Annotated in this window: 50 protein-coding genes and 2 pseudogenes; 24 read left to right on the top strand and 28 right to left on the bottom strand. The window is 74.4% G+C overall.

The genetic code is table 11. The annotated features are described in order from the left end of the window. Positions 1–219 precede the first annotated feature (219 nt). From ACIQUQ_RS15400 to ACIQUQ_RS15415, 4 genes are all read right to left on the bottom strand, one after another. Entirely contained in the window at positions 220–696 is a 477-nt protein-coding gene (locus ACIQUQ_RS15400) for an NUDIX hydrolase (RefSeq protein ID WP_403975685.1), read from the bottom strand. A gap of 194 nt (positions 697–890) precedes the next feature. Then, entirely contained in the window at positions 891–2,471 is a 1,581-nt protein-coding gene (lnt, locus tag ACIQUQ_RS15405; protein WP_403975687.1) for an apolipoprotein N-acyltransferase, read from the bottom strand. 74 nt (positions 2,472–2,545) lie between these two features. After that, positions 2,546–3,058 (bottom strand): hypothetical protein, encoded by a 513-nt coding sequence (locus ACIQUQ_RS15410; protein ID WP_403667140.1) that lies wholly within the window; start codon positions 3,056–3,058, stop codon positions 2,546–2,548. A 71-nt stretch (positions 3,059–3,129) separates the two neighbouring features. Further along, entirely contained in the window at positions 3,130–3,507 is a 378-nt protein-coding gene (locus ACIQUQ_RS15415) for a VOC family protein (RefSeq protein ID WP_403975690.1), read from the bottom strand. A 110-nt stretch (positions 3,508–3,617) separates the two neighbouring features. Between ACIQUQ_RS15415 and ACIQUQ_RS15420 the strand changes: the two are divergent. Further along, a pseudogene (locus ACIQUQ_RS15420) lies at positions 3,618–4,615 on the top strand (ADP-ribosylglycohydrolase family protein). Positions 4,616–5,176: 561 nt separating this feature from the next. On the opposite strand, the gene ACIQUQ_RS15425 reads toward ACIQUQ_RS15420, so the two are convergent. Further along, on the bottom strand, positions 5,177–5,968 hold the full coding sequence (locus tag ACIQUQ_RS15425) for a glutamate racemase (RefSeq protein WP_403975692.1): 792 nt from the start codon (positions 5,966–5,968) through the stop codon (positions 5,177–5,179). Positions 5,969–6,093: 125 nt separating this feature from the next. Here ACIQUQ_RS15425 and ACIQUQ_RS15430 point away from each other — a divergent pair, with 125 nt between their 5' ends. The 5 genes from ACIQUQ_RS15430 (at position 6,094) to ACIQUQ_RS15450 (ending at position 12,535) form a co-directional block, all read left to right on the top strand. Beyond that, positions 6,094–7,266: a glycosyltransferase gene (locus tag ACIQUQ_RS15430; protein ID WP_403975695.1), complete on the top strand. Its 1,173-nt coding sequence runs from the start codon at positions 6,094–6,096 to the stop codon at positions 7,264–7,266. Positions 7,267–7,586: 320 nt separating this feature from the next. Continuing rightward, positions 7,587–8,057 carry a DUF6643 family protein gene (locus tag ACIQUQ_RS15435; protein ID WP_399948304.1) on the top strand — a complete coding sequence of 157 codons (471 nt, stop codon included), beginning with the start codon at positions 7,587–7,589 and terminating at the stop codon, positions 8,055–8,057. 80 nt (positions 8,058–8,137) lie between these two features. After that, complete coding sequence (locus ACIQUQ_RS15440; protein WP_403975699.1) at positions 8,138–8,971, top strand: MOSC domain-containing protein; 834 nt, start codon at positions 8,138–8,140, stop codon at positions 8,969–8,971. Between the two features lie 307 nt (positions 8,972–9,278). After that, a complete protein-coding gene (locus ACIQUQ_RS15445) occupies positions 9,279–9,908 on the top strand; it encodes a hypothetical protein (RefSeq protein ID WP_403975702.1) in 630 nt (209 codons plus the stop codon). Between the two features lie 149 nt (positions 9,909–10,057). Then, positions 10,058–12,535: a right-handed parallel beta-helix repeat-containing protein gene (locus ACIQUQ_RS15450; protein ID WP_403975704.1), complete on the top strand. Its 2,478-nt coding sequence runs from the start codon at positions 10,058–10,060 to the stop codon at positions 12,533–12,535. On the opposite strand, the gene ACIQUQ_RS15455 is transcribed toward ACIQUQ_RS15450, so the two are convergent. Then, positions 12,495–15,077: a hypothetical protein gene (locus ACIQUQ_RS15455; protein ID WP_403975706.1), complete on the bottom strand. Its 2,583-nt coding sequence runs from the start codon at positions 15,075–15,077 to the stop codon at positions 12,495–12,497. The two genes, ACIQUQ_RS15450 and ACIQUQ_RS15455, sit on opposite strands and share 41 nt — an antisense overlap. A gap of 174 nt (positions 15,078–15,251) precedes the next feature. On the opposite strand from ACIQUQ_RS15455, the gene ACIQUQ_RS15460 reads away from it, so the two are divergent. Then, on the top strand, positions 15,252–15,734 hold the full coding sequence (locus ACIQUQ_RS15460; RefSeq protein WP_403975708.1) for an SRPBCC family protein: 483 nt from the start codon (positions 15,252–15,254) through the stop codon (positions 15,732–15,734). Between the two features lie 127 nt (positions 15,735–15,861). On the opposite strand, the gene ACIQUQ_RS15465 is transcribed toward ACIQUQ_RS15460, so the two are convergent. Further along, positions 15,862–16,554 carry a VOC family protein gene (locus ACIQUQ_RS15465; RefSeq protein WP_403975711.1) on the bottom strand — a complete coding sequence of 231 codons (693 nt, stop codon included), beginning with the start codon at positions 16,552–16,554 and terminating at the stop codon, positions 15,862–15,864. 357 nt (positions 16,555–16,911) lie between these two features. Here ACIQUQ_RS15465 and ACIQUQ_RS15470 point away from each other — a divergent pair, with 357 nt between their 5' ends. Continuing rightward, positions 16,912–20,175 carry an ATP-binding protein gene (locus ACIQUQ_RS15470; protein WP_403975713.1) on the top strand — a complete coding sequence of 1,088 codons (3,264 nt, stop codon included), beginning with the start codon at positions 16,912–16,914 and terminating at the stop codon, positions 20,173–20,175. 15 nt (positions 20,176–20,190) lie between these two features. Here the strand turns inward: ACIQUQ_RS15470 and ACIQUQ_RS15475 are convergent, their stop codons facing one another. Next, complete coding sequence (locus ACIQUQ_RS15475; protein ID WP_403975715.1) at positions 20,191–21,333, bottom strand: PLP-dependent cysteine synthase family protein; 1,143 nt, start codon at positions 21,331–21,333, stop codon at positions 20,191–20,193. 193 nt (positions 21,334–21,526) lie between these two features. Here ACIQUQ_RS15475 and ACIQUQ_RS15480 point away from each other — a divergent pair, with 193 nt between their 5' ends. Next, positions 21,527–21,811 (top strand): hypothetical protein, encoded by a 285-nt coding sequence (locus tag ACIQUQ_RS15480; RefSeq protein WP_403975717.1) that lies wholly within the window; start codon positions 21,527–21,529, stop codon positions 21,809–21,811. A gap of 217 nt (positions 21,812–22,028) precedes the next feature. After that, the gene (locus ACIQUQ_RS15485; RefSeq protein ID WP_403975719.1) at positions 22,029–22,580 is read left to right on the top strand and encodes an ATP-binding protein; all 552 of its coding nucleotides are present in this window, start codon (positions 22,029–22,031) and stop codon (positions 22,578–22,580) included. Positions 22,581–22,600: 20 nt separating this feature from the next. Here ACIQUQ_RS15485 and ACIQUQ_RS15490 read toward each other — a convergent pair whose 3' ends face one another. Further along, on the bottom strand, positions 22,601–23,845 hold the full coding sequence (locus tag ACIQUQ_RS15490; RefSeq protein WP_403975722.1) for an ROK family protein: 1,245 nt from the start codon (positions 23,843–23,845) through the stop codon (positions 22,601–22,603). 92 nt (positions 23,846–23,937) lie between these two features. Here ACIQUQ_RS15490 and ACIQUQ_RS15495 point away from each other — a divergent pair, with 92 nt between their 5' ends. From ACIQUQ_RS15495 to ACIQUQ_RS15505, 3 genes are read left to right on the top strand one after another with little or no spacing between them, the layout of a single operon-like run. Then, positions 23,938–24,603 (top strand): alpha-ketoglutarate-dependent dioxygenase AlkB family protein, encoded by a 666-nt coding sequence (locus ACIQUQ_RS15495; RefSeq protein WP_403975724.1) that lies wholly within the window; start codon positions 23,938–23,940, stop codon positions 24,601–24,603. A gap of 24 nt (positions 24,604–24,627) precedes the next feature. Continuing rightward, positions 24,628–25,365 carry a maleylpyruvate isomerase family mycothiol-dependent enzyme gene (locus ACIQUQ_RS15500; protein ID WP_403975726.1) on the top strand — a complete coding sequence of 246 codons (738 nt, stop codon included), beginning with the start codon at positions 24,628–24,630 and terminating at the stop codon, positions 25,363–25,365. Between the two features lie 24 nt (positions 25,366–25,389). Continuing rightward, positions 25,390–25,803, top strand: coding sequence for a DUF6332 family protein (locus ACIQUQ_RS15505; protein WP_403975729.1), 414 nt, complete (start codon positions 25,390–25,392; stop codon positions 25,801–25,803). Positions 25,804–26,005: 202 nt separating this feature from the next. Here ACIQUQ_RS15505 and ACIQUQ_RS15510 read toward each other — a convergent pair whose 3' ends face one another. Together ACIQUQ_RS15510 and ACIQUQ_RS15515 are read right to left on the bottom strand one after the other, a co-directional pair. Further along, positions 26,006–27,028, bottom strand: coding sequence for a beta-propeller fold lactonase family protein (locus ACIQUQ_RS15510; protein WP_403975731.1), 1,023 nt, complete (start codon positions 27,026–27,028; stop codon positions 26,006–26,008). 76 nt (positions 27,029–27,104) lie between these two features. After that, a complete protein-coding gene (locus tag ACIQUQ_RS15515) occupies positions 27,105–27,806 on the bottom strand; it encodes a TetR/AcrR family transcriptional regulator (protein ID WP_403975733.1) in 702 nt (233 codons plus the stop codon). A 165-nt stretch (positions 27,807–27,971) separates the two neighbouring features. On the opposite strand from ACIQUQ_RS15515, the gene ACIQUQ_RS15520 reads away from it, so the two are divergent. After that, a complete protein-coding gene (locus ACIQUQ_RS15520; protein WP_403975735.1) occupies positions 27,972–28,430 on the top strand; it encodes a nitroreductase family deazaflavin-dependent oxidoreductase in 459 nt (152 codons plus the stop codon). A 9-nt stretch (positions 28,431–28,439) separates the two neighbouring features. Here the strand turns inward: ACIQUQ_RS15520 and ACIQUQ_RS15525 are convergent, their stop codons facing one another. Further along, positions 28,440–29,696, bottom strand: a complete 1,257-nt coding sequence (locus ACIQUQ_RS15525) for a geranylgeranyl reductase family protein (protein WP_403976263.1) — start codon at positions 29,694–29,696, stop codon at positions 28,440–28,442. Between the two features lie 365 nt (positions 29,697–30,061). On the opposite strand from ACIQUQ_RS15525, the gene ACIQUQ_RS15530 reads away from it, so the two are divergent. Then, a complete protein-coding gene (locus ACIQUQ_RS15530; protein ID WP_403975738.1) occupies positions 30,062–31,426 on the top strand; it encodes a dipeptidase in 1,365 nt (454 codons plus the stop codon). A gap of 137 nt (positions 31,427–31,563) precedes the next feature. After that, the gene (locus ACIQUQ_RS15535; RefSeq protein ID WP_403975741.1) at positions 31,564–32,253 is read left to right on the top strand and encodes an MBL fold metallo-hydrolase; all 690 of its coding nucleotides are present in this window, start codon (positions 31,564–31,566) and stop codon (positions 32,251–32,253) included. Positions 32,254–32,380: 127 nt separating this feature from the next. On the opposite strand, the gene ACIQUQ_RS15540 is transcribed toward ACIQUQ_RS15535, so the two are convergent. Beyond that, on the bottom strand, positions 32,381–33,424 hold the full coding sequence (locus ACIQUQ_RS15540) for an NUDIX domain-containing protein (protein WP_403975744.1): 1,044 nt from the start codon (positions 33,422–33,424) through the stop codon (positions 32,381–32,383). 211 nt (positions 33,425–33,635) lie between these two features. On the opposite strand from ACIQUQ_RS15540, the gene ACIQUQ_RS15545 reads away from it, so the two are divergent. Both ACIQUQ_RS15545 and ACIQUQ_RS15550 read left to right on the top strand, forming a co-directional pair. Beyond that, positions 33,636–34,622, top strand: a complete 987-nt coding sequence (locus ACIQUQ_RS15545) for a LacI family DNA-binding transcriptional regulator (protein WP_403976266.1) — start codon at positions 33,636–33,638, stop codon at positions 34,620–34,622. 172 nt (positions 34,623–34,794) lie between these two features. Next, positions 34,795–35,988 carry an FAD-dependent monooxygenase gene (locus tag ACIQUQ_RS15550; RefSeq protein WP_403975746.1) on the top strand — a complete coding sequence of 398 codons (1,194 nt, stop codon included), beginning with the start codon at positions 34,795–34,797 and terminating at the stop codon, positions 35,986–35,988. Between the two features lie 100 nt (positions 35,989–36,088). On the opposite strand, the gene ACIQUQ_RS15555 is transcribed toward ACIQUQ_RS15550, so the two are convergent. The 6 genes from ACIQUQ_RS15555 to ACIQUQ_RS15580 form a co-directional block, all read right to left on the bottom strand. Beyond that, positions 36,089–37,378: a DUF6986 family protein gene (locus ACIQUQ_RS15555; protein ID WP_403975748.1), complete on the bottom strand. Its 1,290-nt coding sequence runs from the start codon at positions 37,376–37,378 to the stop codon at positions 36,089–36,091. Between the two features lie 233 nt (positions 37,379–37,611). Next, positions 37,612–38,574 carry an electron transfer flavoprotein subunit alpha/FixB family protein gene (locus ACIQUQ_RS15560; protein WP_403975751.1) on the bottom strand — a complete coding sequence of 321 codons (963 nt, stop codon included), beginning with the start codon at positions 38,572–38,574 and terminating at the stop codon, positions 37,612–37,614. A gap of 57 nt (positions 38,575–38,631) precedes the next feature. Beyond that, positions 38,632–39,420, bottom strand: a complete 789-nt coding sequence (locus ACIQUQ_RS15565; RefSeq protein ID WP_403975754.1) for an electron transfer flavoprotein subunit beta/FixA family protein — start codon at positions 39,418–39,420, stop codon at positions 38,632–38,634. A gap of 214 nt (positions 39,421–39,634) precedes the next feature. Then, positions 39,635–40,171 (bottom strand): flavin reductase family protein, encoded by a 537-nt coding sequence (locus ACIQUQ_RS15570; RefSeq protein WP_403975756.1) that lies wholly within the window; start codon positions 40,169–40,171, stop codon positions 39,635–39,637. A gap of 43 nt (positions 40,172–40,214) precedes the next feature. Next, the gene (locus ACIQUQ_RS15575; RefSeq protein ID WP_403976269.1) at positions 40,215–40,295 is read right to left on the bottom strand and encodes a putative leader peptide; all 81 of its coding nucleotides are present in this window, start codon (positions 40,293–40,295) and stop codon (positions 40,215–40,217) included. Between the two features lie 216 nt (positions 40,296–40,511). Then, entirely contained in the window at positions 40,512–40,844 is a 333-nt protein-coding gene (locus ACIQUQ_RS15580) for a thioredoxin family protein (RefSeq protein ID WP_403975759.1), read from the bottom strand. A 264-nt stretch (positions 40,845–41,108) separates the two neighbouring features. Here ACIQUQ_RS15580 and ACIQUQ_RS15585 point away from each other — a divergent pair, with 264 nt between their 5' ends. Beyond that, positions 41,109–41,831, top strand: a complete 723-nt coding sequence (locus ACIQUQ_RS15585; protein ID WP_399948255.1) for a lysophospholipid acyltransferase family protein — start codon at positions 41,109–41,111, stop codon at positions 41,829–41,831. 63 nt (positions 41,832–41,894) lie between these two features. On the opposite strand, the gene ACIQUQ_RS15590 is transcribed toward ACIQUQ_RS15585, so the two are convergent. Next, positions 41,895–42,434, bottom strand: a complete 540-nt coding sequence (locus ACIQUQ_RS15590) for a CGNR zinc finger domain-containing protein (RefSeq protein WP_403975761.1) — start codon at positions 42,432–42,434, stop codon at positions 41,895–41,897. A gap of 83 nt (positions 42,435–42,517) precedes the next feature. On the opposite strand from ACIQUQ_RS15590, the gene ACIQUQ_RS15595 reads away from it, so the two are divergent. Continuing rightward, on the top strand, positions 42,518–43,807 hold the full coding sequence (locus ACIQUQ_RS15595) for an MFS transporter (RefSeq protein ID WP_403975763.1): 1,290 nt from the start codon (positions 42,518–42,520) through the stop codon (positions 43,805–43,807). 15 nt (positions 43,808–43,822) lie between these two features. Here the strand turns inward: ACIQUQ_RS15595 and ACIQUQ_RS15600 are convergent, their stop codons facing one another. After that, positions 43,823–44,464: a GAP family protein gene (locus tag ACIQUQ_RS15600; protein ID WP_403975765.1), complete on the bottom strand. Its 642-nt coding sequence runs from the start codon at positions 44,462–44,464 to the stop codon at positions 43,823–43,825. Positions 44,465–44,736: 272 nt separating this feature from the next. On the opposite strand from ACIQUQ_RS15600, the gene ACIQUQ_RS15605 reads away from it, so the two are divergent. Together ACIQUQ_RS15605 and ACIQUQ_RS15610 are read left to right on the top strand one after the other, a co-directional pair. After that, positions 44,737–45,369, top strand: a complete 633-nt coding sequence (locus tag ACIQUQ_RS15605; protein WP_403975768.1) for a GNAT family N-acetyltransferase — start codon at positions 44,737–44,739, stop codon at positions 45,367–45,369. A gap of 98 nt (positions 45,370–45,467) precedes the next feature. Then, positions 45,468–46,319, top strand: coding sequence for an MBL fold metallo-hydrolase (locus ACIQUQ_RS15610; protein ID WP_403975770.1), 852 nt, complete (start codon positions 45,468–45,470; stop codon positions 46,317–46,319). A 16-nt stretch (positions 46,320–46,335) separates the two neighbouring features. On the opposite strand, the pseudogene ACIQUQ_RS15615 reads toward ACIQUQ_RS15610, so the two are convergent. The 6 genes and pseudogenes from ACIQUQ_RS15615 to ACIQUQ_RS15640 all read right to left on the bottom strand — a co-directional run. Next, positions 46,336–46,932, bottom strand: a pseudogene (locus tag ACIQUQ_RS15615) (transglutaminase family protein); the annotation flags it as partial. 90 nt (positions 46,933–47,022) lie between these two features. Continuing rightward, positions 47,023–48,084, bottom strand: a complete 1,062-nt coding sequence (locus ACIQUQ_RS15620) for a threonine aldolase family protein (protein WP_403976272.1) — start codon at positions 48,082–48,084, stop codon at positions 47,023–47,025. Beyond that, the gene (locus ACIQUQ_RS15625) at positions 48,081–48,839 is read right to left on the bottom strand and encodes an SDR family NAD(P)-dependent oxidoreductase (RefSeq protein WP_403975772.1); all 759 of its coding nucleotides are present in this window, start codon (positions 48,837–48,839) and stop codon (positions 48,081–48,083) included. Before ACIQUQ_RS15625 ends, ACIQUQ_RS15620 begins: the two co-directional genes overlap by 4 nt. 23 nt (positions 48,840–48,862) lie before the next feature. Then, positions 48,863–50,260 carry a DUF6421 family protein gene (locus ACIQUQ_RS15630; RefSeq protein WP_403975775.1) on the bottom strand — a complete coding sequence of 466 codons (1,398 nt, stop codon included), beginning with the start codon at positions 50,258–50,260 and terminating at the stop codon, positions 48,863–48,865. An 81-nt stretch (positions 50,261–50,341) separates the two neighbouring features. Next, positions 50,342–51,508, bottom strand: a complete 1,167-nt coding sequence (locus tag ACIQUQ_RS15635) for an alpha/beta hydrolase (RefSeq protein ID WP_403975777.1) — start codon at positions 51,506–51,508, stop codon at positions 50,342–50,344. Between the two features lie 28 nt (positions 51,509–51,536). Then, positions 51,537–52,658 carry an LLM class flavin-dependent oxidoreductase gene (locus ACIQUQ_RS15640; RefSeq protein WP_403975779.1) on the bottom strand — a complete coding sequence of 374 codons (1,122 nt, stop codon included), beginning with the start codon at positions 52,656–52,658 and terminating at the stop codon, positions 51,537–51,539. 67 nt (positions 52,659–52,725) lie between these two features. Here ACIQUQ_RS15640 and ACIQUQ_RS15645 point away from each other — a divergent pair, with 67 nt between their 5' ends. After that, a complete protein-coding gene (locus ACIQUQ_RS15645; RefSeq protein ID WP_403975781.1) occupies positions 52,726–53,364 on the top strand; it encodes a PadR family transcriptional regulator in 639 nt (212 codons plus the stop codon). Between the two features lie 183 nt (positions 53,365–53,547). Beyond that, the gene (locus tag ACIQUQ_RS15650; protein ID WP_403975783.1) at positions 53,548–54,231 is read left to right on the top strand and encodes a glycerophosphodiester phosphodiesterase; all 684 of its coding nucleotides are present in this window, start codon (positions 53,548–53,550) and stop codon (positions 54,229–54,231) included. Between the two features lie 63 nt (positions 54,232–54,294). Here the strand turns inward: ACIQUQ_RS15650 and ACIQUQ_RS15655 are convergent, their stop codons facing one another. Beyond that, positions 54,295–54,843, bottom strand: a complete 549-nt coding sequence (locus ACIQUQ_RS15655) for a GNAT family N-acetyltransferase (protein ID WP_403975785.1) — start codon at positions 54,841–54,843, stop codon at positions 54,295–54,297. Positions 54,844–55,131 lie beyond the last annotated feature (288 nt).

Below are 55,131 nucleotides of genomic sequence, written 5' to 3' on the forward strand. Positions count from 1 at the left end.
GCGAAGCCCCAAAGCCCCAGGGGTGGGCCTGCCGCAGGGCCTGCAGGCCACGACGCGTCAAGCACCGAGGGGACCCACACACCACACGACCCACCCCCGAAGCGGGCCTCGGCGACCAGCAGCACCCCGAAGCTCCGAACGCCGGGAAAGCCGGAAGCCCCCGCCACCCCGCAACCCCCGCAACCCCGCAACCCCGCAGCCCCGCAGCCCCCGCAACCCTCACATCCCGGCGGGCTCGAACCAGGTCGGCTCGTCCTTGACCGCGCGGTGGATGCGGTCCAGCGCGAACTGCTCCAGCGGCGGCAGCCCGTCGACCTCGAACCAGCCCACCTCCAGCGACTCGTCGTCGTTGACCCGTGCCTCGCCGCCGACCGCGCGGCAGCGGAAGGTGATGTCCATGTACTGGCACTCGTCGCCGTTGGCGTACGTCACCGGCTGCAGCCCCTGGACGAGCACCACGCGCTCGGCGACGCAGCGTACGGCCGTCTCCTCGTACACCTCGCGCACCGCGGTCTCGGCGGGCTGCTCGCCCGGCTCCGCGATGCCGCCGATCACCGACCATCCCCCGGTGTCCGCGCGGCGCCCGAGCAGCACGCGGCCCGCGTCGTCGAAGACGACCGCCGTGACGCCCGGCAGGAACAGCAGCTGGTGGCCCGCGGAGGCCCGGATCCGGCGGATGAACTCAGGGATGCTCATCCCCCGACCCTAACGGGGCCCGCGGCCGGTCAGGCGGTACGGCACTCACCAGGCGGCGGGCCCCCGGTCCGGTACACCGTCGGTCCGGTAAGCCTCCGACCCGGTAAGCCCCGGTCCGGTAAGCCCCCGACCCGGCAAGCCCCCAACCCGGTAAACCCCCGGTCCGGCAAGCCCCCAACCCGGTAAGCCCCCGCTCAGACGGTACGCCGCCGGCGCGCCCGTACCGCGAGGGTGAGCGCGCCGCCCAGGCCGCCGGCCGCCAAGGCGAGCAGCGCGTACTCCGGCCAGGCGCCGAGCCGGGTGGCCGGCGTCTGCGTGGAGCGCAGCGGCACCTCCGCGACGAGCGCGGCCGGCGTGAACATCCGGGTCCGCTCGGCCACCGTGCCGTCCGGGCGGATCACGGCGCTGACCCCGCTCGTGACGGGCACCAGCACGGACCGGCCGTGCTCCACCGCGCGCACGCGGGACATGGCCAGCTGCTGGTAGGTCATCTCGGTGCGGCCGAAGGTCGCGTTGTTGCTGGGCACCGAGATCAGCTGGGCGCCGGCCCGCACGGTGTCGCGGACCGCGTCGTCGAAGGCGGCCTCGTAGCAGGTCACCAGGCCCACCCGGGAGCCCGACATGGTGAACACGCCGGGCACCTTGCCGGGGCCGAAGTCGCGGCGCACCCGGTCCACGTCGGAGCTGAAGATGCGGGCGACGCCGCGCATCGGGATGTACTCGCCGAACGGCTGGATGTGCCGCTTGTCGTACGTGGCCGTTGGGCCGTGCACCGGGTCCCAGAGGATCTGGGTGTTGCGCAGCGGGCCGGTGGCCGGGGCCAGCACCGAGCCGATGGAGACGGGCACGCCGACGGCCTTCACCGCGTCGTCGATGACGGCGTAGGCATCGGCCTCGGCGTAGGGGTCGAGGTCGGAGGAGTTCTCCGGCCAGAGCACGAAGTCGGGGCGCGGCTCCCGGCCCGCCTTGACGTCCTCGGCGAGCTGCACGGTGCGGCGGGCGTGGTTGTCGAGCACGGCCCGGCGCTGGGAGTTGAAGTCCAGGCCGGCGCGGGGCACGTTGCCCTGGATGACGGCGGCGGTGGCCGTGCCGTCCTCGGGGGCGTCGTCGACGAGCGGGCGGGCGGCCAGGGCGCCGGTCACCGGGAGCAGCACGGTGAGGGCCGCGACCAGCGGCCTGCGCCGGCCGTCGCGCAGCTGGCGCAGGACGGCGTACAGCCCGAATCCGCACAGGGCGACGGCGAAGCCGAGCAGCGGGGTGCCGCCGACGGCGGCCAGCGGGAGGAAGATGCCGTCCGCCTGGCCGAAGGCGATCTTGCCCCAGGGGAAGCCTCCGAAGGGCGCCCTGGCGCGTACGGCTTCGGCCGCGACCCACACCGCGGCGGCCCAGACGGGCCAGAGCGGGAGGCGGGTGACGACGGCGATGCCGAGGCAGCCGAGGGCCAGGATCAGGGCCTCCGCCAGGGCCAGGGCCAGCCACGGGACCGGGCCGACCTCCTCGCCGGTCCACACCAGCAGCGGCAGCATGAAGCCGAGCCCGGCGGCCAGGCCCAGGCCGAAGCCGGCCCGGGGGCGGCGCCGGTACAGGCAGTGGCCGAGGAGGGCGAAGGCGGGCAGCGCCAGCCACCAGAGGGGCCGGGGCGGGAAGCTCAGGTAGAGCAGCGCTCCGGACGCGGCGGCCAGCCCCGTGTCGATCAGCCAGGCGCCGCGGCGGCGGGCGCCGGAGGGCGCGGCGGGGGCCGGCGCGGTGTCGGTGGTGCGGATGGCGCTGCTCATTGCCGGAGTGTACGACGCCTGCCTGAGGGAGGGGGCCGGGCCCCCGGCGCGGGCGGAGGCGACGCGTCCGCGGGTCAGCCGGGGGTGTGGAGGCGGGAGCGGATGATCCGTACCGCCGTTTCCGCGTCGTCCACGGTGACGGTGAAGAGCCGGCCGTCGCCCAGTCTCAGGACGACGCCCTCACCGCGGCGGACCACGACGGCGGTGCCCTTCTCGGGGCGCCAGCGGTAGCCCCAGCCGCCCCACTGGCGCGGGGTGACGCGGGGCGCGAACTCCGCGGACGTGATCTCGGCGAGGCGGATGCGGCGGCGCGGTACGCCGATGTGGCCGCAGCGCACCTCCAGGCCCTCGTCGTCGACGGTGACGGCGACGTGGACGAAGGCCAGGGTGCCGCCGAGGATGAGCAGTCCGGCGGCCACACAGCCGACGACGGACATCACGAGCGGGGCGAGGCCGCTGGTCCAGGCCGATTCGACGGCAAGCTCGATGCCGAGGGCCAGGAAGGCGGCCCCGGCGGCGGCGAGCAGCCACTGCACGCGGTTGGTCGCGCGGCCGGTCCACAGCGGTCCGGTGGGGTGGTCCCTCATGGTGGCAGCGTACTCACGTTCCGCACACCCGGCAGTGGCCGCGCGGCCGTCCGTGGCCCCGCCCCGGCCGCTCAGCCCGCCGGCGTGCGGGGCGTGGTCTGCTGTACGGCCCAGCGGTTGCCGTCGGGGTCGGCGAAGTAGACGAAGGAGCCCCAGGGCTGGTCGTCGATCGGGGTGACGTCGATGCCGCGGGCGGTGAGGTCGGCGTGTGCGGCCTCGATGTCCGCGACGACCACCTGCATGTTGTCGAGCGAGCCGGGGGCCATCCCCGTCAGCCCCTTGCCGACCGCGATGGAACACGCCGACCCGGGCGGGGTGAGCTGCACGAAGCGGACGTCGTCGCTCACGGTGTGGTCGTGGTCGGTCCGGAACCCGACCTGTTCGTAGAAGGCCTTGGCCCGGTCCACATCGCTGACGGGCACGGCCACGAGCTCCAGCTTGATGTCCATGGGGGCCATCATGCGCCGTCCGCCCCCACTCGGCCCCCCGTACCCCGATTCCGGCCACCGCCGGAGGTACGGTGCGACGGACCCCGCACGGGGTCGGGGGGAGGAACACGATGACGGTGCCGGAATGGTCGGACCGGGCCGCGGGAGCGGTACTGGGCTCAGCGGTGGGCGACGCACTGGGCGCACCCTTCGAGTTCGGGCCGCCGGGAGTGCTGGCGGCGGGCGCGGCCGAGATGGCCGCGGGCGGCGGCTGGGACCCCGGCGAGGCGACGGACGACACGCAGATGGCCGTACTGGTCGGCGAATCGCTGCTGGAGCGGGGCGGGCTCGACCTGCCCGACGTCTTCGCCCGGTTCCAGCGCTGGGCGGCCGGCGAGCCCAAGGACATCGGCCTCCAGACGGAGGACGTACTGACGAACGGCGCGCCCTGGGACCTGGCCGCGGCCCTGCACTTCCAGGTGAACCTGCGCGCGGCGGGCAACGGCTCGCTGATGCGCGCCGCGACCCCGGCCGTGTACTTCGCCGCGGTCGGCCGCGAGGCCACGATGGACGCGGGCCGGCGGATCGCGGCCCTCACGCACGGGGACCGGGCCGCCTGGGAAGGCACGGCGGTCCTGCACGAGTTGGTGCGGCTCGCGCTCGGAGAGCGGACCCGCTGGCCGCCCTGCCGGAGGTGCTGGCCCTCGTACACCCGGCCCACCGTGAGCGGTACGCCGTGGTGCTGGCCCCGGACTGGCACCCGGAGCGGGCCACGGAGTTCAACGGGGCGGTCTGGCCGTGCCTGGGTTCGGCGGTGTGGGCGCTGCGGACCACCGGGGACTTCGCCCAGGCCGTCCGCGCGGCGGTGGACGTGGGCGGGGACACGGACACGGTCGCCGCGGTCACCGGGACGCTGGCCGGAGCGGTGTACGGCCTCGGGGCCGTGCCGGAGGAATGGAGCCGGGCCCTGCACGTCCCGCTGCCCGGCTGGCCGGGGCGGGTGCTGCGGGCTGCGGATGTGGTGGGGCTCGGGCGGCGGCTGGCCGAGGTGGGGGTGGGCGGGGGCCCGAGTGCGGGCCTGAGGGTGGGTCCAGGTGCGGGTTCGGGTGCGGGTCCGGGGGTGGATTAGCCGCAGCAACTGTGGGCCCGTGGACATGTCTTCTGGATTGCGCCTCCCGGTATGCCCACTGCTTTAACCGGAACGGCGTCTACAGGCCTTCATGCGCCTGCCCGCATTCCGCCTCGTAGCCGGCCCAGGCGGTCAGAGAAGCGTGGCTGAGCTGGCTGGTGGGCTGATGGAGGCTCCCGTGCACCGGAGACCGCGTCACGGTTTCGCGTGGGCGCACCTTCTGTGGCTGGTGTTCACGACTACCGGTTTTCGATGGTTGCTGCCGTCTCGGACCTCAGCCACAGAAGGTGCGCCCCACTCATAGCCGCGCGCGGTATCCGGCGCACGGGAGCCTCCATCAGCCACCCACGAACAGCAACCACGCTTCTCTGAACGCATGAGCCGGCTACAGAGGGATGGTGCCGGGAGGCGCATGAAGGCCTGTAGGCGCACTGCCGGGCAGGCTTGGCTCGCTTCGGGGAGGCGCACCCCAGAAGACATGTCCACGGGCCCACCGTTGACCACGGCCCCTGGCCGCCAGGCCAGGAACGGCCCGCACCCATCCGCCAGCCGCAAAAACGCTCAGGCCGTACGGGCCGGCTGAGGTGTCAGGAAGCGGCCTTCCGTGTACGTGAGGGCCTCCGACGGGAGGGCCGACGGGCGTGAGCTGAGCAGGACCGTCAGGCTGCCGGTCGCCGGCGCCTCCGGGTCGGCCTCGATGCCGAGGCGGCGCAGGGCCTGGGTGGCCACCGCGTCGGCGGAGCCGTGGAAGGTGAGCGGCGCGCCGCCGGTGCGGAGGCGGAGGGCGTCCCGTACGGCGTCCTCGACCAGCTCGTAGTGCGTGCAGCCGAGGACCACGTCCGTGACGTCGTCCGGGGTCAGCGCTGCCGCCGCGGCCACGGTGCGGGCGATGGCCTCCTCGTCGGCCCACTGGACCGCGTCGGCCAGGCCCGGGCAGGGCACCTCGGTCACGTCGACGCCCTCGGCGAAGTCGCGGATCAGGGCGCGCTGGTAGGGGCTGCCGGTGGTGGCGGGGGTGGCCCAGATGGCGACCTTGCCACCGCGGGCGGCGGCCGGCTTGATCGCCGGTACGGTGCCGATGACCGGGATGCCGGGCTCCAGCGCCGCGCGGAGGGCCGGCAGCGCGTGGACCGTGGCCGTGTTGCAGCCCACGATCAGCGCCTCCGGCGCGTGGGCGGCGGCGGCCCGGGCCACCTGGAGGGCGCGCTCCGTGAGGTCCTCGGGGGTGCGCGGCCCCCAGGGCATGCCGTCCGGGTCGGACGAGAGGACCAGATCCGCGTCGGGCCGCAGCCGGCGTACGGCGGCGGCGGCCGGCAGCAGGCCGATTCCGGAGTCCATGAGCGCGATCTTCACCCGGTCACTTTAATCGACGGCCTCCTCCGGCCCGTGCCGACGGCCCGGTCCCGCCGGGGAGGCGGCAGCCGCGGGACGGCCTGTCCTGCCGTGCGGCCGGGGCGCGGTGCGGCAGACTGCGGCGGATGAGCGTCCTCACCGTGACCGCGCTGCTCTCACTGGCCGCCTGGGTGTGGCTGCTGCTGTGCCAGGGGATGTTCTGGCGCACGGACGTCCGGCTGCCGCCGCGCCGCGATCCCGCGCGCTGGCCCTCCGTCGCGGTGGTCGTGCCGGCCCGCGACGAGGCCGCCGTACTGCCCGACAGCCTGCCGTCGCTCCTCTCCCAGTGCTATCCGGGCGAGGCCGAGGTGGTGCTGGTGGACGACGGGAGCACGGACGGTACGGGGTCCCTCGCCCGGCAGCTCGCGGAGCGCGTCCCCGGGCTGCCGCTGACCGTGACCTCTCCCGGCGAGCCCGAGCCGGGCTGGACCGGCAAGCTGTGGGCCCTGCGCCACGGCATCGCGCTGGCCGGGAGCCGTCCGGCGGGTGCGCCCGAGTACCTGCTGCTCACCGATGCCGACATCGCGCACGAACCGGACAGTCTGCGCGAGCTGGTGGCCGCCGCCGTCTCCGCGGACCTCGACCTGGTCTCCCAGATGGCCCGGCTCCGCGTGGCCACCGCCTGGGAGCGCCTGGTCGTGCCGGCGTTCGTCTACTTCTTCGCCCAGCTCTACCCGTTCCGCCGGATCAACCGCCCGGGCGCCCGGACCGCGGCGGCCGCCGGCGGCTGTGTGCTGCTGCGGACGGAGGCGGCCGTGCGCGCCGGGGTGCCGGACTCGATCCGGCAGGCCGTCATCGACGACGTGTCCCTCGCCCGCGCGGTGAAGCGCGGCGGCGGCCGGATCTGGCTGGGCCTCGCGGAGCGGGTGGACAGCGTGCGCCCGTACCCGGCCCTCGGCGACCTGTGGAAGATGGTCTCGCGCAGCGCGTACGCGCAGCTGCGCCACAGCCCGCTGCTGCTGGCCGGTACGGTCGCCGGCCTCGCGGTGGTCTACCTGGTGCCGCCCGTCGCGCTGGCCGCCGGGCTGCTCGCCGGGGACGCCACGGCCGCGTACGCCGGCGGGCTGGCCTGGCTGCTGATGGCCGGCACCTATCTGCCGATGCTCCGCTACTACCGCCGGTCCGCCGCGCTCGCCCCGCTGCTGCCCTTCACGGCCCTGCTGTACCTGGGGATGACGGTCGACTCGGCGGTGCAGCACTACCGGGGGCGGGGCGCCGCGTGGAAGGGCCGCACCTACCCCCGGCCGAGCGACGCCTGACCCGGCCGGCGGGCGGACCGGCGCCCGCCGAGGAGCCTCGCGCCCCCTCGCCCGCCCCTGCGCGATGACGGGTCGGTGAAGAACCGGTGACGCGTGGCCTGGCCACGGACATCACCGACGGCGACCCCGATTTGACAATCTGTCAAAATCATGTCCCGAACGGGGGGTACGAGATCGGACAGAAGGGTCCTCAGGTGACGAATCGAGCACGCGTGCAGGGCGTGAACGGTGTGGTGGTTACCTGCGGATATGCAGGTCAGAGCGGTGTTCCCGGCGTCAGCCTATGGACCGGGTGAACCAGTGGGCTTAACTTATGTCCCATGACCTCCCCCCGCGCCTCTTACGGCGGCGGTTACTACTCCGCGCCGTCCTTCCCGGACACCCCCATCTACGACTCCCTGGTCGCAGAGCGGGGCACTCCCCAGATCGCTCCGATCCGGGTCCCCGCCGCCTACGACCAGCCGAGCAGCAGCAGTTACCTGCCCGCGCTGCCCTCGGCCCTGCCGGCGCTCCCGGCCGCCCCGTCCCACCAGGGCACCGGCGGGTACGGCTACCCCTACCAGCAGCAGGCCCCGCAGCCGGTGCCGCTCCAGCACGCCCCGGCCCCCTACATCCCGCAGCAGGCGCCGGCCCCGCGCGCCTACGCCCCGCAGCAGCCGCCCCGCCCGGTGGCCACCACGGGGTACGAGGCGATGCGCCCGGCGGCGCCCCGCCCGATGCAGGCCCCGGTGCCCGCGCAGGGTGCGTACGAGGACCCGTACGGGCGCCCGTACCAGTCGCGCGGCTACTAGACCGTCCCGCGCGGAACGACGGTCAACGGTCATACGCAGGGTGCATCCTGCCGGGCACGACCACCTGGCAGGATGCACCCATGCCCAACGATTCGGTCATGAAGGTCCAGGCGCTGCACGTCCATCCCGTCAAATCGGTTGCGGGGACTGCCCCCGACGAGGTGGCCGTGGAGCCCTGGGGCCTGTCCGGGGACCGACGGTGGGCCCTGATCGACGATGACGACAAGGTCATCACCCAACGCGAGCAGCCGCGGCTGGCGTTGGCGCACGCGACGCCGCTGGGGGGCGGCGGATTCAGCGTGTCGGCACCCGGCCGCGTGACGCTCGCGGTCGAGGTGCCGGAAGCGGACGGCCTGACGCCCTTCACGCTCTTCGGCAAGAAGGTCGAGGGCGTGCTCGGCCCCGCCGCGGCCCACGCGTGGTTCAGCGACTACCTCGGCACGCCCGCCCGGCTGGTGCACCTCGACGAGCCGTCCCACCGGCGGCCGGTGGACCCCGAGTTCGCCCTGCCCGGGGAGACGGTCAGCCTCGCCGACGGCTACCCGCTGCTGATCGCGACCCTCGCCTCCCTGGAAGCGCTGAACGCGCTGATAGCCGCGGGCGACCGGCCCGAGGAGGGCCCGCTGCCGATGGACCGCTTCCGCCCCAACGTGGTGGTCTCCGGTGCCGAGCCCTGGGCCGAGGACGCCTGGGGCCGCCTCACGATCGGCGACGTCGAGTTCCGGGTGGCCAGGAACTGCGGACGGTGCGTGGTCACCACCACCGACCAGCGGACGGCCGAGCGCGGCAAGGAGCCGCTGCGCACCCTGGCCCGGCACCGCCGCGACGGCAAGCGGCTGATCTTCGGCCAGCTGCTGGTCCCGGTCACGCTGGGCACGCTCCGCGTGGGCGACGAGGTACGGGTGACGGGCTAGCGGCCCCCGGGCCCCACACGCCCCGCCTGCCGCCTGCCGCCTGCCGCCTGCCGCCTGCCGCCTGCCGCCTGCCGCCTGCCGCCCAGCCTCGCCGCCCGCAGGTCCCCCGAACCGCCCTCTGGCCCGCGCCACCCACGGGCCCGCGCCACCCCCCGTCCCACTCTTCCGGGTTTCCGGCGGCCCGGGCGGGAACCCCGTGGCTCGCGGGGACGTTGGGACCCGTGACGTGCGGCCCGCCCGCCCCGGATGCGCGAGTGCCCGGGGTGGGGGAGGCTGGGACGACGGAGGGCGAAGGGGGTGCTGGACCGTGCGGACCGCAATGGGCGTCTGGCGCTGGCGGCACAATCCGCTGCGCAGGACGACCGACCTGATCGAGGCCTGGGTCGCGCTCGCCGCCCTCGCCTGCTTCTTCCTTCTCGTGCCCGCCGTGGGCACCCTCGCCGGCACCCGCGTGGACGACGTGCTCCAGCAGGCCGTCCGCAGTCAGCACGCGGAACGCACGCTGATCAACGCGGTGGTGACCGCCGGCAGCTCCGCCGCGGGGGCCGCCGCCTCCGGCCGCGCGGCGGACTCCGCCGACCCGGGCGCCCGGCGCCACGCCCCCGCCGACCCGCACGTGGTCGCCTCCTGGACCGCCCCCGACGGCAGCCACCACACCGGCACGGTCGCGACCGGCACGAACGTACCCGGACCCGGCCAGGCGGTCCCCGTGTGGACCGACGACCGGGGCCGGCTCGTCGGCCGCCCGCTCGACACCACGACCGCCGCGACCCACTCCGCGCTGGCCGGCCTCGCGGCGGCGGCGACGGCGGCCGCGCTGGTGGCCACCGTACGGCGGCTGATCGTACGCAGGCTCACGCACCGACGGTACGCGCGCCTGGACCGTGCGTGGGCCGCCGCCGGACCCGACTGGGGCCGGACGGACGCGGGCGGCTGACCTGTCAACTCCCCGGCCCCGCGCGCGCTACCGTGGACCGGCCGGCGTGTTCGCGCGGGTGAGCGGGGCGCGGGTGAACACCGCGGCGGTCCCGCAGCCCGGAACGCGCACGGCATCGAACGACAAACAGGTGGGGGCACAGCATCGCCATGGCACAGGGCACGGTCCAGGTCACGCACGGCGGTACCTCTCGGTGGCGGCGCCGCACCGGTGAGTACCCGACTCTGGCCGCGGCCCTCGACGCCGCGGGCGACGGCGACGTCCTGACCGTCGCACCCGGCACGTACCGCGAGAACCTGGTGCTGCGCCACGCCGTCACGCTGCGCGGGCCCGAGGGGGCGGTCGGCTCGGTGCGGATCGCGCCCGTGGACGGGGTCGCGCTCACGATCCGGGCCTCCGCGGTCGTCCAGGACCTGCGCCTTGAGGGCCAGGACGCGGCCGCGCCCGCCCTGCTGGTCGAGGACGGCGCGCCGGAGCTGACGGACCTGCGGGTGACCACCAGGTCGGCGGCCGGCATCGAGGTGCGGGGCGGCGCCCGCCCGGTGGCCCGTCGCTGCACCGTCGACAATCCGGCCGGGGTGGGGATCGCCGTACTCGACGGCGGGGGCGGGGTGTTCGAGGACTGCGAGGTGGTCTCCGCCGGCCAGGCCGGGGTCTCGGTACGCGGCGGCCACCCGCGCCTGGAGCGCGTCCGGGTGCACCACGCCGCCGGCGCGGGCCTGAGCGTGACCGGCGAGGGCTCGGCGCTGGAGGCGCTGGGCTGCGAGGTGTACGAGATCAAGGGCACCGGTGTGCAGGTCGCCGCCCGCGCGACGGCCCGGCTCACCGACTGCTCGGTCCACCGGACCACCGGGGACGGGGTCACCCTGGACACGGACGCGGTGCTGGCGCTGGCCGGGTGCGACATCCACGACGTGCCCGAGAACGCCGTGGACCTGCGCTCGCGCTCGGTCCTCACCCTCAGCCGCACGACCGTGCGCCGCTTCGGCCGCAACGGCCTGTCGGTGTGGGACCCGGGCACGCGGGCCGACGCCGAGCAGTGCGAGATCCACGACAGCACGGGCGACTACCCCGCGGTGTGGATCAGCGACGGCGCCACCGCCTCGCTCACCTCGTGCCGGGTGCACGACGTGCCGGACGCCGTGTTCGTCCTGGACCGGGGCTCGCGCGCGGACGTGGTGGACAGCGACCTGTGGCAGGTGCGCAACACCGCGGTCTCGGTCAGCGACGGCGCCACCGCACAGCTCGACGACTGCCGGATCCGGGAGGCCACCACCGGCGCCTGGTTCCGCGACCACGGCAGCGGCGGCACCCTCGCCGGCTGCACCGTCGACACGGTCCAGACCGGCGTCATCGTCACCAAGGGCGCCGACCCGGCCGTCGAGCGGTGCACCGTCACCTCCCCCGCCGAGGCCGGCTTCTACGTGTCCGCCGGGGGCCGGGGCACCTTCCACGCCTGCAAGGTCACGGACAGCGGCGGCTTCGGCTTCCACGTGCTCGACGGCTGCCGCACCCTGCTGACCCGGTGCCGTACGGAGCGCTGCGGACGCGGCGGCTACGAGTTCGCCGAGGAGGGGCCCCGGGCAGAGGAGTGCACCAGCGACGAGAGCGGGCTGCGGACGGGCGGCGCGGCCGGAGTGGCCGGGGTCGCCGGTCCGGCCGGGGTGACGGGGGTGGTCGGTGCGGTCGGACCGGCCGGGACGGAGCGCACCCCGGCGCCGGGCGGAGCCGTGCGGGCGCCGGCCGCGCGGGCCTTCGTACCGGAGGCCGTGGCCGTCGTACCCGCACCGCGGGACGAGCCCGCCGGGGCCGCGGGCCGCGGCTCCGGCGAGGTGCTGGGCGCGCTGGACGCCCTGGTGGGGCTGGACAGCGTCAAGAAGGAGGTGCGGGCCCTCACCGACATGATCGAGGTGGGCCGGCGCCGGCAGCAGGCCGGGCTGAAGGCCGCCTCGGTCCGCCGCCACCTCGTCTTCACCGGCTCCCCGGGCACGGGCAAGACCACCGTGGCCCGTCTGTACGGGGAGATCCTGGCCTCGCTCGGGGTGCTGGAGCGCGGCCACCTGGTGGAGGTGTCCCGGGTGGACCTGGTCGGCGAGCACATCGGCTCGACGGCCATCCGCACCCAGGAGGCCTTCGACCGGGCGCGGGGCGGGGTGCTCTTCATCGACGAGGCGTACGCGCTGGCGCCGGAGGACTCCGGGCGGGACTTCGGCCGCGAGGCCATCGACACGCTGGTGAAGCTGATGGAGGACCACCGCGACGAGGTGGTGGTGATCGTCGCCGGGTACACGGCCGAGATGGAGCGGTTCCTGACGGTCAACCCCGGTGTGGCGTCGCGTTTCTCGCGGACCATCACCTTCGGGGACTACGAGCCGGCGGAGCTGCTGCGGATCGTGGAGCAGCAGGCCGACGAGCACGAGTACCGGCTCGGCGGGGGCACGCCGGAGGCGCTGCTCGGCTACTTCACCCGGCTGCCCAAGGGACCGGCCTTCGGCAACGGCCGCACCGCCCGGCAGACCTTCGAGGCGATGGTGGAGCGGCACGCGGGGCGGGTGGCGCAGCTGGCCGAGCCGAGCACCGACGAACTCACCCTGCTCTTCCCGGAGGACCTGCCGGGGGCTCCGTGACGGGGTTCGCCGCGGCCGGGCCGTGCGTGGCCGGGCCCGGCGTGGCCGGACCGTGCAAGGCCGGGCCGTGCAAGGCCGGGGGCTCCCTGCCCGGGTTCTGAGCGAGCGGTTCCCTGGCCGCGGGCAGGGTTCCGGGCGCGGTGGTGGACACGGTGACGACCAAGGCGGCCGGCCCGCCCACGGCCACGGTGGCGGTGCCGTCGGCCGGCGCGGGCGGGACCGGGCCGATCCGGGTGAGCAGCGCGTCGCGTTCGGCGGCGAAGGCGGGGTCGGCCTGGTAGTCGGAGTGGCCCAGGAGCGGTGCGGGGAGCGGGTGTTCCGGCGTACGCCCGTACGCCAGCGGGTCCTTGAGCGGCCCCCGGTCCACGCCCTCCGGCCCCGAGCCGTCGTGCCGGACCGGCCCGCCGATGGGGTCGGTGGCCCGCCACAGGTTGCGCCAGCGGCCGGTCGCGCCGTGCAGGTCGGTGAGGGGACCGGGGCCGAAGTGGGCGGGGAACCAGCGCCCGTACAGCCTGCGCAGCGGTGACCCGTACGTGAGGAGGGCGACCCGGTCGCGCACCGCGGGCGGGAGCTGCCAGACGGCGGCGGCCGCGAGGACGCTGCCCTGCGAGTGCCCGGAGACGACCAGGCGGCCCCCGGCCTGCCGGGTGCGGTCGGTCCACGCGGTCATCCGCCAGACCAGGTCGGGGACGGCGCGCTCGGCGTAGCAGGGCGGGGCGAAGGGGTGCGCGGCGCGCGGCCAGAACGTCCCGACGTCCCACAGGATGCCGATGGTGCGGCGGGCGGAGGCGTCGCGGTACGCGCGGCGGCCCCAGGTGACGAAGAGCAGGAAGCCGAAGCCGATCAGCCAGGAGCCGAGTGCCTGCGCCCCCTCGACGGCGGCCGCGAGCGGCGGGTACGCGCCCTTGGCGGCCTCCCCCGGCACGGCGCGGCTGAGCCAGGCCCCGGCGAGGGCGGCGGCGCCCAGCACGAGGGTGACGCCGGAGACGGCGGCGATGAACCAGGGCGTCGTGTCGGTGAGGGAGGCGGCGGCGCGGGCTCCGGCGATGGCCCTGCTGCGGGCGGTGTCGGGGCGCTCGCCGGGGTATTCGGCGGCGACGGTGGCGGCCAGCCTGCGGCGCAGGAGCGCGCCGCGGGCGCCGAACCAGCCGGCGAGGAGGAGCAGGACGAGGAGGAGCGGCGGCAGCACCGCGGCCTGCCAGGAGAGCAGGACGGGCGGTCCGGCGAGCGGGGTGCCGGGTGCGCCCGGGGTGGCGCCGCCGTCGAGCCAGTCGGCGACGCGCTGGGCGACGCCGCCGGACATCACGCCGCCGAGCGCGCAGGCGAGCATCGCCACGGCGGGTCCGCCTTGGCCCCGCAGGGCGGACCCGGGGACGGGGTGGCGGCGGTGCAGCCGGTGGGCGACGCAGGCGAGGGCGAGCACGAGCAGCCCCTGCGCGAGCATCAGCAGGCCGAAGGTGAGGTCGCCGGGCAGCCGGCCGTGCGACCGCCAGCCGGGCCGGGACCAGGCCGCGTAGCCGAGGCCCAGGACCAGCAGGGCGAGTGCGCAGCCGGGCAGCAGGGAGATCACGGCCCGGTCGAGGCGCTCGTCGGCGTGGCCCTCGGCTCGGCCCCTGCGGCAGACCACTCCGACCACGACCAGGGCGCCGAGCGCGATCAACGCCTCCAGGACGGTGCCGGCCACGGCGGGCGGCAGGTCCCCGCGGGCGCGGTCGTGGCGGGCGGCGGCGCCGGTGACGGCCGCGGCGACGGTGAGGAGGCCGGCGGCGGTGTGCGCGGCGCGCAGCCGGGCGACGAGCCGGCGGCCGAACCAGAAGCCGGGGCGGCCGAGTGCGGGACCGTCGGCCGTGACCGGGGCGTTCCTTCCGGTGGACGGCTCGTGGCCGGACCCCCGGCCGGGCTGCCGGCCGGGCTCGTGGTCCGGCGGGCGCTGGGACTCGTACGCGCTCCAGGTCCGGTTGGACAGGTACCAGAGCAGGCCGGTCAGGGCGGCGGGCACGAGGGCGCCGAGGGCCACCCGGCGGCCGGGCTGGGACCACCAGCCGTGCCGTTCGGGAGCGAGGGGGCCGAGCCAGGAGCGTTCCGACGCGCAGGCGGCGGTGCCGGCGCACTGCCAGGCGAGCAGGTCGAGGGCCACTTCGCAGGCGGCCGCGACGAGCAGCACGGTGAGGGTGAGGGCGACCAGGCGGACCAGGACGCCGTACGTCCGGACCGCGCGGCCGCCGCCGGGCGCCCCGGGGCGGGCCCAGTGGGCCAGGTTGACCACCATGAACGGCACGAGGAGCAGCCAGAGGGCGCGGGCGCCGTTGCCGGAGGTGAGGCGGGACCAGACGTACGCCTCGGTCACCGGGCGGCCGGCGTGCCGCTCGGGGTGGTCCTCGGCGTCGGCGTCCTCGGTACGGCGGAACACGGCGGCGGTGGCGTCGCCGGTGACCCGTACCGTGCGCGGGTCGGCGAGCAGCCCTTCGGGGTCGGCGCCGCCGACGCCGTGGACGAGGAGTTCGAGTGAGGGGCCGACGGGGTGGGCGGGTTCCTGGGGCACGGCGGCGCCTCCTGTTCCGGCGCGTTCCGGGGCGTTCCGGGGGCGGTCCCGGGGTGGGGGACCAGGATCCCGGTCCGGTCCGGTGATGCCCGGTTCAGGGGGCGCGCAGACATCTGACGCTCCGACAGCTAGGGTGCGGGCGAACCGTTTCTCTATCCCGGGGGTGTAGGACTCATGGCACGCCGACTGCGGCCCGTCGGGGTCGACTTCATCGAGACAGCGCCGGTGCGGCTGGTCTTCTCCGCCGGTACGGCCGCACCGCCCGAGGCGGTGTACCGCGCACTGGCCGAGGACGTGACGGGCTGGCCCCGCTGGTTCCGGGCGGTGACGCTGGCCCGGCCGACGCACGGCGGCGCGGGCCGGGAGGTCCGTCTGATGGGCGGCGTCCGCTTCCAGGAGACGATCATGGCCGCCGACCCCGAACTCCGGTACGCCTACCGGGTGGACGAGACGAACGTCCCCGGTGTGCACGCGCTGCTGGAGGAATGGCGGCTGGCTCCGGAGGGCGCGGGCACCCGGGTCCGGTGGACCTTCGCCGCGGCCGGCCCGTCCCCGTTCCGCCTCGCCCTCACCGCCGCCCGGCCGGGCCTCGGCCGCAGCTTCCGCGACGCCGTCCGCACCCTTGACCGCCACCTCACGACGACCCCGACGCCGTAACCGCCCCCGCTCCGGGCCGCCTGCCCTCGCCCCCGGCCCGGCCGCGGCGCCGCCGAAGACCGGCCCGGACGCGCCCCGGCCGGCGCGGTGCCGGGGCACGGTTCAGGGGCGGCGTCCGGAGCGCACCTCAGCCGTCCCGGCCCTGCCACGTGGTCACGCAGGCCTCGTTCCCCTCCGCGTCGGCGAGCACCCAGAACGCGGGGGCACGGGCCGCGGACACCAGTCGGCCCCCTGCCGCCAGCCCGGCCTCGATCCGCAGGGGGGCCTCGTCATGCGGTACGCAGACGTCGAAGTGGATGCGGTTGCGCTGTGGACGCGCCCGGTCCATCTGCTGGAACCAGACCGCCGGGCCCTGCCCGACGGGGTCGACGAGCGGGTCCTCCGGTCCCTCGGCGCCCGCCTCGTCGGCGTAACCCAGCACCGCCTTCCAGAACGGCCGGATCCCGGCGATGTCGAGCGCGTCGATCGCGATCTCCAGGAGTTGGACGGACCGCGGAGCCCCCGTTCCCGTCTCGGGCTCCGTCACCAGCCCACCCTCGTTGACGGCGGCGGTGATCCGGCGCGCGAGTTCGACGTCCCGGGTGGTGACCGCCGCACGGTCGGACGACTGCAGCGTCAGCACCACCCGAGCGGGGCGGGCATCGACCCGGAGGTGCCGGTCGGCGTCGCCGCCGCACACCGCGACGGCCTGCGCCGCCACGCCGACGGCCCGGGCCAGCGAGCCGACCGGGACCGACGTCCGCAAGGCACCCAACAGGAAACGCCAGCCCTGGTCGTGCACCGCCTCGGATGCTTCCCGTCGGCTCAGTACCTGCTCCATTCCTGCATCCTCGCAGCCCACCGGGGGTCCCGTCCTGCGAACATCCGGAACGCCCCCGGGCGTGGGGCCGGGCGGCGCGCGGACGACCGCGAGCGGGCCCGGCCCCTCCCCCGTCGTGCGGCAACTCGGCTCATATGCCTGCGCGTCGGGCCTCGGCTGCCGCAGGATGTCCGGTGTCAGGTGCGAGGGGGGCCGTACGCGGTCCCGGGGGCGTGGGGGCGTGTTGGTGGGACAGCTCGCAACGATGACCCGTGGCGGAACGGGAGCCGTGGGCCGGCCGGGCCGGGGCAGCGCGGCGGACCGGTGTCCGGGCGGGGGTTCCCCCGTCCGGTGCGGCGGGAAGTGCGTCTGAGCGGCGTGGCCGCCCGTCGCGAGGGCTTCATCGTCAAGGTGCGCCACGGCGCCACCGGCGCCGCCGTCGGCGTCGGCTTCGTCGTGGGCGAGAAGCACATCGTCACCTGCGCCCACGTCGTCAACGTGGCGCTGGACCGTGCCGGGGCGCACCCGGCCCGTCCCGCCGAAGAGGCCCGGGTGCAGGTCGAGTTCGTACTGCTCGGCGACGCCGAGGGCGCGCCGCTGCGCAACTGCCGGATCGCCGCCTGGGACCCGCCGCCCGGCGAGCACGGGCCCGGCCGCGACGTGGCCGGGCTGGTGCTGGTCGGCGGGGACACGCTGCCCGTCGGCGCGGGCCCGGCCCGGCTGGTCGACGCCCGCGGCGGCCTGGACGGCGCGCCGGTCGCCGTCTTCGGCTACCCCGGCAACCCGCCCCGCACGGTCAACGGCGCGTGGAGCCGGCACGTGCTCCGCGGTGCCGTCGGCGGGGGCCTCGTACAGCTCGACACCTCCGGCGAGTCGGCGCTGCGCGCCCAGCCCGGCTACAGCGGCTCCCCCGCGATCACCGCGGACCGGTGGGGCGACGCGGTCATCGGGATGCTGGCCGTCGCCGGCCGCGGCGGCGAGTTCGAGGACGCGTACGCCGTGCCGGTGTCCGAGGTCGCCGCGGTCTGGCCCGAGGTGCTGGAACGCAGCGTGCTGCCGCCCTGCCCGTACCGCGGGCTCCAGGCCTTCACCGCGGCCGACGCCCGCGACGGGGTGTTCGTCGGCCGCGAGCGGGAGGTCGAGCGGCTGCGCGAGATGGTCAAGAGCCAGCCGTTCATCCTGGTCACCGGCCCTTCCGGGGTCGGCAAGTCATCGCTGGTCGCGGCCGGCCTACAGCCCGCCCTGGCCGCCGACGGCTGGACCGTGGCGGCCTTCCGGCCGGGCCCGGCGCCGTACGAGGCCGTCGCCCGCGCCCTCCTCGAACTCGAGGACCCCGGCGGCGACCACTCGCTGGAGCGGCTCGACCGCCGCACCCGCACCCTCAAGGAAGAGGGCTTCTGGCCGGTCGCCACCCGCATCGCCGTGCTGACGGGCCGTCGGCTGGCCCTGATCGGCGACCAGTTCGAGGAGGTGCTCAGCGGCAGCGGACCCGAGCGCCGCGCCGCCTTCCTGGAACGCATGCTCCCCCACCCGGAAGCGCTGGAGGACTCCCCCGTACGGCTGGTGTGCACCCTGCGCGCCGACTTCCTGCCCGACCTGCTGGAGCTGCCCGCCGTGGGACCTCGCCTCCAGGACCGGCAGCTGAACGTCTCGCCGCTCGACGGCAGCGCACTCACCCGGGTCGTCGTGGAACCGGCCGAGCTGGCGGGCGTCACCTACAGCCCCGGCGTCGCCGAGGCCATCGCGGCCGAGGCCACCAAGTCCCCGGGCAGCCTGCCGCTGCTGGAGTTCGCGCTGACCGAGCTGTGGCCGATGCAGCAGGACCGGCGGATCACCTTCGACGGCTACCACGCCCTCGGCGGTGTCTCCGGCGCCCTCAACCGGCATGCGGAGAAGGCCTTCCGGTTCCTCGCCGGACGCGTCGAGGAGGCCCGGATCCGCCGGGTGCTGCTCGCGATGGTCCGGGCCCGCGGCGGGGCCAGCAGCGCGGTGCGGGTGACGGCCCTGCGTGAACAGCTCGACCGCGACTGGCACATCGCCCAGCTGCTCGCCGAGCCCGACCGCCGGCTCGTGGTCCTCGGCACCACCGGCCCCGACACCGCCGAGATCGCCCACGAGGCCCTGATCCGCGAGTGGGGCAGGCTGGCCGAATGGGTCGACGAGGACGCCGACTTCCAGCAGTGGCTCGCCGTGATGGAGGAGCGCGCCGCCGACGGCGACCTGCTCTCCGCCACCCGCGTCCAGGAGGCCATGCGCTGGCTGGGCGAGCGGGGACCGGACGTCCCGGCCGCCGTGACCGAGTTCGTCGACCGCAGCGCCACCGCCATCCTCATGCAGCAGCGCACCGAGGTCGAGCTGACCAAGTCCCAGGAGATGACCGAGCAGTTGCGGGAGCGGTCCGCGATGCTGGAGGAGCACCTGGAGCTGCTGGCCGTCTCGATCCGCGACAAGAGCGAGTTCCTGACCACGATGTCGCACGAGTTGCGCAGCCCCCTGTCGTCCCTCCTCATGTACGCGCGGCTGTTGGAGGACAACCCGGAGGAGACCCTCACCGACCGCCAGGTCGGCTACGCGCGCGAGATCCACACCGCCGGCACCGGGCTGCTGAACCTGCTCAACGACATCCTCGACTTCTCCCACGCCGAAACCGGCCAGCTGGAGATCGTCCCCGGTCCGGTGCCGCTGGTCCAGGTCGCCGACCACCTCGAAGCGCTCTACCTGCCGGCCGCCCGGGCCGCCGGGCTGGAGTTCGCCGTCCGGATCGCCCCCGGCCTGCCGGACACCCTGCGGGCCGACGAGCGGCGGCTGCTGCAGATCCTGCGCAGCCTGCTGACCAACGCCATACGGTTCACGGAGCAGGGATCGGTGCGGCTGGACGTGACGGCGGCCGGGACCGGGGTGCCGCGTCCGGTGCGGGAGCGGCTGCTGGAGGAGGGCTGGGACGGGCGCGCGGAGCTGATCGCCTTCACGGTCACCGACACCGGGGTGGGCATCCCGGACGGCCGGCTCCAGCTGGTGTTCGAGGCCTTCCAGCACGGGTCGCCCGGCCCGGCCCACGCGCCGTCCGGTTCCGGGCTCGGGCTGACGGTCAGCCGGGAGATCGCCCGGCTGATGGGCGGCGAGATCCACGCGGCCAGCGAGAAGGGCCGGGGCTCGGTGTTCACCCTCTACCTGCCGCTGGTCGCGGGCGGGCCGGTGGCCGTGCCGGGGGCCGAGACCCGTACCGGCGGGCCGGCGCATTCCGCGGGGGCCGACCGGCCGGCCAGGGAGACGGTGCTGTTCATCAGCCCCGGGATCAGCCTGGGGGTCAGGCTGATCCAAGCCCTCACGCCGCTCGGCCTGGGCATCCTGTGGGCGGTCCACGAGGCGGAGGCACTCGAGACCCTCGGCCGGCCCGAGGACATCGCGCTGGTGGTGTGGGTTCCCTCCGACGAGGACCCCGAGGACTGGTCCGGGGTCGCGGCCGTCCGCTCGGCCCGGTCCGCCCCGCCGCCGGTACTGGTGATCACCCCGCGGCCCGGCACCCGCGGCCGGCGGCTGGCCCTGGAGGCCGGTGCCGCCGCGTACCTGTCACACCCCTGCGAACCGGACGTCCTGCTCCCCGAGGTGCGCCGCCTCCTGGGGCGGCCGGAGCCGGCCTGAGGGGTGGGCCGCCCCTCAGGCGGTCGGTTCGCGCCAGACGCCCGTCGTCAGCAGCGTGTCGATGGTCTTCGCGTACGGCGCGAGGTCCAGGCCCTGACCGGCCACCCAGGCGTCCGAGTAGTACTTGTCCAGATAGCGGTCGCCCGGGTCGCACAGCAGCGTCACCACGCTGCCCCGGCGCCCCTCCGCCACCATCTCCGAGACGATCCGCAGCGCGCTCCACAGGCCGGTGCCCGTGGAGCCGCCGGCCTTGCGGCCGATGGCCTGCTCCAGGGCGCGGCAGGCGGCCACGCTCGCGGCGTCCGGCACCTTCATCATCCGGTCGATCGCGCCCGGCACGAAGCTCGGCTCCATGCGCGGCCGGCCGATGCCCTCGATCCGGGAGCCGCAGTCGCTGTGCGCGAGGGGGTCGTTGCTGGTCCAGCCGTCGAAGAAACAGGAGTTCTCCGGGTCCGGCACGCAGATGCGGGTGTCGTACTGCATGTAGTGCACGTACCGGGCGATGGTCGCCGAGGTGCCGCCGGTGCCCGCGGTCGCGACGATCCAGGCCGGCTCCGGGAAGCGCTCCAGGCGGAGTTGCTGGAACATCGACTCGGCGATGTTGTTGTTGCCGCGCCAGTCGGTGGCCCGCTCGGCGTACGTGAACTGGTCCATGTAGTGGCCGCCGGTCTCCGCGGCCAGCGAGGCGGACTCGTCGTACATCTTCATCGGGTCGTCGACGAAGTGGCACCGGCCGCCGTGGAACTCGATCAGCCGGCACTTCTCCGGGCTGGTCGTGCGGGGCATCACCGCGATGAACGGCACCCCGATCAGCTTGGCGAAGTACGCCTCGGAGACGGCGGTCGAGCCGCTGGAGGCCTCGATGACCGGACGGCCCGGCCGGATCCAGCCGTTGCACAGGGCGTACAGGAAGAGGGATCGGGCCAGCCGGTGCTTGAGCGAGCCGGTCGGGTGGGTCGACTCGTCCTTCAGGTACAGGTCGATCCCCCACTCCTCGGGCAGCGGGAAGCGCAGCAGGTGGGTGTCGGCGGAGCGGTTCGCGTCGGCCTGGACCTTGCGGACGGCCTCCTTCAGCCACGCCCGGTAGTCGGCGTCGCTCCGGTCCACGTCCACGGTCGCGAGCGGGGTGCTGACCCCGGACTGTCCGGTCGTACTCATGTGCCCTGCTCCTCCGTTTGTTCGGTCCCCCTGCTTCGCAATGTACCTCTCCCACCTGCGCAAACGCTTACTTTGGGGATCCATCGGGATCGCTTTGAGTACGGCCGGACGGGCTTCGGAAGAGGACTGCCCGCCCCCTGGTGCCGGAGCCCGGACGGGGGCAGACTGCCTGTGTCGAAGGGGGAGACCGACCATGGGAGAACCCGAGTTCACCGCGACCGGCGTGCGGATCGAGCGGTGGCCGCGCGCCCTGACGCGGGCCGGCAAGGTGCTCATCCGCGACGGCAGGCTGCACCTGCTGACCAGCCGGGACCGCGAGATCGACAGCGCGCCGCTCGGCGCCGTGAGCGCCGCGCGCTCGTGGCTGCCGGGGCGGGGCGACGCGGTGGCGCGCGTCAACGGCAGGCGGTACCGGCTGCGGATGCCCGCGGGCCGGTTCGTCGAGGCCGTGCGCCGGGCCAGGGCCACCCGCGGCTGACCGTACCGCCGGTGGGCCGGCGTCGCACCGCGGCCGCCGCGAGTTGCGGGGACGGCGGGGGTGGGTGACGCTGGACGGGTGTCACTCAGGGTGCACTCTCGGTGACAACGCGGTACGGGCGTACTGCCCGCGCCGCGCGCCGGACCCACTGGGCCGTCAGCACGTGCTGGATCGCATCGCCGTCTTCTTCCGGACCTCATTTCGGGGAGTCGCAGCCGTGATCAGTCATCGAAGCAGGCACTGCACGGTGGAGCTACAGGCTCTGCCGGCACGCATCGGCCAGGTGCGCAGAATCGTTTCTGCGCAACTGCGCTACTGGCAGCTGGACCCGTTGATAGACCGTGCCGCGCTCGGCGTCACGGAACTGCTGAGCAACGTCCACCGGCACGCCGAGCCGGACAAGACGTGCACCGTCGAGATCGAGCTCCGCTTCGAGCGGCTGACCGTCTCCGTGCACGACGGCGACCCCCGCCTCCCGGTGGTGCGCGCCGCCGACCCGCTGGAGACCTGCGGACGCGGGCTGGCGCTGGTGGAGGCGGTCAGCGAGAGCTGGGGCGCCCGGCCGCTGGACGAGGCGGCCGACGGCCGCTCCGGCAAGGTGGTCTGGTTCATCCTCCCCGCCGCCGAGCAGGCCCCCGTACCGCTGCGGCCGGTCCGCATCCTGCGCCCGGTGCCCCTGGGCGTCCCGCTGGTGGTGGACCCGCCGGTGCGGACCACCGCGCCCGCGGCGCTGCCGGTGCCGGCCGAGCCGGTGACCGTGGGCGGGTAGGGGACGCCGGGGGCGTTCGTCTAGACGGGCGCGCCCAGGGTGCCCAGCGGGTCGTCGAGGACCGGCTGCCAGGCCAGTTCGGCGGCGCCGACCAGGCTGTTGTGGTCCAGGGTGCACGGCAGGATCGGCACGCCGCCGCTGCGGCCCCACAGGCTGCGGTCGGCGACCACCGCGCGCAGCCGTTCCGGGTCCGCGTTCAGCAGCTCCCGGTGCAGTCCGCCCAGGATGATGCGGTCCGGGTTGAGGATGTTGACCAGCCCGGCGAGGCCCAGGCCCAGGCGGTCGATCAGCTCTTCGGTGGCGTTCCGCACGGCCGGGTCGGCGTACTCGTCCCGGAGCAGCTCCCTGGCCTGCTGGAGCAGCGAGACCTCCGGGCCGGGGGTCCGGCCGGCCGCCGTGAGGAAGGCCAGCGGATCGGCCTCCACGTCCAGGCAGCCGCGCCCTCCGCAGTGGCAGGCCCGGCCCTCGGGGTTCACGGTCAGGTGGCCGACCTCCAGCGCCAGGCCGGAACTGCCCGAGTGCAGGCGGCCGTCGAGGACCAGGGCACCGCCGACGCCGCGGTGTCCGGTGGCCACGCACAGCAGGTGCTGGGCGCTGCGCCCGGCGCCGTGCCGGTGCTCGGCGAGGGCGGCGAGGTTGACGTCGTTGCCGGTGAGGACCGGGCCCTCGATGCCGGCGGCCCGGACGCACCGGGTGAAGATCTCCCGCACCGGGGCGCCGGCCTGCCAGGCCAGGTGCAGCGGGTTGAGGGCCGTGCCTTCGGGCTCGGCGACGGCGGAGGGTACGGCCAGGCCCGCGCCGACGCAGCGGCGGCCGCTCTTGGCCAGCAGCGCGGCGCCCGCGTCCACGACCGCGCCCAGCACCTGGGCCGGGTCCTCGGAGACCGTGATGCAGCCGGGCGCGGTGTCGACGATGCGGCCGCCGAGCCCGACCAGGGCGGCGCGGAAGCCGTCGGGGTGGACCTGGGCGGCGAGGGCCACGGGGCCGTGCTCGTCCACGGACAGCCGGTGCGAGGGGCGGCCCTGGGAGCCGCCGGCGACGCCGGGCCGGGAGTCGACGCGGATCAGGCCGAGGGCCTCCAGCTCGGCGGCGACGGCGCCCGCGGTGGCCCGGGTGACCCCCAGCTCCGCGGTGAGCACGGCCCGCGTGGGGGCGCGCCCGGTGTGGACGAGCTCCAGGGCGGGCCCCAGGGCGCCGCGTCCCCTCTCCAGCTTGGTACGCGTGGACACGTCTCCCGCTCGCCGCCCGTCCGCTTCGCCGTTCATGACGCCGATCCTCGCATGATCCACGGACCGGGTCCGCACCCGCTCCCGTCGCCGGCGGCCCGTACTACCGTCGTGGGTGGAGGTGTGGCTGGATGTCGGCGCTGTTTCCCCGGCCGCGGCTGACGCTCGCCCCGGGCGCGGTCCACGTGCCGGGCTGGCTGGACGAGGAGCGGCAGCGGGAGCTGGTCGCCGCGTGCCGGGAGTGGGCCCGCGGCCCGGTCCCGATGCGGCACACCCGGCTGCCCGGGGGCGGGGTCATGTCGGTCCGTACGGTCTGCGTGGGCTGGCACTGGCTCCCGTACCGCTACTCCCGCACGGCGGACGACGTGAACGGCGCGCGGGTGGCCGCCTTCCCCGGCTGGCTGGCGGAGCTGGGGCGCGAGGCGCTGCGGGACGCGTACGAGGACCCGGCGGCCGGGGACGGCTACGACCCGGACACGGCGCTGGTGAACTTCTACGACGGGACCGCCCGGATGGGCATGCACCAGGACAAGGACGAGCGGTCCTCGGCGCCGGTGGTCTCGCTGAGCGTGGGCGACACGTGCGTGTTCCGGTTCGGCAGTCCGGAGGGGCGCGGACGCCCGTACACGGACGTCGAGCTGGCCTCGGGCGACCTGTTCGTCTTCGGCGGGCCCTCGCGCTTCGCGTACCACGGGGTGGTGCGGGTGCTGCCGGGCACGGGCGACCCGGCGGTGACCGGGATGGCCGGCGGGCGGCTCAACGTGACGCTGCGCACGACCGGGCTGGCGCCCGGCTGACGCGGGGATGGCAGACTCGGCCGCATGGAGATCGCTGAGCACATCAAGCACCTTGAACGGGACGGGCGTTCGATGGCCGACGCCGCCGAGCGGGCCGGCACCGGCGCCCCCGTCCCCACCTGCCCGGAGTGGCGGGTCGCCGACCTGCTGCGGCACACGGGGGCCGTGCACCGGTGGGCGGCGCGGATCGTGTCCGAGCCGGTGCGGCAGCCGCTGCGGACGGAGGAGGCCCCGGAGCTGTCGGGCGCGGAGCTGATCGCGTGGTTCCGCGAGGGTCACGCACGGCTGGTGGACGTCCTGTCCGCGGCCCCCGCGGACCTGGAGTGCTGGGCCTTCCTGGAGGGCGACGCGCCGCTGGCGTTCTGGGCTCGGCGGCAGGCGCACGAGACCGCGATCCACCGCATGGACGCGGAGTCGGCGCTGGGCGAGGCGCTCTCGCCGGCCGGGGCCGCGCTGGCCGAGGACGGGGTGGACGAGCTGCTGACGCGCTTCCACGTACGGCCGTGGTCGCGCGTGCGGACGGAGGGGGCGCCCCGGGTGCTGCGGGTCCGGGCCACGGACACCGGCGCGGTGTGGACGGCCACGGTGTCGGCCGGCCCGCTGGCGGTCACGCGTACGGACGAGGGCCCGGCGGACTGCGAACTCGCCGCGCCCGCCGAGTGGTTGTACCCGGCCCTGTGGAACCGGCTGCCGCTGGAGGAGGCCGTGGTGACCGGCGACGCGTCGCTGGCGCGCCTGTGGGTGGAGACGGCCGTCATCTGACGGCCGGCTGCGACACTGGACCGCATGGAGCATCAGGGAGCGGCGGGGCCGGGACCGGAGGGGGTTCCCGGACGCGGGCCGAGAGGGACCCCGGGGCGGCGGCCGGGCCGGGGGCCGGACCGGTGCACGGCGGGCGGTGCGGCAACGGGGCCGGGGCAGGGGCAGGGGCGGCGGCGGACGCAGGCGGACCGGGACGCGATCACGGTCGAGATCGGCTACGCCCTCTTCAGCGGTGTCTTCGCCGCCGCGCTGGTCTTCGGCGCGGTGGCGGGCCCCGCCCTCTTCTTCACCCTGCCGCCATGGGCGGAACACGCCCTCCCGCGCGCGGGCGGAGTCCTGGCCACGACCGTCGCCGTCCTGCGGATCACGCACGTCCTGTGGCGGTTCGGGCGGCGCGGGACGGAGGCGGCCTCGGACGGCGCTGCGGCGGACGGCTGACATCCGGCGGCCGGCAGCTGGCGGGCGGGAGCCGGCAGCCGGGTGTGAGTGACGCGCATCGCCCCTCGGTGCGCTCGGGACGACGGGCCGTGCGGGCGGCCCGCCCGATGGCTCCCCGCCCAGGGTTACGACGTCTCGCGGGCGGTCCCCACCGGACTCGCCGCTCCGGCGGGCCGGGAGGGGCACCTTCGGTGGCCGACGATCACGCCGGGCGTCCCGGGGCGTGCGCCTGCGCCGCCGCTGCCACGCCGGTCGGCCCGTCGCCCACGGTCACCGTGTCCGTGACGGCGGCCGTCGCGGTGTCGATGACCGACAGCGTGTCCGCGTTGAAGTTGCTGACGTGGACCAGGTGGCCGCCAGGACCGACGGCGAGGCCGTTGGGGCCGTCTCCGACGGCGACGGTGTCCGTCACCGCACGGGTGCGGGCGCTGATCACGGAAACCGTGTCGGACCCGATGTTGGCGACGTACACCTGGCGGCCGTCCGGTCGCACTCCGATTCCCGCCGGCTGGTTGCCGACCGGGATGCGGTCCGATTCCGTGCCGTGGTGCAGGTCGACCACCGACACGTCGTCCGAGTTCAGGTTGGAGACGTACAGGCGACGGCCGTCGGGGGCGAGCACCAGGGCGGTCGGTCCGCTGCCGACGGGGATGCTGCCGGTGACCGCTGCGGTGGCGGTCCGGACCACCGAGACGGTGCCGGAGGCCGCGTTGGCCACGTACAAGGTGCAGCCGTCGGGTGTCACGGCCACGCCCAGCGGGGCGTCCCCCACCTCGATGGTGTCCGTCACGGCGCGGGTGCGGGTGCTGATCACGGACACGTCGTCCGACGCCACGTTGGCGACGTAGACCCTCCGGTTGTCGGGCGAAACCGTCACCCTGCTCGGTTCGTCCCCGACGGGGATGGTGGCGATGACCGTCCTGGTGCGGGTGTCGATCACCGAGACGGTGTCCGCCGCGGAGTTGGTGACGTAGAGGCGGGTGCCGTCCGGGCTGACGGCCGCGCTGTCCGGTCCGTCGCCGACGGGAACGCTGTCCACGACCGTGCCGGTGCCGGGGTCGACGACCGACACCGTGTCCGAGTTGAGGTCGGCGACGTACACGAGGCCCTCGGACCGCGGGGACGGCCCGGCGGACGCACCTGCCAGGTCTCCCGGCCCCATCAGCGCCACCGTCACACAGAGCACCACGGCCGTCCGCCGCCCCACGCACTGATTCCTCGTCATGGAGCCACGCTAGGGCTTCTGAACGGAATGCCACGTGAGGCTCACGCCCCCGTGCACCCGGTCGTACCCCCGACCGTCAGGCGCCCGGTGCGGGGAGCAGGCCCACCGAGTCCGCCAGGCGGCGGACCGCGTGGGCGAAGAAGGCGTCCCGGTCCTCCACCACGCGGTTGAACTGGCCGAAGAGTTCGAAGGAGACCAGGCCCACGAGCTGGGCCCAGGCCGCCACCAGCGCGGCGACGACCTCCGGGGGCAGGCCCTCGGCGAAGTCGGCGGTCATCCGGTCGGCCTCGTGGCGCAGGGGCGCGGGCAGCGGGGGCAGGGCCAGGCCCCGGGTGGCGTGGGCGTCCCTCAGGATGCCGATCATCGCGTTGCCCACGCGGGAGGCGGGGGCGACGGTGTCCTGGGGCGCCTCGTAGCCGGGTACGGGCGAGCCGTAGATCAGGGCGTACTCGTGCGGGTGCGCCAGCGCCCAGTCGCGCACCGCGGCGCAGACCCGGGTCCAGCGCTCCACCGGGTCCGCCCCGGCCGAGCCGGCGGCCGCGGCCTCGGCGGCGGCGCCCACGGCGTCGTACGCGTCGACGATCAGTGCCGTGAGCAGGTCGTCGCGGCTGGGGAAGTACCGGTACAGGGCCGACGAGACCATGCCCAGTTCGCGGGCGACGGCGCGCAGGGAGAGTTTCGCGGCGCCTTCGGCCGCGAGCTGTCTGCGCGCCTCGTCCTTGATGGCGGCGGTGAGTTCGATGCGGGCCCGTTCCCTGACCCCTCGCGCTGTGCTCATACGGCCAGTCTGCCATGGGCGAGAGCGGTGCTCAACGACACGTGCGGCGTTCACCGATCAGACCGCCGCTCACTTTTGAGAGCAGTGCTCTTGCAATGGCGCATGAGGGCGTGCACACTGATCTCAAGCGAGAGCACCGCTCTCCAAATGGCCAGGGAGGCCCCGATGAGCGCTCAGCCGAAGCCGTACTACGTTCCCGCCCAGGGTATGGAGGCCCGGCTCAACCGCCTGATCGGCAGGCTCGCCCGGCTCGGCCTCAGCCTGGCCGGCACCGCCGAGCTCAGCGTCCGCGGCCGGGTCTCGGGCAAGCCCCAGCGCATCCCCGTGAACCCCCACACCCACGACGGCGTCAAGTACCTCGTCTCCGCCCGCGGCCACTCGCAGTGGGTGCGCAACATGCGGGCCGCGGGCGGCGGCGAACTGCGGGTCGGCCGCAGGGTCCGCCCCTTCACGGCCGTCGAGGTCCCGCCGGCCGAGCGCCCCGAGGTGCTCCGCAGCTACCTCAAGCGCTGGGGCTGGGAGGTCGACCGGTTCTTCCAGGGGGTGACCGCCGGATCCACCGACGAGGAGCTCCTCGCGGCCGCCGGCGACCACCCCGTCTTCCGCATCACGGTGTCGGACTGACCGCCGGTCCTACTCCTCCCGCTGCCCCTGCTTCTCCCGCTGCTCCTGCTGCTCCTGCTGCCGGCGGTCCAGCGCGTGCAGCGCCCTCCGCGCCAGCGGGTACGTACGGACCATCTCGCCCAGCGACGTCGAGCCGCGGGTGATCCGCGCGAACGCCCGCCACGCGGGCCGGAAGCCGGTGATGGCCGCGTGCAGCAGCCCCGGCCGCGACTCGAAGACGGCCAGCATCCGCCGCCCCACCGCCATCTCGACGCCGAGCCCGGCCTTGACGGCGAAGGCGTAGTTGAGCGCCTGGCGGCGGGCGTCCACGGCGTCCTGCGACTCCGCGATCCGTACCGCCCACTCCCCCGCCAGCCGGCCCGAGCGCAGCGCGAAGGAGATGCCCTCGCGCGTCCAGGGCTCCAGCAGGCCCGCCGCGTCACCGGCCACCAGCACCCGCCCGCGCGAGAGCGGGGAGTCGTCCGCACGGCACCGCGTCAGGTGCCCGGACGAGATCTCGGGCTCGAAGCCCGCGAGCCCCAGCCGGGCGACGAAGTCCTCCAGGTACTGCTTGGTGGCGGCACCGTCGCCCCGCGCGGAGATCACGCCGACCGTGAGGGTGTCGCCCTTGGGGAAGACCCAGCCGTAACTGCCGGGCAGCGGACCCCAGTCGATCAGCACCCGGCCCTTCCAGTCCTCCGCCACCGTCGGCGGCACCGGGATCTCCGCCTCCAGACCCAGGTCCACCTGCACGGTCTTGACGCCCACGTGGGCGCCGATCCGGCTGGCGCTGCCGTCCGCGCCGACCACCGACCGGGCCAGCACGATCTCGCCGTCGGCGAGGTGCACGGCGACGGTGCGGCGGTCCGGTACGTCGGGACCGTGCTGCTCGACCCGGGCCACCGCGCACCCGGTGCGCACCTGGGCGCCGGCCTTCTCGGCGGCGGCCACCAGGCCGGCGTCGAACTCGGGCCTGTTCACCAGTCCGAAGAGCATGTGCCGGGAGCGGCGGGTACGGGTGAGCTTCCCGTTCAGCGAGAAGGTCACCGCGTTGATGCGGTCCTTGAACGGCAGGACGAAGCCGGGCGGCAGCGCGTCGCGCGACGGCCCGATGATGCCTCCGCCGCAGGTCTTGTAGCGCGGCAGCTCCGCCTTCTCCAGCAGGAGAACGCGCCGTCCCGCCACCGCCGCGGCGTGCGCGGCCGAGGCGCCTGCCGGGCCGGCCCCGACGACCACCACGTCCCAGACCTCGCGGACCGTCTCCGGCGCACCCGCGTCCGGGGTGATCTCCTCGGCCGGGCCCGCGTCCCCGGCGCCCGCCTTGGCCGCGTCCGCGGACGCATCCCCGTACGCGTCCCCGCGCACGCCCTCGTTCCCGTCCCCGGCGCCGGGGCGCTCCGCGCCCGGTCCCCCCGTACCCGGGGCCTCCGCTCCCGGACCTCCCGCGCCCGAACCCTCCGCGTCCACGTGCTCCGCGCCGCCGTTGTCCCCGTGCTCGCTGCTCACGATGTGTTGCTGCTCCCGATCCCTGAGGTTGCTCCGGTGCCGAGGGAATCCTACGGCGGGGCTGGTCCGAGCCCCTCTGTGGGAAGATCGGCTGTGCCCATCCGGCACACACGAACTACAACGTCGCACCCACGAGGAGCGTGCCCATGCCGTCCCATCCGATCGCCGAGACCGTCGCTTCCCTGATGCCGCGCGCGCAGCAGGAGCTGGCGGAACTGGTGAGGTTCCAGTCGGTGGCGGACTGGGCGCAGTTCCCGAAGAGCGAGAGCGAGGGCGCCGCGAACTGGGTCGCGGACGCGCTGCGCGCCGAGGGCTTCGAGGACGTCGCGCTGCTGGACACCCCGGACGGCACGCAGTCGGTGTACGGCCACCTGCCCGGGCCCCAGGGCGCGCCGACGGTGCTGCTGTACGCGCACTACGACGTGCAGCCGCCGCTGGACGACGCGGCCTGGATCTCGCCGGCCTTCGAGCTGACCGAGCGCGACGGCCGCTGGTACGGCCGCGGTGCCGCGGACTGCAAGGGCGGGTTCATCATGCACCTGCTCGCGCTGCGCGCGCTGAAGGCCAACGGCGGTGTGCCGGTGGGTGTGAAGGTGATCGTCGAGGGTTCCGAGGAGCAGGGCACCGGCGGCCTGCAGATGTACGCCGAGGCGCACCCGGAGCTGCTGGCCTCGGACGCCATCGTGATCGGCGACGCGGGCAACTTCCGTCTGGGTCTGCCGACCGTGACGGCCACGCTGCGCGGCATGACGCTGGTGCGCGTGCAGGTGGACACGCTGGAGGGCAACCTGCACTCCGGCATGTTCGGCGGTGCCGCGCCGGACGCGCTGGCCGCGCTGATCCGCGTACTGGACTCGCTGCGCGCCGAGGACGGATCGACCACGGTGGACGGGCTGGACGCGGCGGGCGTCTGGGAGGGCCTGCAGTACCCGGAGGGCGACTTCCGCTCCGACGCGAAGGTGCTGGACGGCGTGGACCTGATCGGTGACGGCTCGGTCTCCGACCGGCTGTGGGCGCGGCCCGCGGTGACGGTGCTGGGCATCGACTGCCCGCCGGTCGTCGGCGCCACGCCGTCGGTGCACGCGAGCGCCCGTGCGCTGATCAGCCTGCGGGTGCCGCCGGGCATGGACACCACCGTCGCGAACAAGCTGCTGATGGCCCACCTGGAGGCCCGTACGCCGTGGAACGCGCGGGTGCAGGTGGAGCAGGTCGGCTCCGGCCAGGCGTTCCAGGCGGACACGGCGAGCCCGGCGTACGCGTCGATGGCCGAGGCGCTGCGGGCGGCGTACCCGGGCCAGGAGATGCAGGCGGCGGGCATGGGCGGATCGATTCCGCTGTGCAACACCCTGCAGAACCTGTACCCGGAGGCCGAGATCCTGCTGATCGGTCTGAGCGAGCCTGAGGCGCAGATCCACGCGGTCAACGAGAGCGTCTCGCCGGAGGAGCTGGAGCGGCTGTCGGTGGCCGAGGCGCTGTTCCTCGTGAACTACGCGGAGTCGAAGAAGGCCTGAACGCGCTGCGCCGGGGCGGGCCGCCACCGTACGGAGGTCGATGCGGAGGGGCCTGCTCCACGGGGTGCGCTCTGAGCGTAGTCCGCGCCCGGCGTAGTCGGCCGTGCGGAGCCGCCGCGGCTCCGTACGGTCGCGGCATGGACCTCGTAGAAGTGCTTCCGCGGCTGCACATGTTCCGTTTCCCGATCGGCCAGGCGTACCTGTGGCGCGACGGGACCGACCTCACCCTGATCGACTCCGGCAACCTCGCGTCGGCGGCGGAGATCGAGGAGGGGATACGTTCCCTCGGTCTGGACCCCGCGGGGCTGCGCCGCATCGTGCTGACCCACTGCCACCGCGACCACATCGGGTCGGCCGGCGAGCTGGCCGGGCGGTACGGCGCGGAGGTGGTGGCCCACCGGCTGGAGGCCCCGGTGATCCGGGGTGAGCAGCCGGTGCCGGAACCGGTGCTGCTCGACTGGGAGTTGCCGCTGTACGAGCACGGGCTGTCGGTGCCGGAGGCGCCGCCGACGCCGGTGCACCGCGAGGTGGAGGACGGGGCGGAGCTGGGCTTCGGCGACGGCGCGTACGCCGTCCACTCCCCCGGGCACACCGACGGCAGCATCGGCGTCCACCTGCCCCGGCACGGGGTGTTGTTCACCGGCGACGCGGTGGCGGGGGTGGGGCAGGTGATGCTCGGGGTGTTCAACACGGACCGGGAGCGGGCGCTGGCCTCGTTCCGCAGGCTGGCCGCGCTGGCTCCCGACACGGTGTGCTTCGGGCACGGCGACCCGGTGACCGAAGGGGCCGCCGCCGCGCTGAAGGAGGCGGCGGAGGCCGCGGTGTAGCGGGCGGCGGGGGGGGGGGGGCCGGGGGGGGGGGGGGGGGGGGCCGGGGGGGGGGGGGGGGGGGGCCCGGGGGGGGGGCGCCCGGGCGGGCCGGGGGGGGGGGGCCCGGCCGGGCCCCACGGACCGGTCAGCCGACCGGGACGCCCGCCTCCAGGTTGAGCACGGTGGCGCGCTCGCGGGCGCGCAGGGCCCAGCGCAGCCGGTCGAAACGGTTCTGCGGGAGCAGCCCGGCGGCTTCGCTCTCGGTGACGAACCGCCAGGCGCGCAGCTCCGGCCCGGGCAGCCGTACCGCGCGGGCCTGTTCGGCCGGGAGGCGGCCGCCGTCGAAGAGCATGCGCAGGCCGCCGTACGCCGGAGGCCGCGGCGGCTCCCAGTCGACGACCAGCAGCCGGGGCGGCCGGTCGAGGGTGATGCCGACCTCCTCGGCGACCTCCCGGACCCCGGCGCGGGCCGGCGCCTCGCCCGGCTCGACGATCCCGCCGGGGAACTCCCAGCCCGGCTTGTACGTGGGGTCGACCAGCAGCACGCGGTCCTGGTCGTCGAAGAGCAGCACGCCGGCGGCGACGGTCTCGCCGGTCGGTTCGGGGGTCTGGACGATCTCGCAGCAGCCGGAGGTGCCGCCGCGCACGGCGGCGGCGATGGTCTCGGCCGTCTCGCGGGGGCTCAGCGCGCTGTTGTCGACCGTGTGGGCGTCGGCGCGGAGCCAGCCTCCCAGCGCCTCGCGGTAGGCCGGGATGTGGTCGTACGCCCACTGGCGGACGCGGAGTTGCCTGTCGGCGTCGGGGACGTCCGGATCCTCCCGGTGGGCGATCCGCTCCCGAAGGATCGTTTCCTCTGGAGTGAGCAGGAAGTGCCGGACCTCGATCCGGCGGGCGGCGAGGCCGCCGAAGATCTCGTCGCGGTACTCCTGGCGCAGCAGGGTCATCGGGACGACGAGGGTGCCGCCGACCTCGGCGAGCACGGCCGCGGCGCCGTCGACGACCAGCCGCCGCCAGATGGGCAGGTCCTGGTAGTCCGTCACCTCGTCGAGGTGTTTGGGCGGCAGCAGGTGCTTCAGGACGCCGCCGATCACCTCGGGGTCGTACAGGGTGCTGTCCGGGAGCAGCCCGGTCAGTTCGCGGGCGGTGCTGGTCTTCCCGGCGCTGAACGTGCCGTTGATCCAGACGATCACGAGTCCCCCTCATCCGAAGCCCCCTGTGGCTTGCCCGCAACACCCTGTCACGGAAACCCGGGACCGGGCCGGGGCTCTCGGCACCGACGGTATCCGGGCACGCGCGGGGTGTGTCGGCGGGGCACTATCCTCGAAGATCGGCGCCCGTATCGACCGGAGGACCCGCGTGCCCCAGAACCCCCAGGACTCCCGCTACGGGAACCGGCCGACGATGAAGGACGTCGCGGCCCGGGCCGGGGTCGGGCTCAAGACGGTCTCGCGGGTGGTCAACGGCGAGCCGGGCGTCACCCAGGACACCGAGCGGCGGGTCCGGGAGGCCATCGAGGAGCTGGGCTTCCGGCGCAACGACAGCGCCCGGGTGCTGCGCAAGGGGCGCACGGCGACGGTGGGCCTGGTCCTGGAGGACTTGGCGGACCCGTTCTACGGGCCGCTGAACCGCGCGGTGGAGGAGGTGGCCCGGGCCCACGGCGCGCTGCTGATCAACGGGTCCAGCGCGGAGGACCCCGACCGCGAGCGGGAGCTGGCCCTGGCGCTGTGCGCGCGCCGGGTGGACGGGCTGGTGGTGATCCCGGCCGGGGACGACCACCGGTACCTGGAGCCGGAGATGCGGGCCGGGGTGGCGACGGTGTTCGTGGACCGGCCGGCGGGCCGGATCGACGCGGACGTGGTGCTGTCGGACAGCTTCGGCGGCGCGCGGGACGGCGTGGCGCACCTGGTCGCGCACGGCCACCGGAGGATCGGGTTCATCGGCGACCAGCCGCACATCCACACCGCCCAGGAGCGGCTGCGGGGTTACCGGGCGGCGATGACGGACGCCGGGCTGCCGGTGCCGGCGGAGCTGGTGGCGCTGGGCCCGACCGATCCGCGGACGGTGACGGAGGCGGCCCGCGCGATGCTGGCCGGAACGGAGCCGGTCACCGCCCTGTTCGCGGGCAACAACCGGGTGACCGTGACGCTGGTGCGGGTCCTGGCGGGCCTGGACCGGGCCGTGGCGCTGGTGGGCTTCGACGACTTCGAACTGGCCGACCTGCTGCGCCCGGGCGTGACGGTGGTGGCCCAGGACCCGGCGGCCCTGGGCCGGGTGGCCACGGACCGCCTGTTCCGCCGCCTCGCCGGCACCCGCCTCCCGACGGAACGCATCGAACTCCCGACCCGCCTCGTCCCCCGCGGCTCGGGCGAACTCCCCCCGGCCGCCTGACCGTCCGCGTGCGCGCGTCCGGCCGGGGCGGCTCCGGCCCGCAGAGACCGCGCCCGTCGCCGTCTGCGCCCGTCGCCGTGTGCGTCGGCGATCTCGACCCCGCCCCCAACTGCGTCTAAGGTACGCAATAAACACCGGTGTCCGAGGGACACGGTTGTGGACGGGGGGAACCTTGAACGGGAACGTCCTCATATCCGGCGCGAGCGTCGCCGGCCCGGCGCTCGCCCACTGGCTGGGCCGCCACGGCTTCCGGCCCACGGTCGTCGAACTGGCCCCGGCCCTGCGTCCGGGAGGCCGCGCCGTCGACTTCCGCGGCGAAACGCACCTGACCGTGCTGGAACGCATGGGCCTGCTCCCCGAACTGCGCCGCATCCAGACCGGCGGCAGCCCGATGCGCTTCGTCGACGCACACGGCCGCACGCGGCTGGACCTGCCGGCCGCGTTCGCCGGCGGCGATCTGGAGGTGCTCCGCGGCGATCTGGCCCGGGTGCTCCACGAGCACAGCGCCCCGTGCACCGAGTACGTGTTCGGCGACTCGATCGTCGACCTCACCGAAACCTCCTCCGGCGTGCGGGCGGACTTCCGGAGCGGAGCTTCACGCGACTTCGACCTCGTCGTCGGCGCCGACGGGCTGCACTCCAACGTCCGGCGCCTCGCCTTCGGACCGGACGAGCAACGCGTCCGCCACCTCGGCCACTACGCCGCCACCTGGGCGCTGCCCAACGACCTGGGGGTGGGCAGGGGCTGGGTCGGGTACAACGCGCCGGGGCGGCTGGCCTCCGTGGGCGCCGACCACCGGGATCCGTCGAGGGCAGGGGCGTTCTTCGTCTTCGCCGCCCCGGAGCAGTCGTACGACCGGCACGACCCCGAGCAGCAGAAGCGGCTGGTCGACGACGCGTTCTCCGGCCTCGGCTGGGAGGTGCCCCGTCTGCTCGCCTCCCTGCGCCGGACCCCCGACCTGTACTTCGACTCGGTCAGCCGGGCGGACGTGGTCACCTGGTCCAGGGGCCGCGTGTGCCTCGTCGGCGACGCCGCCTGCGGAGCCACCATCGGCGGCATGGGTACGGGAACGGCGGTCGTCGCCGCGTACGTCCTGGCCGGCGAACTCGCGCGGGCACGGGGCGACCACCGGACGGCCTTCGCCCGCTACGAGCGCCGGCTCCGCGGGTACGCCGAGGGCTGCCAGGCGGGCGCCGGCCGGATGGGGAGGTTCCTCGCCCCGGCCACCGCCGCCGGCATATGCCTCCGCAACGGCCTGCTGTCCCGGCGCCCGCTCCTGAACGGCATGCTGAGGCTGGGCCAGCGGGCCAGCACCACCGTGGCCCTGCCCGACTACGCGGCCGACGCGGGCCGCGCCGCGCGGTGACCGGCACGGGGTGACCGTACGACGGCGGGGCCGGGCGGTGTTCGTGCACCGGCCGGCCCCGCCGGGTTCGAGGCGTCCCGGGGCGGGCCCGGGGCGGGGGTTACTTCAGGGTGGCCGAGCGGCGCGGGATGGCGAAGGCGTCCAGTTCCGCGCGGGACAGGCCGGTGCGGGCGGTGACCTCGTCGGCGCCGACGGCGCCGCAGTCCAGGCCGCGGACCAGGTAGCCGGCGAGGGCCTTGGCGGTGGCCGGCTCGTCCATCACGTCGCCCTCGATCTTCGCGACGTACGCCTTGAGGCGCGCGGCGGCGGCGTCGAGGCCCTCGCGGTAGAAGGCGAAGACGGCGGCGTAGCGGGTGGGCAGGTGGCCCGGGTGCATGTCCCAGCCCTGGTAGTAGGCGCGGGCCAGGGCGCGGCGGGTCAGGCCGTAGTGCAGCTTCCAGGCCTCGTGGACGTGCTCGGTGCTGCCGATGGGCAGCACGTTGGTCGAGCCGTCGGAGACGCGTACGCCGGTGCCGGCGGCCGCCACCTGCATGATGGCCTTCGCGTGGTCGGCGGCCGGGTGGTCGCTGGACTGGTAGGCGGCGGAGACGCCGACGCAGGCGCTGTAGTCGAAGGTGCCGTAGTGCAGGCCGGTGGCGCGGCCCTTGGCGGCGTCGATCATGCGGGCGACGGTGGCGGTGCCGTCGGAGGCCAGGATGGACTGGCTGGTCTCGATCTGGATCTCGAAGCCGATGCGGCCCGGGCGCAGCCCGCGGGCGGTCTCGAAGGCCTCCAGCAGCTCGACGAAGGCGGAGACCTGCTCGGCGTAGGTGACCTTGGGGAGGGTGAGCACCAGGCCCTCGGGCAGACCGCCGTGCTCCAGCAGGCCGGAGAGGAAGACGTCGGTGGTGCGGATGCCGCGGTCCCGGACGTTGGACTCCATGCACTTCATGCGGATGCCCATGTACGGGGCGTTGGTGCCGTTCGCGAAGGCTTCGGACACCAGGCGGGCGGCGCGGGCCGCGGCCTGGTCCTCCTCCTCGTCGGAGCGGACGCCGAAGCCGTCCTCGAAGTCCACGCGGAGGTCCTCGATGGGCTCGCTCCGGAGCTTGGCGCGGACGCGCTCGTAGACCGGGCCGGCGAGTTCGTCGGAGATGCCGAGGACGCGTGCGAAGGTGGAGGCGTCCGGGGCGTGCTCGTCGAGGGCGGCGAGGGCCTGGTCGCCCCAGGAGCGGATGGTGCCGGCGGTGAAGACGTCGCCGGGCACGTAGACGGTGTGGATCGGCTGGCGGGTGCCGGGGTCCCCGGGGTAGCGGCGCGCGAGCTCCGCGTCCACCGGCGCGAGCGAGGCGCTGACGCGCTCGCTGACCGCGCCTGCGAGGCTCGTTGCCACCTTCTCCTGCTGACCCATCCTGCACACTCCTATTTTCCGCTTCACGGAAGCATTGATCCGCATAGCAGAATTTAGTCAGGGCATTCCGCTCCGTCAATGCTTGCCCACAGGAGCTCCGGGCGTACCACGCAAAAGCCGCGGGGCCGCGCGGTGATGTTCACCACGCGGCCCCGGGGCTCAGCGTCTGCGCAGGTCAGGCGGCGCAGGTCAGGCAGGTCGAGCAGGTCGAGCAGGTCGGCAGAGCCGGCGGATCAGCCCTTGCGGGACTGGATCTCCTCGGTCAGCTGCGGGACGACCTGGAAGAGGTCGCCGACCACGCCGTAGTCGACGAGGTCGAAGATCGGGGCCTCGGCGTCCTTGTTGATGGCCACGATGGTCTTCGAGGTCTGCATGCCGGCGCGGTGCTGGATCGCACCGGAGATGCCGGACGCGATGTACAGCTGCGGCGAGACCGACTTGCCGGTCTGGCCGACCTGGTTGGAGTGCGGGTACCAGCCGGCGTCGACGGCGGCGCGGGAGGCGCCGACGGCGGCACCGAGCGAGTCGGCCAGCGCCTCGATGATCGAGAAGTTCTCGGCACCGTTGACGCCGCGGCCGCCGGAGACCACGATCGCGGCCTCGGTCAGCTCGGGGCGGCCGGTGGACTCGCGCGGGGTGCGGGAGACGACCTTGGTGCCGGTGGCCAGGGCGCCGAAGGAGACGGCGAGCGCCTCGACGGTGCCGGCGGCCGGGGCGGCCTCGACCGGAGCCGAGTTCGGCTTGACGGTGATGACCGGGGTGCCCTTGGAGACACGGGACTTGGTGGTGAAGGACGCGGCGAACGCGGACTGCGTGGCGACCGGACCCTCGTCACCCGCCTCCAGGTCGACGGCGTCGGTGATGATGCCGGAGCCGATGCGGACCGCGAGGCGGGCCGCGATCTCCTTGCCCTCGGCGGAGGACGGGACGAGCACGGCGGCCGGGGAGACGGCCTCGTACGCGGCCTGCAGCGCGTCGACCTTCGGGACGACGAGGTAGTCGGCGAACTCGGGGGCGTCGGCGGTCAGGACCTTGACGGCACCGTGCTCGGCCAGGGCCGGGGCGGTGGCCTCGGCGCCGGCGCCCAGGGCGACGGCGACGGGCTCGCCGATGCGGCGGGCCAGCGTCAGCAGCTCGAGGGTGGGCTTGCGGACGGCACCGTCCACGTGGTCGACGTAGACGAGAACTTCAGCCATGGGACTGCTCTCCTGCGATTGCGAAGTATGAGGGGGCGGTTGGGGTGACCGAAGTCCTTAGATGAACTTCTGGCCCGCGAGGAACTCCGCGAGCTGCTTGCCGCCCTCGCCCTCGTCCTTGACGATCGTGCCGGCGGTGCGCGCCGGACGCTGGGCCGCCGAGTCGACCGCGGTCCAGGAGCCCTCGAGGCCGACCTCGTCCGCCTCGATCTCCAGGTCGGAGAGGTCCCAGGACTCGACCGGCTTCTTCTTGGCGGCCATGATGCCCTTGAAGGACGGGTAGCGGGCCTCGCCCGACTGGTCCGTCACGGAGACGAGCGCCGGGAGGGAGGCCTCCAGCTGCTCGCTCGCGGCGTCGCCGTCGCGGCGGCCGGTGACGGTGCCGTCCTCGACCTTGACCTCGGAGAGCAGGGTGACCTGCGGGACGCCCAGGCGCTCGGCCAGGATCGCCGGGAGGACGCCCATGGTGCCGTCGGTGGAGGCCATGCCGGTGACGACCAGGTCGTAGCCGGCCTTCTCGATCGCCTTGGCGAGCACCAGCGAGGTGCCCATGACGTCGGTGCCGTGCAGGTCGTCGTCCTCGACGTGGATGGCCTTGTCGGCACCCATCGACAGCGCCTTGCGGAGCGCGTCCTTGGCGTCCTCGGGGCCGACCGTCAGGACGGTGATCTCCACGTCGTCGTCGGACTCCTCGGAGATCTGCAGCGCCTGCTCGACGGCGTACTCGTCGAGCTCCGACAGCAGGCCGTCGACGTCGTCCCGGTCGACGGTCAGGTCATCGGCGAAGTGCCGGTCGCCGGTGGCGTCGGGCACGTACTTCACACAGACAACGATCCTCAAGCTCACGCCGGCTCTCCTACTGCATCGTCTTTTCTGGCTGCTGCCCTGTGCAGGCAGCATAGGCGCCTTACTGGGCGGATCCCGGTCGGGGCGGCCCGCGCTCCGAACGAAATGTTACTCGTCAGTACACCCTGGCTTTCCCCAGGAAGCAAGCTCACCGAACTGTGACCTTGCCAACGCCGCCCGGCACCCCGGAAAACCGGTCCTGTGCAGGGACGACTCAGTCGCGCAGGCCGTTGAAACGGCCCTGGTGGTACAGCAGCGGACGGCCCTCCCCCGCCGGGTCGCCCGCGACGACCTCGGCGAGTACGACACGGTGCGCGCCGGCCGGCACCCGGGCCACCACCCGGCACACCAGCCAGGCCAGCACCCCGTCGAGCAGCGGCACGCCCTCGGGCCCGGTGCGCCAGGCCGTGCCCGCGCCGAAGCGGTCGGCGCCGCTGGTGGCGAAGGTGGCGGCCAGCTCGCGCTGGTGCTCGCCGAGTATGTGGACGCCGACGTGACCGGCCCCGGCTATCGCGGGCCAGCTGGAGGAGCCGGTCCCGACCGAGAAGGACAGGAGGGGCGGCTCGGCGGCCACGGAACTGAGCGAGGTGGCCGTGAAGCCGAACGGGCGCTCCCCGTCGGCCGCGGTGATCACCGCGACGCCGGCGGCGTGCCGGCGGAAGACCGAGCGCAGCAGCTCGGGCGAGCCGGGGAGGCCGGCGTCGGCGGCAGGGCCGCCGGCGGTGGCGGCGAGTACGGACGGAGCGGTCATGGCGGGTCCTTCTGCTGGTGGCTGCGAGCGGGTCCGGGGGCGTTCAGCAGCCCGGACAGGAGGCGCTCGCGTACCGGAGCAGGTCGATGTGGACCCGCCGGTGGAGAAGGAGTTCTGACCGCATGCGGTCAGCCTGTCGATCGTTGGCAGGTGCAGTCAAGCCGCTTCGGCGAGATGCGAGCGGCGTCACGGAGCGTCCAGGAGCGAGCACCGGTTTCCCGTACGAACGTACGAGCCTTCACCGGGTCATGTGCCCGGGCGCGCGTGGGGTCGTGTGTGTCGTGCGCCTGGTCGTGCACGCGGTCCGCGCGCGTGGCCGTGCGGCAGGTCGAACGCCCGGTCAGATCACGGCGCCGAGCGCGGCGATGACGTCGGCCTTGCGCGGCATACCGGCGGCCCGCCGCACCTCGGTCCCGGACGCGTCGAGCACCAGGACCGTCGGCGTCTTCGCTATCCCCAGCTCGCGGACCAGCGAGAGGCGTGCCTCGGCGTCGATCTCGACGTGGGCGACGCCCGGGACCAGGCCGGCCACCTCGGCGAGGATCCGGCGGGTGGCCCGGCACGGCTGGCAGAAGGCGCTGGAGAACTGCACGAGCGTGGCGCGTCGGCCCGGCTCCGCACCGAGTTCGGCCGCTCCCAGCCGTCGCGCACCGCCGGCGGTCGTCGCGTCCACGCGCACCGTGCTCCTTCGCTCGTTCAGGGGCCGTCTGGGCCTTCCGCAGAGACGATTGTCCCCCGTTCCGTACGGTGGGTTCAGCGCGCCCGGTGACCGCGCGATTCCCGGCAGGTTTCGCAGCGTGACGAGAATCTCGCCGGCCAGGGGCGTCTGGACTGGTCAGCGGCGCTCCCATGGGGCACGATCCCCTTGCCGGTACCTACGCTGGCGTAACTTCCCGCCGGGAGCACCGCCCCAGGCAGAAAGAGGGGTCTCCCCACGATGGCAGAGCTGGTCTACCCCCCGGTGATCGGTGCGGCGCACACACTGTTCCGCGCGCTGGACATCCGGATCGACATGAAGGGCACCGAGAACATCCCGCGCAAGGGCGGTGCGGTGCTGGTGTCGAACCACATCGGTTATCTGGACTTCATCTTCACCGGGCTGACCGCGCGTCCGTCGAAGCGGCTGGTGCGCTTCATGGCCAAGGAGTCGGTGTTCCGGCACAAGGTGTCCGGACCGCTGATGCGTGCGATGAAGCACATCCCGGTGGACCGCAAGCAGGGCGAGGAGGCGTACCAGCAGGCCCTCGCGGCGCTGCGGTCCGGCGAGATCATCGGCGTCTTCCCCGAGGCGACGATCTCGCAGTCGTTCACGCTGAAGAGCTTCAAGTCCGGTGCCGTGCGCATGGCGCAGGAGGCCGGCGTGCCGGTGATCCCGGTGGCACTGTGGGGCACGCAGCGGCTGTGGACCAAGGGCCGCCCGAAGGACCTGAAGCGCAGTCACATCCCCGTGACGATGCGGGTGGGCGAGCCGATGGAGGCGCCCACGGACCAGTTCGCGGGCGCGCTGACCCGCCGCCTGCGCGAGCGCGTGCAGGAGCTGCTGGACGCCGCACAGCGGGCGTACCCGGTGCGCCCGGCGGACGCGCAGGGCGCCTGGTGGCTCCCGGCCCACCTGGGCGGCTCCGCGCCCACGGCGGCCGAGGTGCGCGAGGCGGGCTGACGGACCCGCCGGGCCGGCCTCCGGTCGAAGCCGGGGTTCCCCGGCAGAACGTACGTACGCGGCTCACTGTCCGGCGCGTTGGCGCCGGCGGTGGGCCGCGACGCGTTCCCGGGAGGCGCAGGCGGCGGAGCAGTAGCGGCGGGCGCTGCCCGGGCCGGTGCCGAGGAAGTACGCGCCGCACCGGGCGGCGGCGCAGGCGCCCCAGGCGACGCGGCCGTACTCGGTGAGGACCGAGGCGAGCGCGAGTGCGCCGGCGGCGAGGAACCAGTCGCCCCACCCCGCGTCCTCGCGGTCGGCGTGCAGGTGCCAGGCGTGGCCGTCGTGACGGGTGACACGGGGGCGGGCCCCGCACACCTCGAAGAGCGCGTTGAGCGCCGCCGCGGCGCGGTCGGCGTCGGTCTCGGCGAGGACCTCGCCCATCCGGCGGGCAGCGGCGCGCAGTTCGGCCGCGTCGGCCGCCGAGAAGGCCTCGGGCGTCAGGTCGTCGGCGCGCTCGCCGTGCCGGGCGAGGAGTGCGGCGAGTGCCTCGCGGGAGGCTTCGGGCGTGACGCGGACCTCGTTGGCGAGGTCGACGAGGCGCTGGGCGGGGTCGAATCCCTTCACACCGCCGAGTGTAATGTCTTGTTGCATCAAGGCGTTACGCGGCCGTCGGCCGGGCGCGCCGCCGACGCGGGGAGGGGATGCGGATGCGCGGTCCTGCGGTGCTGAGGGGATATCTGGCGACGGCGCTGGCCGCCCGGTTCGCGGGCGAGGGGGTCGGGCTCGCGCTGGTGCTGCTGGCGGTGGAGCGTACGGGCGGGGCGGCGCACGGGGCGTTCGTGCTCACCGCGTGGACCGCGCCGCACGCGCTGGCCGCGCCGCTGGCCGGAGCGGTGGCGGCCCGGGCCCGGCGGCCCCGGTTGTTCTACACCGGGGCCCTGGTGGGCTTCGGCACGGCGCTCGCGGGGCTGGCGCTGCTGGTCGGGCGGGCTCCCGCCGCGGTGGTGGCCGCGGTGGCGGTGGCGGGCGGCGCGTGCGGGCCGGTGGTGACCGGGGCGCTGTCGAGTCTGGTGGCCCGCCTGATCCCGGCGGGTCCGGTCAGGGACCGGGCGTACGCGTGGGACGCGGCGACGTACAACGCGGCCTCGGTCACGGCCCCGGCCGTCGTCGGCACGATCGCCGCCGCCCGCTCGAGCGCGTGGTCGATGGCGGCCCTGGCGGCCGCCGCCGGACTGGGCGCCGCACTGGCGGCCCTCCTTCCGTACGGCCGCCGGGACGGCACGGGCAAGTCGGGGACTCCGGACGGGCCGGCAGGCGGGCCGGGCAAGGCGACCGGTCAGGGCGGGGTCGTGGCCGCGGGGCTGATCGCGCTGTGGCGCGTGCGGGAGCTGCGGGCGATCACGTCCGCCACCTCGTTGGCCTTCCTCGGGCTGGGGGCCCTGACGACCACCGCGGTGCTGCTCGCCTGCCGGCTGGGCGGCGGCAATGGCTCCGGCAGCGTGCTGATGACCGCGTTCGCGGTGGGGGCCCTGACGGGTGCGCTGGGGCTGACCCGCCTGTCGCTGCCCGCCGGGCGGCTGGCGGAGTACGCGATGACCGGCACCGGTCTGGCGCTGGTGGCCGCGTCCTGGGCGCCGTCGCTCCCGGTGGCGGCCGCCCTGTTCGCGGTGGCCGGTGTGTGCGACGGGCCGCTGCTGGCCGCGACCCTGCGGATCCGGGCCGACCACGCGCCGGACGGGGCCCGGGAGCAGGTGTTCACCCTCGGCGCCGGACTGAAGATGTCCGCGGCCTCGGCGGGCGCCGCCGCCGCGGGATTCGGCGCGGCGCTCCCCCCGGCCTGGCTGCTGGCGGCGATCGGCGCGGTGCAGCTGGCGGCGGCCGCCCTCCACCGTGCCTTGGCCCGCCCCCCGGCCCCTTCGCCCGACACAGCCCCCGGGCCCGCGCCCGCGAACGCCGCGGCACCACGCCCCGTGCCCGAACCGCAGGACCGGCCGTAGACCAGGCCGGTCGCCTCACACGAGCGCGTAGATGCCGCTGGCGGTCAGCCAGAGGCCGGCCAGCAGGGAGAGGATGACGACCAGTTGCGCCTGGTGCTCTTCGAGCCAGGTACGCAACGCGCTGAGCCGGGTCCCCGCGGTGGCCGGCGCCCAGACGATGTACAGCTGCATGGCCAGGATGCTGAGGGTGGCCAGCAGGCAGTAGCCGGTCAGGGCGAGCCAGTCGGCGAGGGAGGAGAGGTCGGCGTTGACCACCATGGCCGCTCCGGCGGCGACCATGGCCCACGGCTGGAGCAGCCAGGCGAGTGCGGCGGAGGTGCCCAGGGACGCCTGGTCGATGCGGGTGCTCCAGCGTGGTGGCCCGTGCGGGCGGGCCGGCTTCCGGAGCCGGTAGGCGCCGAACAGCACCAGGCCCACGCCGATCGCGAGCTTGGCGGCGTCCGCGGCGGTCGACGGCGTGCTGTGGCGCTCGGGCGGCGTCCCGCCGGTCAGCAGGAGCACGCAGGCGATCACCACGACCAGGTTGGCCAGCCAGGACAGCAGGAAGGCGAGGCCTTTGTGCACACCCCGGCGCGAGGTGAGCAGCAGCATGCAGGCGCTGTTGTGCAGCGGTCCGAACGTGATCGCCGTGCCGATCACGATCAGATCGACGACCATCGGCACAGCAGCTCCCTGGGATCAAGGCCGGCACGGCACCCGGGGCGGGCGTGCCCCGCCCCGGGAGCGGTGCCGGCGCCCGTTCGGCACGCATCCCGACTCTGCGGCCGACTCTCCGGCGGGTCAAGCGGACCACGCCGACGCCCCCGAACGCCTCGGTCCCGCCGGCGGGGCCGGGCGGGGCCCGGAGCCACGGAAGCCACGGACAGCCACCACCCCGCCTATGTAATATCCGAGTTCCAGTGTCGGTCATTACTCGGAGGGGTGCCCGGATGTGGGACGCAGCGCGCTCGTGGGTCGAGGGGTGGACCGTCTCCCGGCGGACGCCGAAGCCGGTCGACACGCCGTGGGGGCTCAGCATCCGGGTCGGGCTGCCCGACCAGCCGGTCCGCCACGTCCTGCTGGACACCGACGCCGAGACCGCGCGGGATCTGGTCGGCTCGGTCACCGAACCGGCCACCTGGATCAAGGCCTTCCTGGCACCGGACGTCATGCAGCCGTGGTTCCCGCTCGCCTGGGAGCCGACGGACCCCGGCTTCCTGATGGCCGTCGACCTGCGCCCGGCCACCGTCCGGGCCCCTGACGGCTACACGGTCGCCACCGAGACCGCCGACGGCGTCACGAACGTCCGCGTCCTGGCCGCCGACGGGACGCTCGCCGCGCGCGGCCAGACCGGCCTCACGGCCGGCGCCTGCGTCTTCGACCAGATCATCACCGAGGAGGCGCACCAGCGCCGAGGCCTGGGAACGCTGGTGGTGAGCGCCCTCACCAACGCCGCCGTCGAGCACGGCGCGACCACTGCCACCCTGGGCGCAACCGTCCAGGGCCGCGCACTCTACGAGACCCTCGGCTGGAAGACCCTGACCCCGCTGACCGGCTTCGTCCACCGGCCCCCCGCCCCGTGAACCACGCCCGGCACGACCGCCGCGTTTGACGGCGGGCCGGGGCGGGGCTGGACTGGATTCATGGGAGTTGCCGCGAGTCCGGTCTAGGGAGGGCGGCCATGACGACCCTGGAGAGTTTCGACCTTCTGCAGCCTTACAAGATCGCCGAGGAGACGTTCGTCATCCCGTGGGCCCTGGAGGCCCCGCCCGTCGGCCACTTCCCGATGAACTCGATGGTGATCCGGGGCAGCGAACCGGTCCTCGTGGACACCGGGGCGCCCGCGGTGCGCGCCCAGTGGCTGGAGGCGGCCTGGTCCGTCGTGGATCCCCTGGACGTACGGTGGATCTTCCTCACCCACGACGACCGCGACCACGCCGGCAACCTCCTGGCGGTCCTCGCGGAATGCCCGAACGCGACCCTGCTGACCACCTGGTTCTCCATCGGCCGGATGGCCGAGGAGTGGGAGACCCCGATCAACAGGTGCCGCTTCATGACCGACGGCGACACGATCGACGCGGGCGACCGCACCCTGGTCGCCAAGCGGCCGCCCCTGTACGACAACCCCACGACCCGCGCCCTCTTCGACACGAAGTCCAGCGTGCTGTGGGCCGTGGACACCTTCGCGACGAACGTGCCGGCCCCCATGGCCGAGACGGCGGAGCTTTCCCCCGACGCGTTCCGCGACGGCCAGTTCTTCGGCGGGACCCTGGTCTCCCCCTGGGTCGCACTGCTGGACGCGCAGAAGTTCGGGGCGGTCGTCGGCGACTTCCAGCGCCTGGACGCCGAGGTCATCGCCGGCTGCCACTGCCCGGTCATCCGCGGCGACCAGATCCCCCAGGCCTACGAGCTGCTCCGCCAGCTCCCCGGGATCCCGCCGTGGACGGAGTTCACGCAGGCCGACCTCGACCAGTGGATGGCGGTCGCCGAGAGCTCTGTTCCGCCGGAGCAGCCGCGGCCGTCGGCGACGTGAGCGCCGCACCCCCGTCCAGCGAGGCGGGCAGGAGGCTCCAGAGGTGGGTACGGTCCGTCGCCCGTCGCAGGGCGTCGAGGACCGGTGCCGGGGCGCTCGCGTGGAGTTCGGGGTAGTCGGTCTCGCCGAGGTGCGGGCGGACCGGGAAGGCCAGGCGCTCCTCGGTGAGGCTGAAGCGGGCGTCCAGGCCCGGGGCGTTGCCGCGGGGGTCCTGGCGGGCCCAGCGGGTCTCCCCCGGCAGCCGGAGGGCGACCAGGCCGTGCACGACGGGGGCCGAGCCGTCGTCCTCGGTCAGCCGCTGATAGCACAGGGCGGTGGGGATGGCCCGGTGCCGCAGCAGCGCCGCGAGGGCGAAGGACTTGGCGTAGCAGATGCCGGTGCGGAGGGCGAGGACGTCGGAGGCGCGCCAGGTGACCCGGAGGTCTCCGCTGTCGGCGGAGTGCGGGATGGTGTCGCGGACGAAGTCGAAAGCCGCTTCCGCGTATGAATGTGCGTCGCCGGTGCGGGCCCACAGGGTGGCCGAGGTGTCACGCACCAGGGGGTGCTGGTGGTCGATGGCCTCGTCGGCAGCCAGGTACGCGTGGATGTCCGGGTCGAGCTGGATCGGTTCCATGGGCGCGAGCATAGGAATGCCCCACACCGGAGATCAATACATTTCCGGTGCAGGGCATACCTATTCAGCTGTCGGGGGTGACGGCTCGCGTCAGCGGGCCATCTCCTCCTTGAGCGCCTGGAGGAAGCCGTCGACGTCCTCCTCCGTGGTGTCGAAGCCGCACATCCAGCGGACGTGGCCGGCGGCCTCGTCCCAGAAGTAGAAGCGGAAACGCTTCTGCAGGCGACGGGTGACCTCGTGCGGCAGCTTGGCGAAGACCGCGTTGGCCTGCACCGGGTAGAGGATCTCCACCCCGTCGACCTGGCGGACGCCGGCGGCCAGCCGCTGGGCCATCTCGTTGCCGTGGCGGGCGTTGCGCAGCCACAGGTCCTTGGCGAGCAGCGCCTCCAGCTGGACGGAGACGAAGCGCATCTTGGACGCCAGCTGCATGGACATCTTGCGGATGTGCTTCATCTGCCGGACGGAGTCCGGGTTGAGCACGACCACCGCCTCGCCGAAGAGCATGCCGTTCTTCGTGCCGCCGTACGACAGCACGTCGACGCCCACCGTGTTGGTGAAGGTGCGCATCGGCACGTCGAGCGAGGCCGCGGCGTTGGCTATCCGCGCCCCGTCCAGGTGGACCTTCATCCCGAGGGAGTGGGCGTGGTCGCAGATGGCCTTGATCTCGTCCGGCGTGTAGACCGTGCCCAGCTCGGTGTTCTGGGTGATCGACACGACCTGCGGCATCGCCCGGTGCTCGTCCTCGAAGCCCCAGGCCTCCTGGTCGATCAGCTCGGGGGTGAGCTTGCCGTCCGGGGTGGGGACGGCCAGCAGTTTGATGCCGGCCATCCGCTCCGGAGCGCCGCCCTCGTCCACGTTGATGTGGGCGGTCTTGGCGCAGATCACCGCACCCCAGCGGTCGGTCATCGCCTGGAGGGCGACGACGTTGGCGCCGGTGCCGTTGAAGACCGGGAAGGCCTCGGCGTAGGGGCCGAAGTGGCTGCGGATGACCTTCTGCAGGTGCTCGGTGTACTCGTCCTCGCCGTAGGAGACCTGGTGGCCCCCGTTGGCGAGGGCGATCGCCTCCAGGACCTCCGGGTGTGCTCCCGCGTAGTTGTCGCTGGCGAAACCGCGCACCGCCGGATCATGGTGCCGGCGGGCGTCGGTCCTCAGGGTTGCGGGGTGAGCCACAGACGCTGTCCGTTCACTTCCGAGGCGGGCCGGTCCCAGACGCCGACGATGGCCTCAGCCAGTTCCTTGACGTCCGTGAAGCCCGCGAACTTCGCATTGGGGCGCTCGGCGCGCATGGCGTCGTGCACCAGTGCCTTGATGACCATGATCGCAGCAGCGGCGCCCGGACCGTCCTCGCCCCCCGCCTTGCGGAAGGAGTCGGCCATCGCCAGGGTCCACGCCTCGGCCGCGGCCTTGCCGGCGTTGTACGCGGCATTGTTGGCCACCGGCTTGTGCGCGCCGACCTGGCTGACCAGGACGTAGCGGCCCTTGTCGCTGCGCAGCAGGCCGTCGTGGAAGGCCATCGAGGTGTGCTGGACGGTGCGGATCAGGAGCTTCTCCAGGAAGTTCCAGTCCTCGGGGTCCGACTCGGTGAACGAGTTGGCTCCGCGCCAGCCGCCGACGAGGTGGATCAGGCCGTCGACCCGCCCGAACTCCTTCTCGGTGCGGGCGGCCCACTCGCGGGTGGCCTCCAGGTCCAGCAGGTCCACGGTGTCGCCGATGACGGTGGCGCCGCCGTGCGCGTAGCGCGCCGCGTCGACGGCCTCCGCCAGGCGGGCCGGGTCGGCGTCCGACGCCACCACGGTGGCGCCCGCCTCGGCGAGCCTGAGCAGCGCCGCCCGGCCGGCGGGTCCGGCGGCACCGGCCACCGCGATCACCGCTCCGGCGAGGGAGCCGTTGTTGCCGTTGCCGTCCATCCCAGCCTCCTCCGCGCGAGCGCTCATGCGGCGGCCCGCTCGGCGCTCTGCGCCGTGATGCCCTTGGTCGAGGCGATCACGTCCTTGAGCTTCTTCGAGAGCGCCTCAAAGAACATGCTGAGCGGAAACTCGTCCGGAAGCACGTCGTCCACGAGCTTGCGCGGCGGCTGCGTCAGGTCGAGCGCGTCGGGACCCTTGGCCCACTTGGAGCCCGGGTGCGGGGCGAGGTAGGTGGAGACCAGCTCGTACGCCTTGAACCAGTGGACCAGCTTCGGGCGGTCGATGCCGTCGCGGTAGAGCTTCTCGATCTCGGCGCAGAGCTGGTTGGTGATCTGCGGGGCGCGCTGCCAGTCGATCTTCAGCTTGTTGTCGGTCCAGCGGATCACGTCGTGCTTGTGCAGGTACGCGAAGAGCAGCTGGCCGCCGAGGCCGTCGTAGTTGCGGTTGCGGTCGCCGGAGAGCGGGAAGCGGAACATCCGGTCGAACAGGACGGCGTACTGGACGTCCCGGCCGTGCTCGTTGCCCTCGGCCTCCAGCTTCACGGCCTCCTTGAAGGCGGTGAGGTCGCAGCGCAGCTCCTCCAGGCCGTACATCCAGAACGGCTGGCGCTGCTTGATCATGAAGGGGTCGAACGGCAGGTCGCCGTGGCTGTGGGTGCGGTCGTGGACCATGTCCCACAGGACGAAGGCCTTCTCGCAGCGGTCCTGGTCGCCCAGCATCGTCGCGATGTCGGCCGGCAGCTCCAGACCGAGGGTGTCGACGGCCGCCTCGGTGACGCGGCGGAAGCGGGCGGCCTCGCGGTCGCAGAAGATGCCGCCCCAGCTGAAGCGCTCGGGGGCCTCGCGCACGGCGATGGTCTCGGGGAAGAGCACCGCGGAGTTGGTGTCGTAGCCCGCGGTGAAGTCCTGGAAGGTGATGCCGAGGAAGAGCGGGTTGTCGTAGCGCGTGCGCTCCAGCTCGGCCAGCCACTCGGGCCACACCATGGTGAGGGCGACGGCCTCCAGGTTGCGGTCCGGGTTGCCGTTCTGCGTGTACATCGGGAAGACCACGAGGTGCTGCAGGCCGTCGGCGCGCTCGGCGGCCGGCTGGAAGGCCAGCAGGGAGTCGAGGAAGTCCGGCACCTGGAAGCCGCCCGCGACCCACTTGCGCAGGTCGGAGACGAGCGCCCGGTGGTACGCGGCGGTGTGCGGCAGCAGCGGCGAGATCTCCTCGACGGCGCCGATCACGCGGTCCACCGTGGCCTCGGCGGTGGCGCGGCTGGGGGCGCCCGCCGCCTCGAAGTCGATGGAGCCGTCCTTGGACTGCCAAGGGCGGATCTCTTCCACGGCGGCCTTGAGCACGGGCCACGCGGGGTGGTCCACCACCCGCATACCGGCGGTTATCACGCCACCGCCCGCACCCTGCACAAGAGTTTCCGTCATGTCACTTCCTCCACAGGAGAACCTCACGTCAATGCAGCGTATGCATATGAGGCTCTCCTGCTCAAGAGGAGGATCAATAAATTATCCTGCGTCACCCCCCGCTCCGGTGAAATTCTTCCCGTCGGTCACCGTCCCCGCGATGGCTTCGCCGATGCCGTCGAGGGCCGCCCCGGCCTCGGGAAGGACCCCTGCCAGGGCGAGGAACCCGTGGAACATGCCGGGGTACGCGTCCTCCCGGGCCGGCGTCCCGGCCGCGCGCAGGGCCCGTACGTACGCGGCCCCGTCGTCCCGCAGCGGATCACAGCCGGCGGTGACCACGTGGGCGGGCGGCAACCCCTCGGTTCCGGCCACGAGCGGGGAGGCCAGGGGGTGCCCGCCGTCCCCGCCGGGCCCCAGGTACTGCTCCCAGAACCAGCGCACGTGCGCGGCGGTGAGGAAGTAGCCCGTCGCGTTCCGCTCGTACGAGCCCCCGCGCCCGGCGGCGTCCAGCACGGGGTAGACCAGCACCTGCAGCGCCACCCGGGGCCCGCCGCGCTCCCTGGCGAGCAGCAGGGAGGCCGCGGCCAGGTTGCCCCCGGCGCTGTCCCCGGCGACGACCAGGGCGTCCGGGTGGCCGCCCAGCGAGCCGAGCCGGCGGCCCGCCCAGCACAGGGCGGCGTACGCGTCGTGGACGGCGGCCGGGAACCGGTGCTCGGGCGCACGGCGGTAGCCCACGGAGACGACCACCGCGCCGGAGGCCCGGCACAGCTCGCGGACGGTGGTGTCGTGGGTGTCCAGGTCGCACAGCACCCAGCCGCCGCCGTGGCAGAACACCACGGTCGGCCGGGGGCCGGGCCGGCGCAGGGGGTCCGGGCGGTAGATCCGTACCGGCAGGGGCGGCCCGTCGGGGGCGGGGCCCGGTATCAGGGCGTCCCGGACGGAGCCGACAGCCGGCGGACCGGAGGGCGGGCGGGGCGCGGCGGCCAGGATCCGGCGGGCCTCGGCGGCGTCGGTGACGCTGCCGCCGAGGTCGGGGAAGGCGGCGGCGAGGGCGTCGGCGCAGGCCCGGGCGAGCGGCGACAGTCGGTCGTCACCGGGCGGGCGGTGCGTGGCGGCCGCAGGCACGGCGGCCGGGGGCACCGCGGCTGCGGGCACGGCGGCCGGGCGTACGGCGGCTGCGGGCACGGCGGCCGGGCGTACGGCGGCCGGGGGTACGGCGGACCGACGTCCTCCGCCGGGGTGGGCCGGAGTGGGGTCGGGTGGGGTCATGGCGGTGTCCTCGGCGTCCCGCACGCGCTCACGCGCCCCGGAAGTGCGGGATGACCTTCTCGCCCCACTGCCGGAGCGTCTCCAGGCACGCCTCCTGAGGCACGGTGCCCATCTGGATCAGGCACATGATCTCGTCGGCGCCCGCGTCCCTGAGCCGCTCCACGTACGCGATGGCGTCTTCGGCGCCGCCGTACGCGTGGTCCGCGTTGAAGGTGGCGGTGGAGGTCGGGCGCACCGGGATGTCCAGCTCGTGCAGCCGGGCCACCACCTGCTCGGCCGCCCTGCGCATCTCGGCCGCCTCGTCGCTCCCCTCGACCACCGCCTCGTCGGGGACGCCCGCCCCGCCGTACCAGTGGCCGATGGCCTGGGCGAAGAAGCGCTGTCCGCGGATCCCGATCCGGCGGGCCTCGGCCGGGTCGTCCAGCACGATGGTCGGGCAGAGCACGGAGAAGTGGTCGTTGAGGACGGTGGAGACCGCGCGGGAGCCGTCCCGGGCGGCGAGGGCGCCGTCGTAGACCGCCCGCATCGCCGCGATGGACTCGGGTCCGGCGAAGCCCATCACCAGCGCCCCGACGCCCAGTTCGGCGGCCTGGACCAGCGTGTCGTTGCGGCTGCACGCGAGGAAGAGCGGCGGGTGGGGGGTCTGGCGGGGCCGCGGGAGTACCGGGTGCGGGTCGATGTCGATCAGCTCACCGTGGTACTCCAGTTCTTCCTCCTGCCAGGCCCGGCCGATGATGCGCAGGGCCTCCTCGACCTCCTGGACGGTGCGGTCGCGGTCGACGCCGCACAGCGAGGTCTCCTGCTCGGTCCCGCCGCGGCCCGCGCCCAGGTCGAGCCGCCCGCCGGAGAGCAGGTCGAGCATCGCGGCCCGCTCGGCGACCCGGACGGGGTGGTTGAAGTTGAAGGGCATGCAGACCACGCCGTGGCCGATGCGGATGGTGCTGGTCTTCGCGGCCACCCAGGTGAGGAACACCTCGGGTGCCGACATGTGGGCGTACCACTTGAGGGAGTGGTGCTCGACGGCCCAGATCCGGTCGAATCCCATCCGCTCGGCGAACACGGCCTGTTCCACGCAGTCGCGGATGACCTGGTGCTCGCGCTCGACCGTCGGATCGGCCAGCTGCGCTTCGAAGATGACGGAGAATTTCACGGCGCCCTCCAGGGGGTTGCGTCCCGTGCCCGGCCTTACTTCAATTCGTCATATGACTAGTAGTCAGATGCGAAAGAAGCAAGACGCGCGGCGCCCCGAACTGCCGCCGACCGCCTGGGCCGTGCTCGGCCTGCTGTCCTTCCCGGGCGAGCGGACCGGTTACGAGCTGAAGAAGTGGGCGGACTCCTCGTTGCGCTTCTTCTACTGGTCCCCGGCGATCAGCCAGATCTACGCCGAGCTGCGCCGCCTGGAGGGACTCGGTTACGCGGCCTCCGAGCGCTCGGGGCCCGAGGAGCCGCGGACCAAGCGCCGGTACGCCATCACGCCCGAGGGCCGCGAGGCGCTCGCGGAATGGGCCGCGGACACCGCCGAGGCCGGCCCTCCGGTGCTCAAGCACGGGGTGCTGCTGCGGGTCTGGCTGGGCCATCTGGCCGATCCGGCACGGCTGCGCGCGATGGTCGAGGAGCACGTCGGGCGCACCCGGGAGGGGCTCGCGGAGGTGCGCGAGGCCCGCGCGCAGGCGGCCGGCACGTCCGAATGGGCCTTTCCGGAGCTGGCGCTGCGCTGGAGCGAGCGTCAGCATCTGGCCGAACTGGAGCTGGCCGAGGCCCTGCTGGCCGACCTCGACGGTCTGGGCGCGGTGGGGCGTACGGGTCCGGGGGCCGTCCCGCGTCAAGGCGGCGGGGACGCGCCCACGCCCGGGTGACGCGGTGGCGCGCCGCTGGGGTCCGGCGGACGGAAGGGGGCAGGCGGGTACTGGCCAAAGGGCATGAGGACGGTGCGTGCACGGACGGTCTCAACCCGCGCACGGCCCATTACGCTGCCTCCTTACCGCGCGGGCGGTCAGGGCCGCCGCGCGGGAGCCGCCGTCGACGGAAGCGAGAGAACCTTGACTTTCCTCACCATCGGTCACCGCGGGGTCATGGGCGCCGAACCCGAGAACACCCTCCGGTCGTTCGTCCGCGCCGAACGCTCGGGCATGGACCTCGTCCAACTGGATCTGCAGCTGAGCAAGGACGGTGCCCTCGTCGTCATGCACGACGCCGAGGTGGACCGCACCACGGACGGCTCGGGTGCCGTCGTCGACCTCACCCTCGCCGAACTGCGGGAGCTCGACGCCGGGCAGGGGGAACGCGTCCCGGTCTTCGAGGAGGTGCTGGACGCGGTCCGCGCCCCGCTCCAGGCCGAGATCGGGGACCTGCCCGTGGCCGAGGCGCTGGCCGAGGTGATGCTGCGGCGCGACCTGACCTCGCGGGTGGAGGTGTCCTCGTTCCACGACGCGGCCCTCGGGGAGATGGCCCGGCTGGTGCCGGGCGTACGCCTCACCCTCACCGCGAGCCGGTACGGCGAGGACATCGTGGACCGGGCCCTGGCGGCCGGTGCCGAGACCGTCGCGCTGAACATCCGCCGGCTGACGCTGGAGACCGTGGAGTCGGCGCACGCGGCGGGCCTGCGGGTGGTCGGCTGGATCGTGAACACCCAGGAGCAGCTGCGGCTGGTGCGCGCCCTCGAACTCGACGGCGCGGTGACCGACTTCCCCGAGATCCGGCTGACCGGCCGGTTCACGGCCTAGCCGGAGGGCCGCTCGGCGGTCCCGCTCGGCGGTCCTGGTGGGCGGACCCGCGGACGGGCCCGGTCAGAGGGCCTTGACGAGCAGCTCGAACTCCAGGTCGTCACGCTGGGGGATGCCGAAGCGCTCGTCCCCGTACGGGAAGGGGCTGGTCTTCCCGGTGCGCCGGTAACCCCGGCGCTCGTACCAGGCGATCAGCTCCTCGCGGGCGGAGATGACGGTCATCTGCATCTCCCCCGCCCCCCAGGCGTCCCGCACCCGGCGCTCGGCCTCGGCGATGATCAGCTTGCCGAGGCCCGCGCCCTGCAGTTCCGGGCGCACCGCGAACATGCCGAAGTACGCGCTGTCCCCGCGGTGTTCCAGCTGGCAGCAGGCGATGATCCGGCCTTCGCGCTCGACGACGAGCAGCGTGCTGTCGGTGGCGTCCACGATCGCCCGGACGCCTTCCGGGTCGGTGCGCTGGCCCTCCAGGATGTCCGCCTCGGTGGTCCAGCCGGCCCGGCTGGCGTCCCCGCGGTATGCCGACTCGACCAGGGCCACCAGGTCCGCCACGTCGGCGGGGACCGCGTCCCGGAAGGTGGGGGCGGCCTCGGTGCGGGTGGCGCTGGCGTCCATGGTGGATCTCCGTTCGCGTGCGGTGGTGCCGGGCTCCGTGCAGCCTAACCCGGGGGCGGGGCCGGCCGGACGGGGCCATCCGGCCGTTCCGCCCGGCCCCGGCCACGGCCGCCTCGCATGTTCCGTGCCGTCCCGCTCGCGCCCCTACCGCCCCTCCTGTCCTTCCCGTCCCTCTCCCGCCCCTTCTCACTCCCCGGCGCTCCCGCGCGCCCGCGTGCGCCCCCGGCCGGCCGGGCATCCCTCTCCTTGTGGATCGGGTGTCTCGTACGACACCGCCGACCGGGGAGG

This window comes from Streptomyces sp. NPDC101118, from assembly GCF_044759445.1.
GTDB lineage: Bacteria > Actinomycetota > Actinomycetes > Streptomycetales > Streptomycetaceae > Streptomyces.

Excerpts from the sequence above, each read along its gene's own strand:
- ACIQUQ_RS15490 (WP_403975722.1), bottom strand. The coding sequence starts at position 23,845 with ATGAACGGCGAAGCGGACGGGCGGCGAGCGGGAGACGTGTCCACGCGT.
- ACIQUQ_RS15570 (WP_403975756.1), bottom strand. The coding sequence starts at position 40,171 with ATGACCGCTCCGTCCGTACTCGCCGCCACCGCCGGCGGCCCTGCCGCC.
- ACIQUQ_RS15450 (WP_403975704.1), top strand. The coding sequence starts at position 10,058 with ATGGCACAGGGCACGGTCCAGGTCACGCACGGCGGTACCTCTCGGTGG.
- ACIQUQ_RS15560 (WP_403975751.1), bottom strand. The coding sequence starts at position 38,574 with ATGGCTGAAGTTCTCGTCTACGTCGACCACGTGGACGGTGCCGTCCGC.
- ACIQUQ_RS15625 (WP_403975772.1), bottom strand. The coding sequence starts at position 48,839 with ATGGACGGCAACGGCAACAACGGCTCCCTCGCCGGAGCGGTGATCGCG.
- ACIQUQ_RS15635 (WP_403975777.1), bottom strand. The coding sequence starts at position 51,508 with ATGACCCCACCCGACCCCACTCCGGCCCACCCCGGCGGAGGACGTCGG.
- ACIQUQ_RS15410 (WP_403667140.1), bottom strand. The coding sequence starts at position 3,058 with ATGAGGGACCACCCCACCGGACCGCTGTGGACCGGCCGCGCGACCAAC.
- ACIQUQ_RS15605 (WP_403975768.1), top strand. The coding sequence starts at position 44,737 with ATGTGGGACGCAGCGCGCTCGTGGGTCGAGGGGTGGACCGTCTCCCGG.
- ACIQUQ_RS15440 (WP_403975699.1), top strand. The coding sequence starts at position 8,138 with ATGCCCAACGATTCGGTCATGAAGGTCCAGGCGCTGCACGTCCATCCC.
- ACIQUQ_RS15475 (WP_403975715.1), bottom strand. The coding sequence starts at position 21,333 with ATGAGTACGACCGGACAGTCCGGGGTCAGCACCCCGCTCGCGACCGTG.
- ACIQUQ_RS15415 (WP_403975690.1), bottom strand. The coding sequence starts at position 3,507 with ATGGACATCAAGCTGGAGCTCGTGGCCGTGCCCGTCAGCGATGTGGAC.
- ACIQUQ_RS15510 (WP_403975731.1), bottom strand. The coding sequence starts at position 27,028 with ATGACGAGGAATCAGTGCGTGGGGCGGCGGACGGCCGTGGTGCTCTGT.
- ACIQUQ_RS15480 (WP_403975717.1), top strand. The coding sequence starts at position 21,527 with ATGGGAGAACCCGAGTTCACCGCGACCGGCGTGCGGATCGAGCGGTGG.
- ACIQUQ_RS15430 (WP_403975695.1), top strand. The coding sequence starts at position 6,094 with ATGAGCGTCCTCACCGTGACCGCGCTGCTCTCACTGGCCGCCTGGGTG.
- ACIQUQ_RS15575 (WP_403976269.1), bottom strand. The coding sequence starts at position 40,295 with ATGCGGTCAGAACTCCTTCTCCACCGGCGGGTCCACATCGACCTGCTC.
- ACIQUQ_RS15555 (WP_403975748.1), bottom strand. The coding sequence starts at position 37,378 with ATGGGTCAGCAGGAGAAGGTGGCAACGAGCCTCGCAGGCGCGGTCAGC.
- ACIQUQ_RS15400 (WP_403975685.1), bottom strand. The coding sequence starts at position 696 with ATGAGCATCCCTGAGTTCATCCGCCGGATCCGGGCCTCCGCGGGCCAC.
- ACIQUQ_RS15595 (WP_403975763.1), top strand. The coding sequence starts at position 42,518 with ATGCGCGGTCCTGCGGTGCTGAGGGGATATCTGGCGACGGCGCTGGCC.
- ACIQUQ_RS15505 (WP_403975729.1), top strand. The coding sequence starts at position 25,390 with ATGGAGCATCAGGGAGCGGCGGGGCCGGGACCGGAGGGGGTTCCCGGA.
- ACIQUQ_RS15500 (WP_403975726.1), top strand. The coding sequence starts at position 24,628 with ATGGAGATCGCTGAGCACATCAAGCACCTTGAACGGGACGGGCGTTCG.
- ACIQUQ_RS15515 (WP_403975733.1), bottom strand. The coding sequence starts at position 27,806 with ATGAGCACAGCGCGAGGGGTCAGGGAACGGGCCCGCATCGAACTCACC.
- ACIQUQ_RS15630 (WP_403975775.1), bottom strand. The coding sequence starts at position 50,260 with ATGACGGAAACTCTTGTGCAGGGTGCGGGCGGTGGCGTGATAACCGCC.
- ACIQUQ_RS15610 (WP_403975770.1), top strand. The coding sequence starts at position 45,468 with ATGACGACCCTGGAGAGTTTCGACCTTCTGCAGCCTTACAAGATCGCC.
- ACIQUQ_RS15585 (WP_399948255.1), top strand. The coding sequence starts at position 41,109 with ATGGCAGAGCTGGTCTACCCCCCGGTGATCGGTGCGGCGCACACACTG.
- ACIQUQ_RS15520 (WP_403975735.1), top strand. The coding sequence starts at position 27,972 with ATGAGCGCTCAGCCGAAGCCGTACTACGTTCCCGCCCAGGGTATGGAG.
- ACIQUQ_RS15545 (WP_403976266.1), top strand. The coding sequence starts at position 33,636 with ATGAAGGACGTCGCGGCCCGGGCCGGGGTCGGGCTCAAGACGGTCTCG.
- lnt (WP_403975687.1), bottom strand. The coding sequence starts at position 2,471 with ATGAGCAGCGCCATCCGCACCACCGACACCGCGCCGGCCCCCGCCGCG.
- ACIQUQ_RS15435 (WP_399948304.1), top strand. The coding sequence starts at position 7,587 with ATGACCTCCCCCCGCGCCTCTTACGGCGGCGGTTACTACTCCGCGCCG.
- ACIQUQ_RS15535 (WP_403975741.1), top strand. The coding sequence starts at position 31,564 with ATGGACCTCGTAGAAGTGCTTCCGCGGCTGCACATGTTCCGTTTCCCG.
- ACIQUQ_RS15655 (WP_403975785.1), bottom strand. The coding sequence starts at position 54,843 with ATGGACGCCAGCGCCACCCGCACCGAGGCCGCCCCCACCTTCCGGGAC.
- ACIQUQ_RS15645 (WP_403975781.1), top strand. The coding sequence starts at position 52,726 with ATGCGAAAGAAGCAAGACGCGCGGCGCCCCGAACTGCCGCCGACCGCC.
- ACIQUQ_RS15460 (WP_403975708.1), top strand. The coding sequence starts at position 15,252 with ATGGCACGCCGACTGCGGCCCGTCGGGGTCGACTTCATCGAGACAGCG.
- ACIQUQ_RS15495 (WP_403975724.1), top strand. The coding sequence starts at position 23,938 with ATGTCGGCGCTGTTTCCCCGGCCGCGGCTGACGCTCGCCCCGGGCGCG.
- ACIQUQ_RS15530 (WP_403975738.1), top strand. The coding sequence starts at position 30,062 with ATGCCGTCCCATCCGATCGCCGAGACCGTCGCTTCCCTGATGCCGCGC.
- ACIQUQ_RS15600 (WP_403975765.1), bottom strand. The coding sequence starts at position 44,464 with ATGGTCGTCGATCTGATCGTGATCGGCACGGCGATCACGTTCGGACCG.
- ACIQUQ_RS15465 (WP_403975711.1), bottom strand. The coding sequence starts at position 16,554 with ATGGAGCAGGTACTGAGCCGACGGGAAGCATCCGAGGCGGTGCACGAC.